Origin of the sequence: Paraglaciecola sp., from assembly GCF_039942875.1 — a bacterium.
In the GTDB taxonomy this organism is placed as follows: Bacteria; Pseudomonadota; Gammaproteobacteria; order Enterobacterales; family Alteromonadaceae; genus Paraglaciecola.
Window position 1 is genome coordinate 1 of record NZ_JBDVBQ010000053.1, and the last position, 57,671, is coordinate 57,671.

Annotated in this window: 50 protein-coding genes (1 of these 50 running past the window's edge); 23 read left to right on the plus strand and 27 right to left on the minus strand. The window is 41.0% G+C overall.

What is annotated here, in order from left to right:
• Window positions 1-116: 116 nt before the first annotated feature.
• The 15 genes from ABJE44_RS18540 to ABJE44_RS18610 all read right to left on the minus strand — a co-directional run bounded on the left by ABJE44_RS18540 (window position 117) and on the right by ABJE44_RS18610 (window position 13,924).
• Window positions 117-800: an alpha/beta hydrolase gene (locus ABJE44_RS18540; RefSeq protein ID WP_348111969.1), complete on the minus strand. Its 684-nt coding sequence runs from the start codon at window positions 798-800 to the stop codon at window positions 117-119.
• Between the two features lie 717 nt (window positions 801-1,517).
• Window positions 1,518-1,697 carry a hypothetical protein gene (locus ABJE44_RS18545; RefSeq protein ID WP_348111970.1) on the minus strand — a complete coding sequence of 60 codons (180 nt, stop codon included), beginning with the start codon at window positions 1,695-1,697 and terminating at the stop codon, window positions 1,518-1,520.
• A 91-nt stretch (window positions 1,698-1,788) separates the two neighbouring features.
• Window positions 1,789-2,406: an urease accessory protein UreG gene (ureG, locus tag ABJE44_RS18550; RefSeq protein WP_348111972.1), complete on the minus strand. Its 618-nt coding sequence runs from the start codon at window positions 2,404-2,406 to the stop codon at window positions 1,789-1,791.
• 43 nt (window positions 2,407-2,449) lie between these two features.
• Window positions 2,450-3,163: an urease accessory protein UreF gene (locus ABJE44_RS18555; RefSeq protein WP_348120873.1), complete on the minus strand. Its 714-nt coding sequence runs from the start codon at window positions 3,161-3,163 to the stop codon at window positions 2,450-2,452.
• The gene (ureE, locus tag ABJE44_RS18560) at window positions 3,156-3,671 is read right to left on the minus strand and encodes an urease accessory protein UreE (protein WP_348111974.1); all 516 of its coding nucleotides are present in this window, start codon (window positions 3,669-3,671) and stop codon (window positions 3,156-3,158) included. The genes ABJE44_RS18555 and ureE overlap by 8 nt, the downstream gene beginning before the upstream one ends.
• Before the next feature lie 186 nt (window positions 3,672-3,857).
• Window positions 3,858-5,561: an urease subunit alpha gene (gene ureC, locus ABJE44_RS18565; RefSeq protein WP_348111975.1), complete on the minus strand. Its 1,704-nt coding sequence runs from the start codon at window positions 5,559-5,561 to the stop codon at window positions 3,858-3,860.
• A 2-nt stretch (window positions 5,562-5,563) separates the two neighbouring features.
• Window positions 5,564-5,869, minus strand: coding sequence for an urease subunit beta (locus ABJE44_RS18570; RefSeq protein WP_348111976.1), 306 nt, complete (start codon window positions 5,867-5,869; stop codon window positions 5,564-5,566).
• A gap of 14 nt (window positions 5,870-5,883) precedes the next feature.
• The gene (gene ureA, locus ABJE44_RS18575; protein ID WP_348111977.1) at window positions 5,884-6,186 is read right to left on the minus strand and encodes an urease subunit gamma; all 303 of its coding nucleotides are present in this window, start codon (window positions 6,184-6,186) and stop codon (window positions 5,884-5,886) included.
• A gap of 45 nt (window positions 6,187-6,231) precedes the next feature.
• Window positions 6,232-7,119 carry an urease accessory protein UreD gene (locus ABJE44_RS18580; protein ID WP_348111978.1) on the minus strand — a complete coding sequence of 296 codons (888 nt, stop codon included), beginning with the start codon at window positions 7,117-7,119 and terminating at the stop codon, window positions 6,232-6,234.
• Between the two features lie 56 nt (window positions 7,120-7,175).
• A complete protein-coding gene (gene urtE, locus ABJE44_RS18585) occupies window positions 7,176-7,871 on the minus strand; it encodes an urea ABC transporter ATP-binding subunit UrtE (RefSeq protein WP_348111979.1) in 696 nt (231 codons plus the stop codon).
• Window positions 7,868-8,677, minus strand: coding sequence for an urea ABC transporter ATP-binding protein UrtD (gene urtD, locus ABJE44_RS18590; RefSeq protein ID WP_348111980.1), 810 nt, complete (start codon window positions 8,675-8,677; stop codon window positions 7,868-7,870). The genes urtE and urtD overlap by 4 nt, the downstream gene beginning before the upstream one ends.
• A complete protein-coding gene (gene urtC / locus ABJE44_RS18595) occupies window positions 8,674-9,819 on the minus strand; it encodes an urea ABC transporter permease subunit UrtC (RefSeq protein ID WP_348111981.1) in 1,146 nt (381 codons plus the stop codon). The genes urtD and urtC overlap by 4 nt, the downstream gene beginning before the upstream one ends.
• The gene (urtB, locus tag ABJE44_RS18600) at window positions 9,819-11,447 is read right to left on the minus strand and encodes an urea ABC transporter permease subunit UrtB (protein WP_348111982.1); all 1,629 of its coding nucleotides are present in this window, start codon (window positions 11,445-11,447) and stop codon (window positions 9,819-9,821) included. Before urtB ends, urtC begins: the two co-directional genes overlap by 1 nt.
• A gap of 208 nt (window positions 11,448-11,655) precedes the next feature.
• On the minus strand, window positions 11,656-12,939 hold the full coding sequence (urtA, locus tag ABJE44_RS18605; protein ID WP_348111983.1) for an urea ABC transporter substrate-binding protein: 1,284 nt from the start codon (window positions 12,937-12,939) through the stop codon (window positions 11,656-11,658).
• Window positions 12,940-12,985: 46 nt separating this feature from the next.
• Entirely contained in the window at window positions 12,986-13,924 is a 939-nt protein-coding gene (locus ABJE44_RS18610; RefSeq protein ID WP_348111984.1) for a porin, read from the minus strand.
• A gap of 365 nt (window positions 13,925-14,289) precedes the next feature.
• Between ABJE44_RS18610 and ABJE44_RS18615 the strand changes: the two genes are divergently transcribed.
• The 6 genes from ABJE44_RS18615 to ABJE44_RS18640 all read left to right on the plus strand — a co-directional run bounded on the left by ABJE44_RS18615 (window position 14,290) and on the right by ABJE44_RS18640 (window position 24,702).
• A complete protein-coding gene (locus tag ABJE44_RS18615; RefSeq protein WP_348111985.1) occupies window positions 14,290-17,658 on the plus strand; it encodes an ATP-binding protein in 3,369 nt (1,122 codons plus the stop codon).
• On the plus strand, window positions 17,651-18,541 hold the full coding sequence (locus tag ABJE44_RS18620) for a response regulator transcription factor (RefSeq protein WP_348111986.1): 891 nt from the start codon (window positions 17,651-17,653) through the stop codon (window positions 18,539-18,541). The genes ABJE44_RS18615 and ABJE44_RS18620 overlap by 8 nt, the downstream gene beginning before the upstream one ends.
• 63 nt (window positions 18,542-18,604) lie before the next feature.
• Complete coding sequence (can, locus tag ABJE44_RS18625; protein ID WP_348111987.1) at window positions 18,605-19,192, plus strand: carbonate dehydratase; 588 nt, start codon at window positions 18,605-18,607, stop codon at window positions 19,190-19,192.
• A 174-nt stretch (window positions 19,193-19,366) separates the two neighbouring features.
• A complete protein-coding gene (locus ABJE44_RS18630; protein ID WP_348111988.1) occupies window positions 19,367-21,283 on the plus strand; it encodes a prolyl oligopeptidase family serine peptidase in 1,917 nt (638 codons plus the stop codon).
• Window positions 21,284-21,389: 106 nt separating this feature from the next.
• Window positions 21,390-23,321, plus strand: a complete 1,932-nt coding sequence (locus tag ABJE44_RS18635; protein ID WP_348111989.1) for a S9 family peptidase — start codon at window positions 21,390-21,392, stop codon at window positions 23,319-23,321.
• Between the two features lie 166 nt (window positions 23,322-23,487).
• Window positions 23,488-24,702, plus strand: a complete 1,215-nt coding sequence (locus ABJE44_RS18640) for a multidrug effflux MFS transporter (RefSeq protein ID WP_348111990.1) — start codon at window positions 23,488-23,490, stop codon at window positions 24,700-24,702.
• Window positions 24,703-24,893: 191 nt separating this feature from the next.
• Here the strand turns inward: ABJE44_RS18640 and ABJE44_RS18645 are convergent, their stop codons facing one another.
• Complete coding sequence (locus ABJE44_RS18645; RefSeq protein WP_348111991.1) at window positions 24,894-25,220, minus strand: hypothetical protein; 327 nt, start codon at window positions 25,218-25,220, stop codon at window positions 24,894-24,896.
• A 375-nt stretch (window positions 25,221-25,595) separates the two neighbouring features.
• Window positions 25,596-27,080, minus strand: a complete 1,485-nt coding sequence (gene ilvC / locus ABJE44_RS18650) for a ketol-acid reductoisomerase (RefSeq protein ID WP_348111992.1) — start codon at window positions 27,078-27,080, stop codon at window positions 25,596-25,598.
• Between the two features lie 134 nt (window positions 27,081-27,214).
• Between ilvC and ilvY the strand changes: the two genes are divergently transcribed.
• The 3 genes from ilvY to ABJE44_RS18665 all read left to right on the plus strand — a co-directional run bounded on the left by ilvY (window position 27,215) and on the right by ABJE44_RS18665 (window position 29,457).
• Complete coding sequence (ilvY, locus tag ABJE44_RS18655; RefSeq protein ID WP_348111993.1) at window positions 27,215-28,069, plus strand: HTH-type transcriptional activator IlvY; 855 nt, start codon at window positions 27,215-27,217, stop codon at window positions 28,067-28,069.
• 435 nt (window positions 28,070-28,504) lie between these two features.
• Window positions 28,505-28,927 carry a VOC family protein gene (locus ABJE44_RS18660; RefSeq protein WP_348111994.1) on the plus strand — a complete coding sequence of 141 codons (423 nt, stop codon included), beginning with the start codon at window positions 28,505-28,507 and terminating at the stop codon, window positions 28,925-28,927.
• Window positions 28,928-29,007: 80 nt separating this feature from the next.
• On the plus strand, window positions 29,008-29,457 hold the full coding sequence (locus tag ABJE44_RS18665; protein ID WP_348111995.1) for an N-acetyltransferase: 450 nt from the start codon (window positions 29,008-29,010) through the stop codon (window positions 29,455-29,457).
• A 77-nt stretch (window positions 29,458-29,534) separates the two neighbouring features.
• On the opposite strand, the gene ABJE44_RS18670 is transcribed toward ABJE44_RS18665, so the two are convergent.
• On the minus strand, window positions 29,535-29,954 hold the full coding sequence (locus ABJE44_RS18670) for a hypothetical protein (protein ID WP_348111996.1): 420 nt from the start codon (window positions 29,952-29,954) through the stop codon (window positions 29,535-29,537).
• Window positions 29,955-30,484: 530 nt separating this feature from the next.
• Between ABJE44_RS18670 and ABJE44_RS18675 the strand changes: the two genes are divergently transcribed.
• The 3 genes from ABJE44_RS18675 to ABJE44_RS18685 all read left to right on the plus strand — a co-directional run bounded on the left by ABJE44_RS18675 (window position 30,485) and on the right by ABJE44_RS18685 (window position 32,104).
• Window positions 30,485-31,342: a hypothetical protein gene (locus tag ABJE44_RS18675; RefSeq protein WP_348111997.1), complete on the plus strand. Its 858-nt coding sequence runs from the start codon at window positions 30,485-30,487 to the stop codon at window positions 31,340-31,342.
• A gap of 256 nt (window positions 31,343-31,598) precedes the next feature.
• On the plus strand, window positions 31,599-31,853 hold the full coding sequence (locus ABJE44_RS18680) for a hypothetical protein (protein WP_348111998.1): 255 nt from the start codon (window positions 31,599-31,601) through the stop codon (window positions 31,851-31,853).
• Window positions 31,854-31,915: 62 nt separating this feature from the next.
• Window positions 31,916-32,104 (plus strand): hypothetical protein, encoded by a 189-nt coding sequence (locus ABJE44_RS18685; protein WP_348111999.1) that lies wholly within the window; start codon window positions 31,916-31,918, stop codon window positions 32,102-32,104.
• A gap of 160 nt (window positions 32,105-32,264) precedes the next feature.
• Here the strand turns inward: ABJE44_RS18685 and ABJE44_RS18690 are convergent, their stop codons facing one another.
• The gene (locus ABJE44_RS18690) at window positions 32,265-33,044 is read right to left on the minus strand and encodes a TSUP family transporter (RefSeq protein WP_348112000.1); all 780 of its coding nucleotides are present in this window, start codon (window positions 33,042-33,044) and stop codon (window positions 32,265-32,267) included.
• Between the two features lie 15 nt (window positions 33,045-33,059).
• Entirely contained in the window at window positions 33,060-33,977 is a 918-nt protein-coding gene (locus tag ABJE44_RS18695) for an NAD(P)-dependent oxidoreductase (RefSeq protein ID WP_348112001.1), read from the minus strand.
• 242 nt (window positions 33,978-34,219) lie between these two features.
• Between ABJE44_RS18695 and ABJE44_RS18700 the strand changes: the two genes are divergently transcribed.
• Window positions 34,220-35,569 (plus strand): PLP-dependent aminotransferase family protein, encoded by a 1,350-nt coding sequence (locus tag ABJE44_RS18700; protein ID WP_348112002.1) that lies wholly within the window; start codon window positions 34,220-34,222, stop codon window positions 35,567-35,569.
• A 30-nt stretch (window positions 35,570-35,599) separates the two neighbouring features.
• Here ABJE44_RS18700 and ABJE44_RS18705 read toward each other — a convergent pair whose 3' ends face one another.
• Window positions 35,600-37,114, minus strand: coding sequence for a YifB family Mg chelatase-like AAA ATPase (locus tag ABJE44_RS18705; protein WP_348112003.1), 1,515 nt, complete (start codon window positions 37,112-37,114; stop codon window positions 35,600-35,602).
• Window positions 37,115-37,553: 439 nt separating this feature from the next.
• Here ABJE44_RS18705 and ilvD point away from each other — a divergent pair, with 439 nt between their 5' ends.
• The 9 genes from ilvD to ABJE44_RS18750 all read left to right on the plus strand — a co-directional run bounded on the left by ilvD (window position 37,554) and on the right by ABJE44_RS18750 (window position 47,150).
• Complete coding sequence (gene ilvD / locus ABJE44_RS18710) at window positions 37,554-39,401, plus strand: dihydroxy-acid dehydratase (protein WP_348112004.1); 1,848 nt, start codon at window positions 37,554-37,556, stop codon at window positions 39,399-39,401.
• Window positions 39,402-40,946 (plus strand): threonine ammonia-lyase, biosynthetic, encoded by a 1,545-nt coding sequence (gene ilvA / locus ABJE44_RS18715; protein ID WP_348112005.1) that lies wholly within the window; start codon window positions 39,402-39,404, stop codon window positions 40,944-40,946.
• Between the two features lie 33 nt (window positions 40,947-40,979).
• Window positions 40,980-41,900, plus strand: coding sequence for a glutaminase (locus ABJE44_RS18720; RefSeq protein WP_348112006.1), 921 nt, complete (start codon window positions 40,980-40,982; stop codon window positions 41,898-41,900).
• Window positions 41,901-42,248: 348 nt separating this feature from the next.
• Window positions 42,249-42,872, plus strand: a complete 624-nt coding sequence (locus tag ABJE44_RS18725; RefSeq protein WP_348112007.1) for a hypothetical protein — start codon at window positions 42,249-42,251, stop codon at window positions 42,870-42,872.
• Window positions 42,873-42,979: 107 nt separating this feature from the next.
• The gene (locus ABJE44_RS18730; RefSeq protein ID WP_348112008.1) at window positions 42,980-43,654 is read left to right on the plus strand and encodes a hypothetical protein; all 675 of its coding nucleotides are present in this window, start codon (window positions 42,980-42,982) and stop codon (window positions 43,652-43,654) included.
• Between the two features lie 26 nt (window positions 43,655-43,680).
• Window positions 43,681-44,868, plus strand: coding sequence for a serine hydrolase domain-containing protein (locus tag ABJE44_RS18735; RefSeq protein WP_348112009.1), 1,188 nt, complete (start codon window positions 43,681-43,683; stop codon window positions 44,866-44,868).
• A 25-nt stretch (window positions 44,869-44,893) separates the two neighbouring features.
• Entirely contained in the window at window positions 44,894-45,445 is a 552-nt protein-coding gene (locus ABJE44_RS18740; protein ID WP_348112010.1) for a hypothetical protein, read from the plus strand.
• A 562-nt stretch (window positions 45,446-46,007) separates the two neighbouring features.
• The gene (locus tag ABJE44_RS18745; RefSeq protein ID WP_348112011.1) at window positions 46,008-46,361 is read left to right on the plus strand and encodes a hypothetical protein; all 354 of its coding nucleotides are present in this window, start codon (window positions 46,008-46,010) and stop codon (window positions 46,359-46,361) included.
• A gap of 255 nt (window positions 46,362-46,616) precedes the next feature.
• Window positions 46,617-47,150 (plus strand): DinB family protein, encoded by a 534-nt coding sequence (locus tag ABJE44_RS18750; RefSeq protein ID WP_348112012.1) that lies wholly within the window; start codon window positions 46,617-46,619, stop codon window positions 47,148-47,150.
• A gap of 49 nt (window positions 47,151-47,199) precedes the next feature.
• Here the strand turns inward: ABJE44_RS18750 and ABJE44_RS18755 are convergent, their stop codons facing one another.
• A complete protein-coding gene (locus tag ABJE44_RS18755; protein WP_348112013.1) occupies window positions 47,200-47,691 on the minus strand; it encodes a DUF2938 domain-containing protein in 492 nt (163 codons plus the stop codon).
• A gap of 289 nt (window positions 47,692-47,980) precedes the next feature.
• Here ABJE44_RS18755 and ABJE44_RS18760 point away from each other — a divergent pair, with 289 nt between their 5' ends.
• Complete coding sequence (locus tag ABJE44_RS18760; RefSeq protein ID WP_348112021.1) at window positions 47,981-49,021, plus strand: polysaccharide lyase family 7 protein; 1,041 nt, start codon at window positions 47,981-47,983, stop codon at window positions 49,019-49,021.
• Between the two features lie 141 nt (window positions 49,022-49,162).
• On the opposite strand, the gene ABJE44_RS18765 is transcribed toward ABJE44_RS18760, so the two are convergent.
• The 5 genes from ABJE44_RS18765 to dgcA all read right to left on the minus strand — a co-directional run.
• Window positions 49,163-51,502: a tetratricopeptide repeat-containing diguanylate cyclase gene (locus ABJE44_RS18765; protein WP_348112014.1), complete on the minus strand. Its 2,340-nt coding sequence runs from the start codon at window positions 51,500-51,502 to the stop codon at window positions 49,163-49,165.
• Between the two features lie 244 nt (window positions 51,503-51,746).
• Window positions 51,747-52,559 carry an electron transfer flavoprotein subunit beta gene (locus ABJE44_RS18770; protein ID WP_348112015.1) on the minus strand — a complete coding sequence of 271 codons (813 nt, stop codon included), beginning with the start codon at window positions 52,557-52,559 and terminating at the stop codon, window positions 51,747-51,749.
• Entirely contained in the window at window positions 52,552-53,793 is a 1,242-nt protein-coding gene (locus tag ABJE44_RS18775) for an electron transfer flavoprotein subunit alpha/FixB family protein (protein WP_348112016.1), read from the minus strand. Before ABJE44_RS18775 ends, ABJE44_RS18770 begins: the two co-directional genes overlap by 8 nt.
• Entirely contained in the window at window positions 53,790-55,745 is a 1,956-nt protein-coding gene (locus tag ABJE44_RS18780; protein WP_348112017.1) for a (Fe-S)-binding protein, read from the minus strand. The genes ABJE44_RS18775 and ABJE44_RS18780 overlap by 4 nt, the downstream gene beginning before the upstream one ends.
• A gap of 39 nt (window positions 55,746-55,784) precedes the next feature.
• Window positions 55,785-57,671, minus strand: the 3' portion of a protein-coding gene (dgcA, locus tag ABJE44_RS18785; RefSeq protein WP_348112018.1) for a dimethylglycine demethylation protein DgcA. The gene runs 174 nt beyond the window's last position; the window shows 1,887 of its 2,061 coding nt (coding positions 175-2,061); its start codon lies off the right edge, out of view — the gene reads right to left on this strand; it ends in the stop codon at window positions 55,785-55,787.

The window sequence follows — 57,671 nt, forward strand, 5'->3', positions numbered from 1 at the left end:
TGAATACTTAAAATCCGAAGGGCTTTATTCACTGCGTGATGGTTGGATTGCACTTCACCATCCTAAGTGAAACGCCCTGTGCGGAGCCGCATGCAGGGTGTTGTGGGGGCTGGAGGCTAGATACCTCCGGCTACCCGATTAACTGCTTTAGAGTTTATCCATTGTTTCACAGGAACGATCCATTCCACCAAAGGCTTAAAGAATGCACCATGTCCTTTACCCGTTTCTATGGCTATTTCATTAAACGAAATCAATTCACTACTTCTATCGGCAACACCTTTACAGGAAAGCGCACCGTCTGTAACCTCATAAACGGAGAGAAGGTTACCTCCAAAAGTAACTTTCGATTTACTTTGGATTGACCCAGGCCAACATGTAGCTAGAAGCACTGTATTTATATTCAATTTTTTTAACTCGTTTGAAGCGTAGGCCGTTAACTCCCCTCCCCTAGAAAAGCCAACGAGAGTAATGTTAGCGTGTGCGACTCCGTTAGATACTAACGTTTCCACCCAAGATACTAGTTTTTTCGAATACGCTGCTATTTCAGTATTTTTAGGCCTATGCTCTGCGATTAAATTAAAATCGCTATCTTCAATTAGAGCATCCTTTATTAAATCAAATTCATAAGCCCCAAATTTTGGATGTACTGGCCTACTTTTGTCCCCCTCTACGATTAAGCCATGTGAGTAAATGACGTACTTTCCATTAACTTCTATCTCTGAAGGAAAACCAGTAAAGACTTCTCCAGCAATAGAGTATTCTGTTAAAACGAACAAAAGAACAAAAAAATACTTATTCAAATGCATATTCCTATTAGTTGCTGCGGGTAGTTAACAGTATATTAGCTAGCCTCCACGTTTAAGCCATCATTGGAATAAACGGAATAATGGTTCTGGCAATTAATTTACTTCATCTTTTCATATACTTATTAGTTTTCAAAGGGGAGTTTTTATTGGCTTGCAATGTAGAAACCACGACTCTGGATAAATACACAATATTATATTTACACTCATCACTTTAACTCTATTAAAAACAATGACATAAACTAAACCATGTCTATTTTAAATAATATTTATTTCCAATTAAAAGCAGCATAATAACCACTGCTAGATATGCTTACGGGCTGAAGCCCGACCTACAAATTACCCATCAAACAGTTGGTTTGTTGCATGTTTGAGCATGAAACAAAGAGGCCGCAGTTAATCTAGCAGGTAAAGGTCACTGCTAGGCGAGCTGTTGGGCTAAAGCCCAACCTAAAAATTACTCATCAAACAGTTGGTTTGTTGCATGTTTGAGCATGAAACAAAGAGGCCGCAGTTAATCTAGCGGGTGAAGGTTACTGCTAGACAAGCTGACGGGCTAAAGCGCGACCTACAAATTCTTTATATTTGTTTTTGTGTACAAAATGCATGGACTGTGGAGAAGTGAATAAAAGTAAGCATCGCAAATGCTTTCGTCGCAATGCGATGCCTTTATCTGCAGCGGGGCTGTTTCTACAACGGCATAGCCGTTAGAAACTACTTGTTCTTAGACTGACGTTTAGCCTTAAACCACATCACACCTTTATAGACGACTAAAGCAAATAAGCTCCAAAAGACAATGTGGTAAGTAATATGAAAAGTGTCATTAAGAGCGTGATCTTCGTGGGCCATGGCACTGGTTGCAAAAAGGCATAGTAAGGTGAATAAATATTTCATGATGTGTTCCTTTAATGTGTTAATTCTGTATTTAAGTATTTTGACATAGATTAGGTAGCTGGGTGTAGCTTGTTTAAGCTTGCCTTTGGCTCTAAATCTGTAACATGCCTTCTTTTTCAATAAATTGAATAATGTCGTCTAAACCTTGCTTGGTTTTCATATTACTAAAAACAAAGGGTCTGTCGCCACGCATTTTTTTGGCGTCTCTGTCCATGACTTCTAGTGATGCGCCTACTAGTTCTGCTACGTCTATTTTATTGATTATCAGTAAGTCTGATTTAGTGATACCTGGGCCGCCTTTGCGAGGTATTTTGTCGCCTGCTGATACATCGATAACGTAAAGGGTTAAGTCAGAAAGTTCTGGGCTAAAGGTTGCGCTTAGGTTGTCGCCGCCGCTTTCTACTAGCACAAAGTCTAAGTCTGGGTGACGTTCTTGTAAGTCGTCGATAGCCGCTAGGTTCATGGATGCGTCTTCGCGAATGGCGGTGTGTGGGCAACCGCCTGTTTCTACCCCTAAAATACGGTCTGCGGCTAGAGCATCGTTGCGAGTTAAAAACTCAGCATCTTCGCGGGTATAGATGTCGTTGGTTACCACTGCCATATCGTATTTGTCGCGCAATTCAAGGCATAGCATGCGTAATAATGCCGTTTTACCTGACCCAACTGGGCCACCAACGCCTATTCGTAATACTTGTTTATTCTTTTTCATAGTTCACTTCTTTTCTATTTATCTTATTAGTCTGCTTGTTTTATTAAGAACGAAACAAACGTGTGTATTGGGTTTCGTGCCAGGCACTGGCCATGGCTAATCTAGGTAAGCTGGCACCTATATTGTCATCTTCAATTTGATTCGCTTGTTCGATGACTTGGGCGACTTGTTCGGTTAATTCAAATAATAAGTTTTGCCCTTGGGTTTGCCCTAATGGCACAAGCTTAGTTGCAGCTGCTACTTGGTTGTCTATGTAAGCCCAGCAAAAACCACTTTGGGCTGAGAGCACATCAAGGCCAAACAAATAAGCGGCTAAAGCAAAGGCACTCACAAAGCTGATTTCTTTACTGCCAATTAAGTCGGTATAAGGGGTGGTGTCGATACCTTGTAAATCTTTTAATAAGCGCATTAGGGCTTTGCCCATTGCTACATCGGCCAATAATAATTCGTTGCTCTCACGACAGGCCAGTACGTGTTGATCCCAGCGTATAAATGCGGGCAAATCATGGCTGGCTAAACTTTTAAATAGGCGGTTTAGTAAGGCTAGGTCGGTATGGGCAATAGACTGGGCTAAGTTAAAGCTTATCCAGTCTTTGGTTGACTCTGCGGTTGTCACCCAGCCCATTTCTACCGCGTATTCTAGGCCTTGCGAAAATGAAAACCCACCCACGGGTAAGTTAGCACTGCACAATTGCAACAAGCGATTTAGTTGCAATGGATTATGGTTTGTTGGCTGGGTGTTTGCGACGTTAATCATGTGAATGGGAGTGACCATCTTCATGGGAGTGGCTGTGACTCTTATCTTGCTCATGGCTGTGTGAGTGAGCATGTCCATGGGAAGTTTTACCATAAGCGCCATTTTCAGGCTCAAATATAGCAGGGGTTTTGTCTATGGTAAGACCATAATTTTCGGCGAGTTCTTCTAGCACGTAGTCGGGCTTAAAGCGCACCCACTTTTCACCAATTTGCAACGAAGTATGGCGATTACCTAGGTGGTAACATACGCGGCTAAAGCTCATCCAGTCATTCGCAATCGCGGTAGATACCTCTTCTGCTTGACCTTTTACTTCTATTAATTGGCCACATTCGGTTTTAAGCACTTCACCTATCAGTAATGGGTGGCCGCGCTCCATGAATATCCCTAAAGCTTGGCCTTTGTCTGTGGTGGTTTTAATACGCGCTTTTTTACGAGTGTCTTGGTCCAAGGTAATAGAGTCTTGAATTTCGTCATGGGTGTGCGATAAGCGTTCAAATGCTTGTAACATGTTTTAATTTTTTCCTAATTTCTCTAATCTTTGTCGGTTGCTTATCAATAAACCAGTCACACCTTATTGTGCAAAATAAAACGTTTTTAGGTAAAGCCGTTACGTTTTTTTGATGAGCTGTATATCCCTATTAAGGCTCACCAAAAAACTAAACAACACAGCTTAACTGGTTCTATAAAGCACTCCTTAGAATAATGTGTATCGCTGGGCTAACGGCAATTCAGTCGCAGGCTCACAGGTCAGTAACTCGCCATTGGCACGCACTTCATAGGTTTGAGCATCGACTTCGATTTTTGGCTGCCAGTTGTTATGGATCATGTCGTCTTTGCCCACATTACGGGTGTTTTTGCATTCTCCGACTAAGCGGGTCATACCTATTTTTTCGGGTACGCCGAGCTCGATAGATGCTTTAGACATAAACGTCATAGACGTGTTGGCAGAAGCCGAACCGTACGAGCCAAACATTGGGCGGTAATACACAGGTTGCGGTGTGGGGATAGATGCATTGGCATCACCCATAGGGGCCGCAGCAATAAACCCGCCTTTGATGATCATCGCAGGTTTAATACCAAAAAATGCGGGTTTCCATAATACTAGGTCCGCTAATTTGCCCACTTCAATCGAGCCTACTTCGTGGCTAATACCGTGACTGATAGCTGGGTTAATGGTGTATTTAGCAATGTAACGCTTAATTCTAAAGTTGTCGTTACGTTCGGTATCTGGTGCAAGTGGCCCCCGCTGTTGCTTCATTTTGTGAGCGGTCTGCCATGTACGGGTGATCATCTCGCCCACGCGGCCCATGGCTTGTGAGTCTGAGGCAATCATACTAATCGCACCTAAGTCATGCATGATGTCTTCGGCGGCAATACTTTCTTTACGAATACGGGAGTCAGCAAAGGCGATATCTTCGGGAATAGACGGGTCTAAGTGATGGCATACCATCAACATGTCTAAATGCTCATCTATGGTATTGATGGTATATGGACGTGTTGGATTAGTTGAAGATGGCAATACATTAGGCTCACCACAGGCGCGGATAATATCTGGCGAATGACCGCCCCCTGCTCCTTCGGTGTGGTATGTATGGATAGTACGGCCTTTAAAAGCTCCGATAGTATCTTCTACAAAGCCCGACTCATTTAGGGTGTCGGTATGAATCGCTATTTGTACATCGTATCGCTCGGCTACCGATAGGCAATTGTCTATGGCAGCTGGGGTGGTACCCCAGTCTTCGTGCAGTTTTAAACCACACACGCCGGCTTCAATTTGCTCTTCTAGGGCAATCGGCAAACTGGCGTTACCTTTTCCTAAAAAGCCAAAATTCATGGGGAAATCGTTAGTGGCTTGCAACATTTTGTGGATATTCCACGGCCCCGGTGTACAGGTTGTGGCATTGGTGCCAGTTGCTGGGCCTGTGCCGCCACCAATCATGGTGGTTACGCCCGACATCAGTGCTTCATCTATTTGCTGTGGGCAAATAAAGTGAATGTGTGCGTCTATGCCACCAGCGGTAATAATTTGGCCTTCGCCAGCAATAACCTCGGTACCTGGGCCGACTTCAATCTCAATACCGTCTTGAATGTCTGGGTTACCGGCTTTACCGATTTGTGCAATACGGCCGTCTTTTATGCCTATGTCAGCTTTAACTATGCCCCAATGGTCAAGAATTAAAGCATTGGTGATCACCACGTCTGGGGTGTCGTGACAAGATGCCTGACTTTGGCCCATGCCATCGCGGATTACCTTACCGCCACCAAATTTTACTTCTTCGCCATATACGGTGGCGTCTTCTTCTACTTCAAGCCATAGGTCGGTGTCTGCTAAGCGTACTCGGTCACCAACAGTAGGGCCAAACATGTGGGCATAAGCGTGTTTATCGATACTGGCCATAATTATAATTCTCCTTGAACAAGGGCTCTAAACCCATAAACTCGGCGCTTACCTGCAAAAGGTACGAGTGTTACTTCTCGCTCTTGGCCGGGTTCAAAACGCACAGCTGTGCCCGAGGTAATGTCTAGGCGATAGCCTTTGCACTTTTCGCGGTCAAAGGTAAGGGCTGCGTTGGTTTCATAAAAGTGATAGTGAGAGCCAACTTGAATAGGGCGGTCGCCAGAGTTGGCAACCGTAACGGTAAGTTGCTCACGGCCAACATTAAGTAAACGTTCGCCTGCATCGGTTTTAATTTCGCCTGGGATCATCTTAGTGGCCTCTGTTAAACAATAGGGTTATGTACTGTGACTAACTTAGTACCATCTGGAAAAGTAGCTTCAACTTGCACTTCTGCTAGCAGCTCTGGAATACCTTGCATCACTTGGTCGCGGGTTAACAAAGTGCGGCCATAGTCCATCATTTCAGCAACGGTTTTTCCGTCTCTGGCCCCTTCCATAATTTCCATAGAAATATACGCCATGGCTTCTGGATAATTGAGTTTAACCCCACGCTTTAAACGGCGTTCGGCAAGTAAAGCCGCGGTAAACAATAATAGTTTGTCTTTTTCTCTTGGTAATAAATCCATGGTGTTCTCTACAGTTATGACTTGGAGGCAGTAAAAACTTACCTTTTATGTAAACCAAATTCTAGGTTGAATAGCGTGTTTTTCGATATAAATAGGCCGTATCAGCTTCCAAAGCGCAATAAATAAATCTTTGCACTGATGCGCCTGTTGTCCCAAATAACGTATCACCAATAATTGGCGAATGTCAGTAATGCTTATAAGTGAATTAGCATTGTGCTGTTCAACCACATCTCTTAGTTGTTCAATCAACTCAGTGCGGGTTGCCTTGGATACTTGCTCATCGCTGGCATAGGCCAAAAAGGTACCAAACACCGTATTGTTAGCTAAGCCAGCATCGTGTTGCTGTATTTGGCTAGTTGGGTCTATTTGCACTCGGTCGTGGTACAGCAAAATATCATCACAATACAAGGTGTTTAACTGAGTAAAACTACCACCTGTAAAGGCTTCTGACGAGCTAGGTAAACCTAAACAGGTCATGTCCCAGCCACAGTACATGCTGTTTTTTTGCAGTCTAACTTCAACATTATTAATACCATCGGCTTGGTTGTAAACAATGGTCTCTAAGGGAAAATGCTCACATTTTGCACCGCCACCTAAAGTGATTTGGGTAACCTGAGTTTGTTTGGAATCGCCAATGGATAAATCAGTACGAGCTCTATAAAAGCGGTTAGCACCCGGAGTGGTCACTAAAGTATGGGCTTTGTCTTGAACGTCAATACCAACTGTGAGTTTATCACCAGATACTATCCCAGCTGGTGGATGTAACAAATACAGGTGAGCACAGTCTCTGCCTTCTGGATAAAAAGCTTTTTGAATGGTCAAAGGGCCAGATCGTTTGGTTCGAGTGAGCTGGGTGCCATGTTCTGAATGCCCTAACTCTAGGTCTAAGCTTGCCAACCAATGACTTTTTGTGACGTCTAACGCTACTGTCATGTTTCGCCTAAATTAAGGGAGAAGTTTTTATAAATACTAATCTTAAAGACTTTTCCTTAAACTGCCAAATATTTCCCGACCAATTGGTCAGTTAAATCTGTCATAGGTCCTGATGAAATCACTTGGCCTTTTTCCATCAATACAAATTCTTCGCCTACCGCCCGAGCAAAAGGTAATTTTTGCTCAACCAAGATAATGGTCATGCCTTGTTCTTTATTAAGTTTAAGCAATACATCACGGATTAACTGCACAATATTAGGCTGAATACCTTCGTTAGGCTCATCTAATATTAACACTTGTGGATTTAATACCAGGGCACGACCAATAGCCAATTGCTGCTGTTGTCCGCCTGATAAATCACCGCCTCGCCTATGTAGCATTTCCTTAAGTACCGGGAACAGCTCATATATATGTTCGGGTATGACCTTATTTTGTTGGCGTTTACAGTTAAGGCTAACGGTAAGGTTTTCTTCAACGGTTAGCTGCGGGAATATATGTCGCCCTTGAGGCACGTAACCTATGCCTATTTCGGGTCTGAGTTCTACTGAGCTATTACTGATATCTTTACCATCAAAGGTGAGTTTTCCTGAACTAATCGGCAATAAGCCCATAATGGTTTTAAGTAAGGTGGTTTTCCCGACTCCATTTCGGCCCATAATGCAGGTGCGCGAGCCGGGTTTGATAGCTAGGTCTAAGTCCCACAAAATTTGGGTGCCGCCATACTTTTGATTAACAGAATTTAATGTAATCATCCTTGCTCCTCCCCTAAATATACTTTAATCACTTCTGGATTAGCTTGGATCTCAGCCATGGTGCCCTCTGCTAATACCGAACCTTGATGTAATACCGATACTTGCCTCGCAATCGAGCGTACAAAGGCCATATCATGCTCAACCACTATGACCGAATGCTCACCTGCCAAAGAGGTGAGTAACTCAGCTGTGCGTTCGGTTTCTTGTCCTGTCATACCAGCAACGGGCTCGTCTACCAATAATACTCTTGGTTCTGCTGCTAATAACATGCCTATTTCTAACCACTGCTTTTGACCGTGAGACAATCTACCCGCAGGGTAATAACACTCAGCGACTAAGCCTATGGTTTGTAAAATTTCGCCGATGCGGTCTTTTTGTTCACCGCTTAGCTTATGAAATAATGCAGTCCAAATACCTTTGTCGCCTTTAAGGCTTAGCTCGATGTTTTCAAATACAGTGAGTTCTTCAAACACAGTGGGTTTTTGAAATTTTCGGCCAATGCCTGCTCTGGCAATTTCCGATTCGTTAAGTTGTAGCAAATCAATTTGTTGACCAAAGTTGACCTTGCCTGAATCGGGACGGGTTTTCCCAGTTATCACATCCATTAATGTGGTTTTACCCGCGCCGTTAGCGCCAATAAGGCAGCGTAACTCACCGTCGTTTATGTACAGATTTAAGTTATTTAAGGCTTTAAAACCGTCAAAACTTAGGTTTACATCTTCTACATATAAAATCACCCCGTGTCGCGTGTCTGGGCTGATATTTTCTGTGGCAGTTAGAGGAGAGCCTGCTTTATTTAATGTCATGAGTTGGCCTCCTTTGAGTGTTCAGGCTTAGCAAACTTTTGTTTGATGCTAGGAATTAACCCTGCAATTCCTTTTGGCAACAGCAAGGTCACTAATACAAACAAGCCTCCTAATGCGAATAGCCATGCTTCGGGCATAATGGCAGTGAATCGAGTTTTCGCATAGCTTACTAACACCGCGCCAATAATCGCCCCGTAAAGTGAATTTCGGCCCCCTACTGCCACCCAAATCACCATTTCGATAGAGTTAAGAGGTGAAAGCTCTCCTGGATTAATTATACCTACTTGGGGTACGTATAAAGCCCCAGCTAAACCTGCCAACATGGCAGAGACTACAAAAATCCACACTTTGTAGTGCTCTGGTTTGTAACCAACAAAGCGTACGCGGCTTTCGGTATCACGTATGGCGGTAACCACTCGGCCCATTTTTGAGTTAACAATAAAGTGGCAAATGGCGTAGGCGATACATAGGATTATTGCGGTGGCAATAAACAAACCTAACTTGGTACTGGGCGATTGCAATGAAAAGCCAAAAATTTCTTTAAAATCGGTTAAACCATTATTGCCACCAAAGCCCATTTCATTGCGGAAAAAAGCTAGCATTAAGGCGTAGGTCATGGCTTGGGTCATGATTGACAAATACACGCCACTGACTCGCGAGCGAAATGCCAACGTGCCAAATACAAAAGCCAATAAGCCTGGGCCTAAAAACACCATGCATACCATCCAAAGTATGCTGTCTGAGCCAGCCCAAAACCAAGGGAGTTCGGTCCAGTTCAGAAACACCATAAAATCAGGCAAGTCTGGGTTGCCATATACCCCACGGTCACCAATTTGACGCATTAAATACATGCCCATGGCATAGCCACCTAAGGTGAAAAATGCGCCGTGTCCTAAACTTAAGATGCCGCAGTAACCCCACACTAAGTCAACGGCTAAAGCCAGTAACGCATAGCACAAATACTTACCTAGCAGGCTCACGGTGTAATCGCTTACGTGTAAAGCCGATGACTCAGGAAAAATAAGATTGCCTATAGTCACTAACAAGGTGGTGATCAGTAATATGCCAATGGTTAAGTGCAGTGGGTTTTTACCTTGAAAAATAGACAACTTGTGGTTGCTTGTAGATACGTTTGCGTTCATTAGTCTGCAGACCTCCCTTTTTGTGGAAACAGCCCTTTGGGACGTTTTTGAATAAACAACACTAAACCCACTAGTACAATTATATTGGCCAACACCGAGCCAGTTACGGGCTCAAGAAATTTGTTAGTTAATCCTAATGACATGGCTGCTACTAGCGTGCCCCATAAGTTGCCTACACCGCCAAATACCACTACCAAAAACGAATCAATAATATAGGCTTGGCCTAAGTTTGGCCCTACATTGGTGAGCTGGCTTAATACTACGCCAGCAATGCCGGCAATGCCTGAGCCGAGGCCAAATGTGATGGCATCTACCCAATCACTTTTAACACTGAGTGCTCGTGCCATATCACGGTTTTGTGATACTGCTCGTACATGTAATCCTAAAGAGGTTTTTTTCAAAATAAGTAGCAAGGATACAAACACCATAATTGAAAACAATATTATGTATAAGCGGTTATAGGTGAGTGAAAATATGGGGTTGATTTGCCAGGAGCCACTCATCCATTCAGGGCTAATTACTTGGCGATTTAACGGTGAAAATACGGTGCGCACTAGTTGCTGTAGTATCAAACTAATACCAAAGGTCGCGAGCAAAGTCTCTAGTGGTCGGCCTTTCAAGAAACGTATTACGCCACGTTCAATCAATATGCCCACTAGTCCAGATACCAAAAACGCAGCAGGTATCGCAATGAGTAAGGAGTATTCAATGATTGACGGAAATGCAATTTGGATTACGTAAGTGGTGTAGGCGCCTAGCATGATCATTTCGCCATGGGCCATATTAATTACGCCCATTACCCCAAAGGTAATCGCTAAACCAATGGCGGCAAGCAGTAATACAGAGCCTAGGCTTAAGCCAAAAAAGACGTTTTCGATAAAGCCATAGAAGCTGGTTTGGCTTTCTATCCCTTCTAAGGCCTTATTGAGGGCTAGTTTTAGTGTTTGTTGTTCTGCAGTGAGTTCAGTTTCTGGCAACTTGGTTAGCAACTCAATGATTGTATTTTTGACTGTGGGCTCTAAAGAATCATCCAATTGTATTAAGGCTTCGAGTTTTTCCGAATGTACACCGTCTTGTAATTGCTGTAATGCCATAGTGACCGACATTAATTCTCGGACTTCTTCATCTTGCTCGCTATCAATTAACTCACTGATAGTGGAGGTTGACTCTTTTGTGGGCGAGTTTAATAGCTGTTGCACAGCCTGTAAGCGAATGGATTTGTCGTCATCGGTTAAGTCAATTTTAGCAATTAAACTACGTAAAGTACTGCGTAAACGGTTATTGGTCTTTACCTTAGATATTTTTGATTTTTTAACCGCTGCGAGTGTTTCATCACTCATAATTGGGGTTAATGTATAGAGTCTGTCCTGGGCTTTTTGAGCCTTTACTAACTGTTTATTTGCTTTTACGTAATACAGTTCGCCGTCTAACATTACCTGCAATATGGTGCGGGTTTTAGCATGCTTAACGTCAGCTATTTGTTTAACTAAGGGATCCATCTGACGTAATTTAGTTTTTGGCAACTGTTGTAAAAGTGGCTCAAGGGTTGTCGCCGTTGTTGATTCAGTCTGTGCATGGGAATACCCAGAAATAACTAACAGCAGCAATAATGAAAACATTCGAAGCATTGTGCATTCCTCATCCTGATTTAAAAAAAAAGTCCGGCTTTGCTAATCGAAGAAACAAAACCGAACTAACAGGGACTGATGTATTAAAACGGAAGAGTCAATTTTAATAGAAAGAGTAAAACTCAAACACTCTTAAGTAATATGAGAGTGTTTGCCTATTTAATAAGCGAGCATCAAGAGATACTTGTTAAATTATTTCTAAAGTAGTTTAGAAATTTTGACCTGAACATTTAGCGGTTTTAACATCAAAGTTTCCGCAACTAACAGGCTTAGTCCAATCTGAAATTAAGTTTTGAGAGCTAGGTAAAAAATCAGACCAAGCATCACCAATTACTGTATCTGGGGTTTCCCACACTACTTCAAATTGACCATCTTCTTGAATTTCACCAATCAATACTGGCTTAGATAAGTGATGGTTGGCATTCATGACTGCTGTACCACCAGTAAGGTTAGGTACGGCTACCCCTATTAGAGCTTCTCCAACAGCATCAACCTCAGTCGTTCCAGCTTTTTCAACGGCTTTAGCCCACATTTCAAAACCAATATAGGTGGCTTCCATTGGGTCATTAGTGACTCGGTCTTCGTCGCCAATATATTCCTGCCAAGTTTCGATGAACTCATCGTTTTCATCTGACTCTACGCTTTGGAAGTAATTCCAAGCCGCAAGGTGACCCACAAGAGGCGTGGTATCAAAACCAGATAACTCTTCTTCACCTACCGAGAATGCCACAACTGGAATATCTTCAGCTGAAATACCTTGGTTACCTAATTCTTTGTAGAAAGGAATGTTAGCGTCACCATTGATAGTAGAAACTACGGCTGTTTTCTTGCCTTGTGAACCAAACTTTTTGATGTCAGATACAATACCTTGCCAGTCAGAATGACCGAAAGGCGTATAGTTGATCATGATATCTTCGTCTTTTACACCTTTCGCTTTTAAGTAAGCTTCAAGAATTTTGTTAGTGGTACGTGGATAAACATAATCAGTACCCGCTAATACCCAGCGAGTGGCACCAATGTCATTCATTAAATAATCAACAGCAGGGATGGCTTGTTGGTTCGGAGCTGCGCCTGTGTAAAACACGTTTTTAGACGACTCTTCACCTTCGTACTGCACGGGATAAAACATTAAGCCGTTTAGTTCTTCAAGCACAGGTAATGCAGATTTACGTGATACTGAAGTCCAGCAACCAAAAATTACGTCAACTTTATCTTTGGCTAGTAACTCTCGGGTTTTTTCAGCAAATAATGGCCAGTTTGAAGCTGGGTCTACTACAACAGCTTCAAGCTTCTTACCCAGTAAGCCCCCTTTTTTGTTTTGCTCGTCAATCATCATTAATACAGTGTCTTTCAATGTAGTTTCACTGATAGCCATGGTGCCAGATAAAGAGTGCAGTACGCCTACCTTGATGGTGTCTGCTGCTAAGACTGCTTGGCTGACTAAACTGCTCGCAATGATTGAGCTGGCGACAATGAGTTTTCTAAGTTTCATTATTATTCCTCTTGATAAATTCGTTGTTAGTTTGAAATGTGTTTAATTAAAAAGTAATCAGAGCTTCGACAGCTAAGTAGTCAACATCTACGTCGTTTACTTCATCCATACGGTATTCAAATACCATTAGTAAGTTGTCGTTGACGGCGTAACTAGGAGATATGGTGATACCGCTGGCATCTTCGTAGCTAGCACCAAATTCATCTTCAACTTCGTAATCGTGATAACGAACAGTTAGGCCTAGGCCATTTTCAAATCCATAGTTAGCCATTAATAGGAAGCCATCAGCTTCACTACCAGCGAAAGCTGTGTCTTCAGAAGAGTTGTATTCAACTGCTAGGGTTAAGGCATCTGCAGAATAGGCCGCCCAAGTGTTTAACATTTTGGTATCGCCATCTACTGAGTAAAAACCTTTAACTGTGAAGTTCTCAGTTGGCATAAAAGCAACCATAGTTTCAATACCTGGATGCTCGGTATCAATTGACTGAGGACCTGCTAAATCGTTAACTATAGACACAGCAACAGCGAATTTATCTGCACTATATAAGGCCGATACCCCTTGTTGATAGTAACCATAAAAATACTGCGCATAACCTGTGCCTGAATACTGGAATAAACCTGTAGGCTCTTCTGTTTCCCAGCCTGAGTAACTTAAAAAGCGACCCGCTTTAATGCTTAAGTTGTCAGAAATAGCGTAATTAATGAAGGCTTGTTCTATATCAACACCTTCGGCACTGTTTTGATATTCAACATCAACGGTAGCTGTTAACTTGTTGCCAAAATCGTAACCAAAGTTAAGTTCTACTTGATCTACCCCTGATACGTGGAATGATTCATCATCCGTTTCACCAGACAAATAAGACATATCAATAAAACCGTTTACTGTCAGTTTGTCAGAGCTTATTTCTGCTTGTGCAGCACTGATGGTACCGATTGATAGCAACAAGCTGACGGCTATTGGAGTTAATTTAGTACGTAAGTTCATGTGTGTTTTCCATTTGTTATTAAATTAATCATGTGTAGGGGGTTATCTTTGTCCGCGATAACTCTGCAAAACAGTTTTTTACAACTGGGTTAAGTATCGCGGGTTCGTGCAAGGGTGCATATGGGGAAAAATGCGCAATGGACTACGTCAAATGACGTATAAATACTTCACCACTGCTGAAATGCAGGCATTAGCTTGGTTATTTAATGAGGGGCTGATGTATTAAAAAAACAAAAGGTTAGGCAAGAATACCTACGTTATTCGACGCATTTTTCTCTTTAGGCATTTTGTGTACACTGAGAGTACCTTTATCAGAGAGAAGCTGCTTTTCTTGCAAGTAAGCTTGAAATTAAAAGTCTTTTTTAATGCAATCTAATAAACAAATCCTGCCCACTAGACGTATTTACAATAAGCTTGTAGCCAATGAGATGATGGAGGATTTTGCTCTTCGTTTTACGGCTAAAAGAGCACGTATTTGGTCTCTTAGTCGAATTGCTAACACTGCATTAGGCATTGTTTCATTTCTTGTCTTAGAAGCTATTGGTGGGGCGATTACTCTTAACTTTGGCTTTGCTAATTCTGCATGGGCAATTCTTTCGGTTGTTTTTGTGGTGTTTTTAACTGGCCTACCTATTAGTTATTATGCTGCTAAATATGGCGTTGATATTGACTTGCTAAGCCGTGGTGCAGGTTTTGGTTATATCGGTTCAACTATCGCTTCACTAATTTACGCATCATTTACTTTTATATTTTTTGCCTTAGAAGCCGCAATTATGTCGATGGCAATACAGTTGCTATTTGGTATTCCTTTATACCTTTGCTACGTCATCAGTGCCCTAGTGGTACTGCCGTTAGTGACTCACGGTATTGCTTATATCAGCCGATTTCAGGTTTGGACACAGCCGTTTTGGATTGTGTTACAACTCATTCCCTTGTATTTCGTTTTTACTCACCCAGATAGTCACTTACAAGATTGGCTGGGATTTACTGGCGCGTCTGGGGAGCAAGGGCAAGGGTTTAATTTGTTGCTGTTTGGTGGGGCGTCTGCGGTTGTTTTGTCTTTGGTGGCTCAAATTGGTGAGCAAGTCGATTTCTTACGTTTTTTGCCTGAAAAACCAAAACAAGGGCAATGGCGTTGGTGGACGGCACTAACCTTAGCAGGTCCTGGGTGGATCTTGTTTGGGGCATTAAAGTTATTTTTAGGGTCGTTTTTAGCCTATTTTGCTTTGACGCAAGGGGTGACGATGGACTTGGCGGATGACCCTGCCCATATGTATAACCTTGCATTTAGTTTAGTGTTTGATAACACAACGTTAGCCTTGGTTTTAGCTTGTTTCTTTGTGGTGATATCTCAACTTAAAATTAATGTGGCAAACGCTTATGCTGGGTCTCTAGCATGGTCTAATTTTTTCTCTCGGGTTACTCGAAACCATCCCGGGCGCGTTGTTTGGATGGTATTCAATGTTGCCATTGCTCTGTTGCTAATGGAGTTGGGGATATATCAAACAATCGAGAAGATGTTGTCTGTCTATTCGGTAATTGTATTAGCTTGGCTGTGTACTGTGACAGCTGACTTAATTATTAATAAGCCTTTAGGTTTAAGCCCTGCTTATATTGAGTTTAAACGCTCACATCTATACGACATAAACCCTGTTGGTGTAGGGTCAATGTTTATTGCTACCTTTATGGGCTTTACGGCGCATTTTGGTTGGTATGGAGAGACAGCTAAAGCATTAGGGTCATTTATTGCCTGTGGATTACCCTTTATAACGGTTCCTATTATTGGATATATCACTAAGGGTCGATTTTATTTAGTTAACAATATACAAGTTCCTATCAATCAGAGTACCAAATGTCATATATGTGAGAATACTTTCGATCAGGAAGATATGTCTTATTGTCCTGCTTATCAAAAGCCTATCTGTTCTCTATGTTGTTCTTTAGATGTGCGTTGTGGGGATCAATGTCGCACAGAAGGAACTATATCTAGGCAATCTCTTCACTTTTTTCATCGCTTTCTTAGTACTAATTTACTCAAGAACATGACAGCCCCCATGAGCCAATTTATTGCACTGACTTCTAGTTTAAGCGTGATTGGGGCAAGCATTTTATATTTAATTTACTTACAAGTACCAGTAGATGATGTTGCTGTTAAAGAGGTCTTTGCTAGCACCTTAACTAAAATATTTTTCTTATTGTTAATCATACTAGGGGTGGTTAGTTGGTTGTTTATTTTAGCCCGAAGCGGCAATCGATCTGCTTTGAAAGAGTTACGTTCGTTGGCAACAGCCCTAGTTGAAGAAAGTAGTGCTCATGAAAAAACTTCGCTAGCACTTCGAGATGCAAAAATAGAAGCTGAAACTGCGAATGAGGCCAAAAGTAGATACTTGGCTGGTTTAAGTCATGAGCTAAGAACGCCATTGAATGTGATGCTTGGTTATGCCCAATTACTTAGTCAAGACAAAACATTTCCTGACCAACAACGTGAAACGTTGGGAATTGTTAAACGTAACGGTGAACATTTAGCAGATCTAATAGAGGGTTTATTAGAAATATCAAAAATTGAAGCTGGCAGGCTAACACTGCATCGAGATGACGTAAATTTAAAAGCGATTTTGCAGCAGTTAGTCGATATGTTTCAAATGAAAGCTGCACAAAAAAATCTCATTTTTGTGTACTTACCTTGTCCAAATTTGCCGGATTATGTCACGACCGACAAGCAACGCTTTAGGCAAATATTAATTAATCTTATTTCCAATGCTATTAAATACACCGAGCGAGGTTCTGTTACGTTAAAAATAAGTTATCGAAATCAGGTGGCAAGTTTTAGCGTAAGTGACACCGGGATTGGTATTTCAGAACATGATAGGGAGTCAATCTTTAAGCCCTTCGAGCAGGTGAGAAATGCGCATACTCAAGCGATTGGAGGTTCTGGGTTGGGCTTAACGATTTCTCGGTCGTTAACTGAGTTAATGGGAGGAGAAATCAAAGTTAACAGTACGCTAGGTCAAGGCTCTACCTTTAATTTGCGTTTGATGTTGGTGCCACTGAATAAAAATAAGAATGCGCTAGAAAATACACAGGCTCAAGCTGTGGGTTATTTAGGAGATAGGTACACTGTGCTGGTGGTAGACGATGAGCCTAGTCAACGTCAATTAATGTCTGACTTCTTGACGCCTTTGGGGTTCGAAGTGATGCTAGCTGAAAATGCAAAGCACGGGTTTGAATGCTTGGAACAACAAGCGGTTGCACTGGTAATTTTGGATGTAAGGATGCCCAGTATGGATGGTTGGCAAATGGTTAAAATGTTACGGGATAAAGGCTATAAAATGCCTGTGCTGATGGTATCAGCCAATGCTAGAGATATAGAGAGCCACAATGCAGATAAGGCCCTTCATGACGGTTATATAGCTAAGCCGGTAAATTTGAGTGCGCTTTTAGGGAAAGTGGGCGAGTTGATAGGCATACAATGGCAGTATGAAGCCTCTGACGGCCCTAAAGAAGATACATCATCCTCAATTGATAATTCAAAAATCACTGTTTCCAACGAGCAATATAAGACGTTAATCGCATTAGCAGAAATTGGCTATTTGTCTGGATTTAAAAATAAATTTAAAGAATTAAGTGAGCAGTATCAGTTCCCTGTCGAGGTCACTGCCCAAATTCAAGAGTATGTAGCTTTGTGTAATTTCCCCCAAATTATAGGTTATTTGGAAGAGTTGTGTGATGAATAACAAAATGAACCATGTGGTATTAGTGGTAGATGACTCTCCAGAGTCACTCGGTATGCTCAATGTTGCGTTGAATAATCAGGGGTTTACTGCTCTGGTAGCTCTGAATGGTTTGCAAGCCTTGTCTATTGCTGAAAAAATTCAACCAGATGTAGTTTTGCTAGACGCGGTAATGCCAGAAATGGATGGGTTTGAAACATGTCGTCGGTTAAAACAGCAGCATCCTAGTATCCCCGTTATTTTTATGACTGGTTTGTCTGATGTTGAAGATATTGTAAAAGGGTTTGAGGCTGGAGGCATTGATTATGTCACTAAACCTATCGCCCCAGATGAGGTTATCGCTAGAATTAAAACTCATATTCAAACCGCAAAATTGGCCCTGAGTGCTCAAGATGCATTAGATCATGCGGGTAGTAATCTTTTTTGTGTGAATGAGCTCGGTCGCTTATCTTGGGCTACACCTAAAGTGCATAAACTTATTGACGAGTTTGCTGGAAGTAATTTAAATCCATGGGCGAGTATAGCCGATTTGCTATCTGGCTGGTTAGCAGCAGGAGCTCAGGCACCTATTAAGGTTACATGTTTTGATACTCCTTTTGAGATCGTTTATGCACGCCAACAAGACGAAAAACATTTACTTAAAGTGACTGAGGCAAAAGTTGCCACTACTCCTTTAGATTTGCAAAAGCATTTGCCCTTAACTAAGAGGGAGTCAGAAGTTCTGTATTGGGTTTCCTATGGCAAAACGAACTGGGAAATTTCACAAATTTTGAATATGAGCCCTCGCACCGCAAATAAACATTTAGAGCAAATTTTTAAAAAGCTGGGGGTAGATAATCGAACCTCAGCTGCGGCCATCTCAATTCGTATTTTGGAGGCAAAATAATTGTAGTTTTGCTTTTAGTTTGAGCTTGTTACTTTATACTCGCCAGCAACAATGTGAGGGTTTATGAGCGAAATAAAACAACTTTTGGCCAACAATGAAAACTGGTCTGAACAAATAAAAAAAGATGACCCAGAGTTTTTTAATAAGCTAGCAAAACAACAAAGTCCTGAATACTTATGGATAGGCTGCTCTGATAGCCGTGTTCCAGCGAATCAAATTGTTGGCCTGTTACCCGGTGATATTTTTGTACACCGTAATGTGGCAAATTTAGTAGTACACACTGATTTTAATTGTTTGTCAGTATTGCAATATGCCGTTGACGTTTTAAAAGTTAAGCACGTAATTGTTTGCGGCCATTATGGTTGTGGTGGGGTTGATGCCGCTTTAGGTGACCAACAATTTGGCTTAATCGACAATTGGCTAGGGCACATAAAAGATCTCGCATACAAACATAGAGAAGAATTATCTATCTTGAATGAACATGATAAATCAGCTCGAATGTGTGAACTAAATGTAATGGAGCAGGCTGATAATGTTAGCCGTAGTAACATCATTAAAGATGCCAAAAAACGTGGACAGTCTTTAAGTATACACAGTTGGATTTACAGCCTAAGAAATGGTCGTGTAACTGTTTTGGGAGAAAAAAAGTAATCTGTTTTTACGTACCATTGGTTTGTTAAAAGTCCAACAAGCAGCAACAAATGCCAGTAACAATGAAAGGCTGGTGTACATTTGTAAACAGTAGTTATTAGCTAATGCCAAGCCAATAAGTTTTGTGTATAGTTTTGGGTTCCTTGTAGTCTTAGATGTTTGGGTTTTTTATTTATGAATGGAATCATTCGCTTGTGTTGTTCGGTAGTTGTTTTACTCGCTTCTTTGAGTAGTGTTGCAGAAGAATTACCTGTTGAAAGCTTTAGCCAGTTACCCAGCCACGTAAGACCAAACCTCTCCCCTAGCGGTAAAAAACTTGCCTATATTAGAAACTTCTTATCGCCTGAAATGGCAGTCTTAACCACTGTAGATTTAGAAAAAAACAAAACTCAGTACATAGTTAAGTCTGACAATGAAAAGGTCAAAATTAATTGGTTCACATGGGCTAATGAGAAGACTTTAATAGTGAGCCTAAGATTTGCTGGTAAAAGATATCGAACGGACACCACGGAAACCCGATTGTTAGCAATTGATGTAGATGGCGATGAAGCAGTACAAAGACAAATCGCTAAACCGAAAAGGAGCAAGCATGCGTCTCAATTTCAAGATAATGTGGTGTCGTTTTTACTAGATGATCCTGATCATATTTTAGTGGCGTTAGATGCTGAAGTTCCAAATTTACCTGACGTTTACAAGGTAAATATATACACAAAAAAGATGACTCGCATATATAGAGGAAAGCGACAAATACGTGATTGGATGGCAGATAGGCAGGGCAATATACGCTTAGGTGAATCCTTAAACTACAAGACAGGTAAAGCCTCCATACAAGTGCGAATTGGTCATGATGACACTTGGCATAAAATGTTTGAATACAATGCCTTAGAAGAATCAGGTATAACGCCACTTGGCTTTGCCAAAGACCCGAATATTCTATTTTACAACCAGTACAAAGGTGACAAAAAAGCCTTATATAAAATTGATCTTACCAGCAAAGAATCAGAGTTAGTTTTTGAAGACGAAAATTATGATGTGGATGGTTCGTTAATTTATTCTAGAAAAACCAATGATGTAATTGGGGTTTATCATGCCCACAGTGACGATGGCAGAGTGTACTGGGATGATTCGATTAGTAAATTTCAAAAGTCATTAAACAAAGCCCTATCTGATATAGATGTATATCTAGTAGATTTCAATGATGATGAAAGTATCTATTTACTTTACACCGAGAATGATTTCACTCCAGGTGTTTATTATTTTGGAGATCGTAAAGAAAAAACATTAAAACCAGTCTTTGAACAATACCCTGCATTAGTTCCAGAAGTGCTAACCGAACATAAGTTTGTCACTTATACCGCACGAGATGGCACTGAGCTAGAAGGTTATTTAACTCTACCGCTAGGTGTTGAAGGTCCTGTTGCAACTATTTTACACCCCCATGGTGGCCCAGGGGCTCGTGAATATGATGGTTTTGATTATTGGACCTCGTTTTTTGCAAACCGTGGTTATGCAGTGTTTAGACCTAACTTCAGAGGGTCAACGGGTTATGGCTATGAGTTTGCCCAAAGCCAGATGAAAGGATGGGGCTTAACCATGCAAGATGATTTAACCGACGCCGCTAATTGGCTAGTGGAGCAAAACATCGCCCTTAAGGACAAGATGTGTATCGTTGGAGCGAGCTACGGCGGTTATGCAGCCGCTATGGCTGCGGTAAAAACACCAGACTTATTTAAGTGTGCCATAAGTTTTGCCGGTGTAACCGATTTAAAAGAATTGGTATCAACCAGTCGCCGTTATTTAAATAGTAAATTTGTGAAAAAGCAGATTGGTGATGACTCTGCCGACTTAAAAGCCCGCTCACCGGCTTATCATGCCGATAAAGTTAACATTCCTATGTTGTTTATCCACGGTGAAGATGATCGAGTAGTGGATATAGTGCAAAGTGAAATTATGGTAGAAGAGCTTGAAGATTTAGACAAAGATGTAGAATTTATCGAGCTAGAAAATGGTGATCACTACTTATCTATTCAACGTAATCGCCATACTACTTTTAAAGCAATGGATGCTTTTTTGAAAAAGCATTTAAATTAGAGAAAACTTGCAGCCTTGATAAACTTGCATGATTGATTGGTGCTAAGCCAATAAGTTTTGTGTATAGTTTTGAGTTAATTTTAATCGCAAATATTTGAGACTTTTTATGAATGGAATCATTCGCTTGTGTTGTTTGATAGTTGTTTTATTCACTTCTTTAAGTAGTGTTGCAGAAGAGTTACCTGTTGAGAGCTTTAGTCAACTTCCTAGATATGAAAAACCTGCTTTATCACCAAGTGGGACAAAAATCGCCTACCTAAGAAGCTATAAATCACCAGAAGTAACAGTATTAACATCTGTAGATTTAACCACAGGTAAAAAGCTCCATATAGTGCAATCTGATAATAAAACTAACAAAACAAACTGGTTTGAATGGGCAAACGATAAAACCTTAGTGGTAAGTGTTAGGTTTGCCTCTTCGATTAATGGTGTAGATGCTATGGAAACTCGTTTACTGGCCATTGATGTTGATGGCGACCAGCCCGTACAAAGGCAGCTTAGTAAGCCGCCTTCAAACCATAAAATTGGCAATGATCATTACTCTCAATTTCAAGATGACGTAATTTCATTTTTACCTAATGACCCTGAAAATATTCTTATCGCTCTTGACTTAGATACGGTTAATTTACCGGGTGTTTATAGGTTGAATATCAACACGGGTAGAAAATCTAGAATAAGCCGAGGTAAACTAAACATTCGTGACTGGATGACTGATAGGCAAGGCACTTTACGTTTAGGTGAAGCTTTAAATTATAAAACAGGCGAAGCGTCTATCAGAGTCAGGATTGGCGATGATGACACTTGGCATAAACTGTTCGAACACAACAGCTTTGAAGAATCTGGTGTTACGCCACTAGGCTTCGCTAAAGACTCCAATATTTTGTACTACACACAATACAATGGTGATAAAAAAGCGTTGTTTAAAATTGACTTAACAACTAAAGAGTCAACGCTAGTATTTGAAGATAAAGATCACGACGTAGATGGCTCACTTATATATTCCAAAAAAAGCAATGATGTCATAGGCATTTATCACAGAAATAGCGAAGGCGGGCGCATTTATTGGGATAAATCCATGGGTAATTTCAATAAGTCTTTAATGAAAGCTTTTGCTGGTTATAGTGCGTATTTAACTGATTTTAGTGCCGATGAAAATGTTTACTTGTTATACACGGAAAATGACTATACTCCTGGCGCTTATTATTTAGGGCACCGTAAGCAAAACTCACTTAAGTTAATTTTTGAGCAATACCCAGCTCTCCCCCCTGCAGAACTAAGTGAGCATAAACTAGTATCCTACACAGCAAGAGACGGCACTAAACTAGAGGGTTATCTAACATTGCCATTGGGAACTAAAGGCCCAGTACCTACAATATTACATCCACATGGCGGCCCTCAGTCTAGAGACAGCGATGGTTTTGATTATTGGACATCATTTTTTGCAAGCCGTGGCTACGCGGTATTTAGGCCTAACTTTAGAGGGTCAACGGGTTATGGTTACGAGTTTTCTCAAAGTCAAATGCAAGGCTGGGGCTTAACCATGCAAGATGACTTAACCGACGCCGCTAATTGGCTGGTGGAGCAAAACATCGCCCTTAAAGACAAAATGTGTATCGTGGGTGCAAGCTATGGCGGCTATGCTGCTGCAATGGCGGCCGTAAAAACCCCTGATTTATTTACCTGTGCGATTAGCTTTGCTGGTGTAACTGATCTTAAAAAACGCGTGATCCGCTCTTATGACTACACAAATAGTCGGCTTGTAAAAGAGCAATTAGGTAATGACTTTGATGATTTAGAAGCTCGCTCGCCTTATTACAAAGCCAAAAATGTGAATATTCCTATGTTATTTATTCATGGTGAAGATGACAGGGTGGTAGATGTTGCTCAAAGTCGAGTGATGGTCAGTAGGCTAAAATCACTCGATAAACCAGTAGAATATATCGAGCTCGAAAACGGTGATCATTACCTATCAATCCAAAAAAACCGCCATGCTACTTTTAAGGCCATGGATGCATTTTTAAAGAAACACCTCAACTAGCTGTATTAGTCGCGCTTTTTTTCATTATCGTGAAAAGGCGCGTTTATTACCAATCTTCAGAAAGTAAGCCTGTTGGTGTAACTAACCAAGAAAATATTAATCTCCAACCTGTATGCAATGCTAGAATATATTCCGTTATTTTTTCTATATTTTACAGGTTTAAAACATGTCATCACCAGAACACATAAAACAACCACTAACTAAGCCAGAGATAGGCTTGAGTGAGTTCGTGGCGCTTATGGCGGTAATGACTTCTTTGGTTGCTTTGAGCATAGACGCCATGCTGCCGGCGTTAAGTCAAATAGGCCAAGACTTGCAGATTGAAAATGCCCAAGATACACATCTAATTGTGTCTTTGTTTTTTATTGGGATGGGGTTTGGGCAGCTTTATTACGGGCCAGTATCGGATGATAAAGGTAGGCGATATGCCATTCTTTCTGGTTTAATCATTTTCGCTATTGGTTCGGTCATTTGTATGTTGGCTGAGTCGTTAACCGTTATGTTGGTAGGCCGTGTTATTCAGGCATTTGGAGTCTCAGGCCCTAGGATCGCAGCTTTGGCGGTCATTCGCGATAAGTACGAAGGCGAAGCCATGGCGCGTGTTATGTCTTTTATCATGATGGTGTTTATTTTAGTGCCTATGGTCGCCCCAAGTTTTGGCCAAGCCGTTATGTTTTGGGCGTCGTGGCGACATATTTTTTCTTCATTTCTATTAATTGGATTACTAGTAGGCTTGTGGTTTTTTATTCGCCAGCCAGAAACCCTGCCAAAAGAAATGCGCCAACCATTTAGTTGGTCACAGCTTTGGCAGTCTAGTAAGTTTATTTTGACCCACAAATTAGTGATGTTTTATACCCTATCTATGGGGCTATCTTTTGGGGCTTTTTTGGCATATATCAGCGCCTCACAAACAATCTTTCAACATATTTATGATGCAGGTGAGTTGTTCCCTTTGTATTTTGCGTTATTGGCCTTTTCCATCGGTTTTGCATCTTTCATTAACGGCACATTAGTGATGCGTTTAGGCATGCGAACCTTATGTACTTGGGCAATGATAGGTTGGTTAATATTCTCTTCATTGCTGCTTGCTCTATGTTGGTTTTACGCCGGTATTCCACCCATGTTGATGTTTGTGTCTGTGTTGTTTTGTGCTTTTTTCTGTATAGGCATTTTGTTCGGTAATATTAACGCTATGGCCATGCAACCCTTGGGCAGCATGGCTGGGTTGGGTGCTGCTATTATTGGTTCGTTAAGTAGTTTGTTTTCGGTACCTATTGCAGTATTTATAGGGGGCTTTATTGAGCTGACAGTTACACCTATTGCGGTAGGGTTTTGTGTGTTTGGGTTGATTTCTTTTGTATTTTATTGGAAGGCGGAATAGCTCTTCATTATGTCAATAATTATTGGGGTTAATGTTAACTATTCATCTTTGGTTCAGGAATTAATTGTTAGTCTACGTTTAAGCCTTGTGGCTTCAATTTGAACCTTCATTGTTTAGTTTTAGGCGCTTCGTAACAAGTTGTTCATGTTAAGTGAGTTACTTAGCGCTTTTTTATCCTCTCAATACATTCTTTATTCTACCAATCGAAACTGTGGAGCGGTATTTTGAATTATTTCGACCTGCTTAGATGATTTAAGACCATTTTTAATGCGATCGTAGCTAATGTTTTTCATTCCCATAGACTGACAAAACTTATAGATAGTTAGAAAGTCCTCTTTAGTTAAATCTTCATCATTGATTGATAGGTGCGAGTCAATATACATTTGGTCACCATTGGCAGTAAGGTTGGCGATTGCAGAGTAAGGGTCGCCGTGATTTTTTACTTTTAAGGCCCTGACCATTTTCACTTCGAAAATCCAGTCACCTACCTGAGATAGACGTGATATTGATTGATTCATTTATTGTTCCGATTTACTAGATGAGCGCCTGAATGATTACGCATAAATTTTAATATAAAACTAAGCTAGAGCAATTGGCGCGCCAAGGTGTTAGCCCTTTAAAAACAACGAGCTAGTGTTGAGAATAACTATTTTTAGTCTGCTTCTAGTAACAAACAGTCAACACTTTAAAAATGCATGAAAATTATGGTTTGTTTTTGTACCTAATAGTGAATTGCCTCCGATTATTTACCTTTTTCGCTGTATCGGTATGAAGACGACCTTTTAATTTACCCATAAAAAAGCCCAACCATAAGGTTGGGCAACAGGGAAGTGTTAGGCCAAAGGCTTTAACACTTTTACGACAGAAATCGTCAGTGTTAAGTCAGATAAATCCTATGCTGACTCAACAATTGTTTTCATATCAGTCATGTAACCACGTAACGTTGCGCCTATTGTTTCAACGCCGCTTTCACGGATTTCTTTATTGATATCAACTAATTTTTTGTTGTCTACGCTGTTTGTTGCAGTTGTGTATGCTTTACCGATTAAATCAGTACCAATATTTGGCATGAGTTTCTCGCGTAAAATTGGCACTGCAGCGTTAGCGAATAAATAGTTACCGTATTCGGCTGTATCAGAGATAACTACATTCATTTCGTACAAACGCTTACGTGCGATTGTGTTAGAAATAAGCGGAGTTTCGTGAAGTGATTCGTAATATGCAGACTCTGGTAAAATTCCAGCTTCAACCATTACGTCAAATGCTAGTTCAACACCGGCTTTGATCATGGCGACTAAGAAAACACCGTGGTCGAAGTATTCTTGCTCGTCGATAGTGCCAGCAAACTCAGGGGCATTTTCAAAACCGGTCTCGCCAGTTTCTTCACGCCATTTAAGTAAATTAGCATCGCCGTTAGCCCAGTCTTCCATCATAGTGCGAGAAAATTCACCGCTTATAATGTCATCTTGGTGCTTACCAAATAAGTCACCTAACAATACTTTTAATTCGTCAGCTAATTCAAACGCTTTGATTTTTGAAGGGTTAGATAGACGGTCCATCATGTTCGTTACGCCACCGATTTTAAGTGCTTCGGTGATGGTTTCTAAACCGTCTTGGATAAGTTTACCTGCATAGCCAGCGTCGATACCGTCAGCAACCATTTTTTCGTAGCCTAAGATAGCTGCAACTTGTTGCATACCACATAAAATAGTTTGCTCACCCATAAGGTCAGACTTAACTTCAGCAACAAATGAAGATTCAAGAACACCAGCACGGTCACCACCAGTAGCAGAAGCTAATGCTTTAGCGATATCCCAACCTTGACCTTTAGGATCGTTTTCTGGGTGAACAGCGATGAGAGTTGGTACACCAAATCCACGCTTATATTCTTCACGTACTTCAGTACCAGGACATTTAGGTGCACACATTACAACAGTAATGTCTGAACGAATCTGTTGACCTTCTTCAACAATGTTGAAGCCGTGTGAATAACCTAATGTTGCACCTTGTTGCATTAACGGCATAACCGCTTCAACAACGCTTGAGTGTTGCTTATCTGGTGTAAGGTTATAAACGATGTCAGCTGTTGGAATAAGCTCTTGGTAAGTACCAACAGTAAAACCATTATCGCTAGCACGTTGGAATGAATCACGTTTTTCATCAATTGCAGCTTGGCGAAGTGCATAAGAGATGTTTAAACCAGAGTCACGCATGTTCAAACCTTGGTTTAAACCTTGAGCGCCACACCCTACGATGACAATTTTTTGTCCTTTTAGGAAGTCACAACCGGTAGAGAACTCTGAACGTTGCATAAAACGACAGCGACCGATTTGGTCCAATTGCTGACGTAGCGATAATGTATTGAAATAATTTGCCATTTTCTAAATCCTATTCTTTTCTTTGTAAATGAGTCTTTCATTTACGATGGCGAGATAATAGACAATGTTCTTTGTTGTTTAAAATGATATATTTGCAATATTATGTTTCATAATTAGCAACATGGTTGGTCTGTATGGATATTCGTAGCTTAGAGTTGTTTCAGCATTTAGCGAGTAGTTTACATTTTAGTAAAACTGCAGAAGCTTTATTTGTTAGTCCTTCAACCTTGAGCCGCACAATACAAAGGCTCGAAGAAGAGTGCGGTACCCCGTTGTTTGTAAGAGACAACCGTAAAGTGAAACTCACTGCCGCGGGGTCTAAGTTGTTGGGTTTTACACAACAAACCCTTACAGAATGGAAAAAAGTTAAAGGTGAATTACAACAAGATCACCAACAACTGCAAGGTGAGCTCAGTTTATTTTGTTCGGTCACTGCCAGTCAAAGCCATTTACCTAATTTGTTAGATAGTTTCAGACACAAATATCCTCAGGTCGAAATCAAGTTAAGTACAGGCGATCCAGCATGGTCGGCCAGTAAAGTGATGCAGCAAGAAGTCGATGCTTCAATCGCCATTCATACCCCTGACTTCCCCAAAGAGCTTAAGTTTTTACCTTTAGACGAAGTACCCCTGATATTGATTGCGGCGAAAGACTTACAGTTGTCTCGTCTTTATCAAGTTGATTGGCGCAAACACTCGATGATCCTCCCTGAGTCTGGCCCATCAAAACGCATAGTGCATCATTGGTTTACCGAACAAGGTATAAGGCCAAGGGTATATGCCAAAGTTGCAGGCAACGAAGCCATTGTCAGCATGGTAGCATTAGGTTGTGGGTTAGCAATTGTGCCGCAGATAGTGCTAGACCATTCGACTGTTGGACAAAGAGTGAATCGTATATTGTTAGATGATATTGAGCCTTATCAGTTGGGCTTGTGTTGTTTGCAAGCCAGAGCGAATGAGCCGGCGATTCAGGCTTTGTTTAATTGCTAAAGGCTTCGCATATTTTGGGTATAAAAAATGTTAACTCATAATTGAGAGAGTAACTTACAGTTAACCTCTCTGATTAAAGCTGATACTGATAAAATGCCAATTGCAGACATTAAAGTTTATAGTTAATCAAGGTAACTGATTCTATCGATTCGAAAGAGGTATTTCTTGTTAACGCTATTGCAATTAGCGTTCATTCCATTCTTCTCTGTCGCTGTTTTTTATGCTGCCCTGTCGGTTTGCCTCCGAAGTCAGAAAAAGACGCAATTTGCCTGTTTTCGTGAAATCTAAAAATTAACAGATATGTTGTACCCTGATGTTTGGCAGTGGCTGGCTAAATTTGGTACAAATAATGTAAAGGTAAAAAGAGGCAAGTTGCCTCATATTAAGTAGTTTTAGCGCCGAGTTACACTAGCATTTAATTCGAGGATAGATGAGTTGAAACAATCCATAGTACACATTGCTATAGTCGTTAAAGACTATGATGAGGCAATTGATTTTTATGTAAACAAACTTAAGTTTGAGCTTGTTGAAGACATTTACCAACCAGAACAAGATAAACGTTGGGTTGTAGTTTCACCTCCTGGTTCTAATGGCGTAACACTATTATTGGCTCGTGCATCTAAGCCTGAGCAAAATGACTTTGTGGGAAATCAAGCTGGCGGTCGAGTGTTCTTATTCTTAAATACTGATGATTTTTGGCGTGATTATAATCGTATGTTATCTGAAGGTATAAAGTTTATTAGAGAGCCTAAAGAGCAGGATTACGGCACTGTAGCAGTGTTTGAAGATCTTTACGGTAACTTATGGGATTTACTTCAATTAAAACGAAATCACCCGATGGCATCAAGAGTGCTATAACAAGTGCTATCACTCAGAAAAATTACTCGCTGCGCTCGCATTTTTTCGGTGGGCTAAACGTTATCCGTACGGTGTACTCAATGAACATACGCAAATATTCAAAAAGTGATTACAATCAACTCCTAGAAATTTATTCAATGTCTAAATTGGATGAGTTGAAGTATGAGAGCACCAATTTTGAGTTGTTATCTTTAGACAAAGATGAAATACGTTTAGCTCAAATTTATGAATCTGATATTTATGTATACGGTACTAAATATGCAGTTGGGTTTTGTGCGTATTCTGGCTCAGAAATACGTGCATTGTTTGTGCACCCTAATTATCGCGGAAAAGGCATTGGTGTTTCCCTTTTAGAATTTATGCTTTCTAATATAATAGGTACGGCAACACTTTATGTAGCTGCATCTAATCACCCGGCTATAAAGTTATATCAAAAATATGGTTTCAAAATCATATCTGAATTTAAAACAACGTATAATAGAAAAGCTGTTTTAGCTAACAAAATGGAACAATTACCAGTTTACGGCTAACAAAAATATCATGGTGGGAATTTTACTCATTGGTAACCGCTCTTTAATCTACATCAAAAGTTGCTTCAAGATTATTGCTATAACAGCGATGTCATCGCTTCAACATCTTGATATGTTTTAACTTTGTTATCTGGTGTACGTTTAGCTTCTTGCTCCACGGTGCGCTCGGCGGCTTCTTTTACCATTTTTTCTAATTTTTCGGTTAACATCACCAAGCGTTCTTTTTGTTCTTGAGTGGGGTTTTCTAGCTCTTCGAGTGCCGCGATTTCTTGTTTGAGTTCATCTAATTTTTCCTTATCGACACCGATTTTATTTGCGAGCAACTCTTCCATAGCATTTGATAGAAAGCTTACGGTGTCCTCGGTTGAATTAGAGCTTAAAGGGTCAGATGTTGCCGCAACTTTGACATTTTCTTGCAGGGCTTTAGCTGCCTCTACTTCTTCAGGTGTTTTTTGATGGTATAAATGATACATAGTTGAAGTACTGCTAATAAGCATTTTCAATCCTCTAAATAACGCAATTTTTAGCCACTTATTACTAAGAGGCGAATACTAATAATCACACATCACTGGTTGTAAAAGTGCATATTAAGTCCACCCTTGATATCTCGGTTAAGCAAAACCAGTACCACAAAGAAAATAGCTTAGTCTCCGTTGGAGTTTTGAAGAAGGCTAGCTAAGTTATCTGCCAATAATCGTGAAGCGATGAGATAAGTTTGTGTCACTGCATGGAGATTAATATTATTTCGACTTGGATCGAATATAAACAATCACAAAGTGGTGAGTTAGGTTAGGTCTTACCAGGTTATCCAGTAGTTTCTAACGCTAGTATTCGGGCGATGTTTTCTAGTTTTAGATTGCTTACTCCTAAAGCAATAGTTTTTATTATCTTATATATTGCGGTAGCACTCGATATTGGGGTAGATAATTGGTATTAAGACACTTAGGTCAAATCATGTAAGTGTTTAATTCTTATGGCCTAACTATTGCTCTGAGATGAAGAAATAAAACGCAAATGGAACTTCATTATGTTAGTGACCAATGTTAAATACCTATCTTTATGGAGCAACAAGGGTGTTACAGAGTCTTCGAGGCTGACTCCTTCATCAAATGAAGACGGGACTACACTGCCGCACAAAGTTGATAACACATTAAACCATCATTTTTCTCAATCTTTATTAGCGGCAAATAAAGAGTACTCCTCATCCCTGCAGACTAATGATGCAAGTTTTGCTAAAAACGAAGAGTTAAGTGAAGTTGAATCGCATAGAAAATTAGCGTCAGCCATGCCGTTTTTAATACAAGCTCTCGAAAAACTTGAAGCACAAACAACAGAGCTTGGTGATATCTACAATAAAGTAACGGTTAATGGCGGCAAGATAACAAAGTCAGATATTTTAACCATGTCCTCTTTAGAAGAGGGTATGGGTAAAACAAGGGCGGAAATCGATTTAATCATGCAGCCTTTAGATAATAATGAGCCACAGACAGAGTTATTATCGAACTTATTATTACCTGTTTTTGAAGACGTTGATGCTGAGTTAGAAACGTTAATCGAATTTAATGAGGAAGTAGAAGGTAAGTTGGCCTTACTGGAGTCAAAAAGTGGAAGCCTTGAACTCGATTTTACTTTTAAGTTAAGCCAAGAAAATTTTGATTTAATTGACCAAGACAAAAGGTTTCTCCCCTTTAGTTTTGTTGCTGATGACTTAAGAGTTATCACCCATTTTTTAAATCAAGACTTTGAGAATGATGGAACGACAGTATTTCAAACATCCATTAAAAAGACTGAAGACTTTGTTCGATCGTTTGAAAAATATCAAGAAGACAGAAAAGAAGATTATCTCGCACAAAGAAAATTAAGGAACAAAACAAGTTACAGCTAACGACTCCTGAAAGTTTGTTTTTTTTAGTTGGCTATTATCAAAAGATAAAATGTCAAATAGCAGCTTATCTAGACCCCATTTTTAATAAGTAGTAATTAACATGGATGCCTTGTTAATTGCGTTGACTGAATTAAGTTACGTAATTATTTTTAGATAACTTTCATTACATACATTGTAAGCTTTAACTCACAAATAAAATGTGAGGTATTAAGCTTATTTTATTAAATTTACTGAGATGTAAATAATAGGAGCGATTATGAAATCACTTATTTTAATTCTATTAATGACAGTCACTTTTAGTGCCTCATCAGAAGTTTCTAATTACGAATACAATTCTTTAGTGGATAAATACAATAAGCTTTATGATAAGCATAACAAACTTATAGATGACTATAATGAACTTGTTTTTGATAACATTATGGCTACTTTAACAAAGTTTCAACTAGATGGTGAAATCATTGATATTGAGAATGTCTCAGTAAAAAATGGTACGGTAATCGATGCTTATTAGGCTCTGAGGTATATGGTAATAATGGGCAGAAATATTCAATATTATTTAATTTTGAGCAAGGTATGAGCTGGTCTAAGCCATCTTTATTTCGAGATGGTGTAAAAATTGATGGAACCGCTCCTGGTGTTATGGTTATAACGCGCCCTGAGAATCAAGTGAAAGAGCTCCAAAGAATATTTATAGATAAGGATTTAAGAGAAGAGCTTGTAAAAATATTTAGAAAACTCCATAAAGAATGTTATACCAGTTAGCTTAAACAACAAATCTGAATTACTTAAGAGTATAGGAACAAGTTGCAAACTTAGATTCTAATTGGAAGGGGATATTGACAGCAACCCATAAAAAATCATTAACACACTTACTACGTTCGCTGGAGCAGTAACAAGCAGGCTCCCTTATGTTTAATAATTTCTACAAAATAAACTTATAGACTAAAGTGCCCATCAGTAAAGTCATGGAAACACTCAAGGTTGTTTTAACAACTTTAGGGCCGTGCTTGATGGCCGAGCTACTACCGATGTGGTTACCGGCGAGGTTGGCTATAATTAATGGAATTGCCAGCATGTATAGTACTTTTCCGGCTATCATAAAGGCCATTAACGCTCCCACGTTGCTAGAGAAATTTAACAGTTTAGAGTTGGCAGATGCAGTAACTAAATCAAAGCGTAAAATAAGATGCAGTGCTAGGATTAAAAAACTACCTGTGCCAGGACCAAAGAACCCATCGTAAAACCCTATAACAAAAACGATAATTGGTACTATTAGGTAAACTTGTAACTTCGTTACATTTATTAGATGTGCTGCATGATTTTTTTTAGGAAGAAGTGACAGCATGATGCCAAATGGTAATAGCCCAATGATAATTTTTGCTACGACTTCAGGTTCGAACATCAGGATCATTTCAGCCCCAAAATAAGAGCCCAGTAATCCACTAGGTATACCTGTTGCCACCACCTTCCAAATGACTTTTTTATTTTTCACAAAGTTGCGGATTGCAGCCAAGGTGCCAAAGGTACTGACTAGTTTGCCTTGACCTAAAGCGACTTGTGGCGGTAAACCAGCTAAAATAAAAGAAGGCAGCAAAATAAGCCCTCCCCCCCCTGCAACGCTATCGATAAACCCAGCAACGAAACACGCAAAAATTAGCGCTCCAAGTACCCATACAGATAGGTCTATATTTAATAATTCCATTGATGCTTATGCCTATTATTTAATTGTATTTCTGTCAGCTTGAAGTGACTTGACTAAGGCTGAAGTATCTAGTCGGCCCATTCCGTTTTGTTGTAACTTTTGGTATTGATTATCGACTTGAGTGGTAAGTGGTAGAGCTAGTTGATACTTGGCTGCTTCTTCAAGGCAAATACTTAAATCTTTGTGCATCCAATCAATAGCAAAACCGAAGTCGAACTTGTCTTCAGACATGGTTTCAAGCCTGTTTTCCATTTGCCAAGAGCCAGCCGCACCATGTTTCAAGGTATCAACAAGTTGTGGAATATCTAAGCCAACTTTTTGGGCGAGCAATAGCGCTTCGCTTAATCCAGACAGCACGCCAGCAATACATATTTGGTTAACCATCTTAGTACGTTGGCCTTGGCCTGTTTCTCCCATCAATTGCATTTGTTTGGCATAGCTTTGCATTATTGGTTTAGCAGTATCAAAGATGGCACTTTTACCTCCACACATAACAGTGAGTTGGCCGTTTTCTGCACCTGCTTGACCGCCAGAGACAGGCGCATCAATAAACTCACAGCCTACTTCTTCGCATCGAGCTTTAAGTTCTATTGCAAGTTCTGCTGATGTAGTGGTGTGGTCTACCAAAATTGCCCCTTGCTTCATACCTGCAAGTGCGCCGTTGTCGCCTAAAACCACTTCACGCACGTCTTTGTCATTTCCAACACATATAAAAACAATATCTTTATTAAAAACTGCCTTTTGCGGTGTGAGTGCATACTCACTATTATGTTCGTCTGCCCAATTTTTTGCTTTGGACTCTGAACGATTAAACACAGTAGTAGGGTAACCAGATGTCTGCAGGTGTCCTGCCATTGGGTAGCCCATTGCGCCTAGCCCGATAAAAGCTGCGGTTAGATTATTTTGCTCTGGTGAATTATCTTTATGGATCATGAATACGCCTACTTTTGGTTTTTTTACTCATTTGAAAAACAAATGAACTATGTCATTTTGATTGTGTGGAAAAACTATTTTCTAGTGATTTTATTATATTGGTGCCTAATAACACAGTATTTTACCTAACTGTGTTTAAAATAATCTCTATATTGACATATGTCAATGATGGTTTTTGTATCTTGATTGAATTTATGCTTTGGTATCGCTACCATTAACTTTTATTTGCAGCATTTGATGTCATGACGCCCCCAAAATACATAGAAATATCTAACATTATTGAGAATAGGATTGACCTAGGGCAATACGCTAAAGGGAGTAAACTACCCACTCATAGGGCGTTGGCTCAAGAGTTAGATACTACAGCGGTCACAGTCTCAAAAGCCTATCAAACCCTAGCTACAGCGGGAAAGATTGAGTCTTTTGTGGGGCGAGGCAGTTTTGTTTTTGACGACAAACCACTGTCCCAAGTTATTCGCTCTGGTGATGCTGACAACGAGTTTAACCTATCCATATTGCAGCCTTGCATGTCACACAATGTAAAAAGGCTGCACCATGAATTTCAAAACAGTTTTAATCAAGATTTTGATGCAAAACTTTACGAGTATGCGGAAGATTCTGGGCTACTAAAACATAGAGATATAGGCAGGTATTGGGCAGTAAAATATGGTTTAGATATGCCAAAAGTTGAGCAACTGCATTTAACTAATGGTGCACAGCATGGTTTATCTACACTCATTCAACTTTATACCCAAGCTGATGATCTTATAGCTGTTGAAGCACAAACCTACCCCGGCATTTTGTCTATAGCCAACTGTTTGGGGAGAAGGGTGGTAGGCATTCAAATGGACGAAAGTGGGATGTGCCCCAATGATTTAGCACGGCAATTTCAACAAGAAAAGCCCGCCCTTGTTATTGTTGTTCCGTCACATCAAAATCCCACCGCTGTAACTATGCCTACTCTTCGTCGTAAGCAAATTGCAGCGACTATTTTAAAATACAACGCATGGCTAATCGAAGATGATATTTACGGTTTTTTAAATGAAACCCCGTTACCAGCTATTAGTAATTTTGCTCCAGAGAATACATTTCATATTAGCAGCCTATCGAAGGCTGTAAGCCCGGGGATCCGCTGCGGCTTTTTGAACTCTCCTGTTTCTCAATCTAAAAAGATAGCGGCCTTTTTAAGGGCTATGGTTTGGTTACCATCACCACTTTTATTTGAAACAGCCAGCCATTTGATTGAATCAGGGACAGCATTCAAATTAGCAGACCAACAAAAAGCGATTGCGATAAAGCGACAAAAAATTGCGCAGCAAGTCCTGAGTCAGTTTGAGTTGAATGCACAAGTAACTAGCTATCACTTATGGTTGACCTTACCTGGGCAGTGGAATGCCGACAGCTTTTGTCTTGCTGCTAAAAACCAAGGGTTACTGGTGAGCAGTTCGACATATTTTTGTGCTGATGGTAAGCCTATTGATAAAGTTCGCTTGTCTGTTATGGCTATAGATTCAGAGACTAGATTTACCTTAGCACTTAAAAATTTAGCTCAACTTTTAGATACTTCACCCATGCAACATTCTCAGTTTTAAGCGTTATGCAAAATCTTAGCGAGCCAAAGCTCAATTATTAGTTAACTGCACTAACATGCGGTCAAAGGCTCGGTAGTTTAGGGCTTCTGCTAGGTGGGATTTTTCTATTTGCGAGCAGTTGGCTAGGTCAGCGATGGTACGGGCAACTTTCAATACCCTGTGGTAAGTTCGCAACGATAGTCCCAGTTTTTCTACTGCGTTATGCAAGAATGCTTGGTCTGCTTTGCTTAAGGCACAATGTTTTTCAATTTCTTTACTGCCAAGTTGTGCGTTAGATTTACCTCTTTGGTTTATCTGTAATTGGTGGGCTGTTACCACTCGATTTCGTACGGTTTGGCTATTCTCACCTCTCGATTTAACTTGTTCAGAAAAGTCGCTGTTAGGTAACTTGGGAACGTCTACTTGTAAGTCGATACGGTCTAAAAATGGCCCCGAAATACGGTTTAAATAACGTAATACTTGGTCGCTACTACTGCGACCATCTTGCAAACTTCCAGTTGGGCTGGGGTTCATGGCTGCCACCAATTGAAAACGCGCCGGAAACTGCGCCTGCCTAGCCGCCCTTGAAATGCTCACCGAGCCTGATTCTAAAGGCTCCCTTAGTACATCTAACACCTTACGGTCGAATTCAGGTAACTCATCTAAAAACAGCACACCATTGTGGGCCAGCGATATTTCACCTGGTCTGGGTACACTCCCCCCGCCCACTAAGGCAACGGCTGAACTAGTGTGGTGTGGATGGCGGTAGTTTCTTTGTTTCCAAGTGGCCGGATCTACAGGTTTTCCCACAATTGAGTGAATAGCTGCTGAAGCTAAGGCTTCTTCATCTGACATGGGCGGTAAAATGGTAACTAAACGGCTAGCTAACATGGTTTTTCCTGTGCCTGGTGGGCCTGTAAAAAGTAAATTATGCCCCCCTGCTGCGGCTATTTCTAAGGCCCGTTTACCCGCTGCTTGACCGACAACATCTTGTAAGTCGTTTTCGTATTGAGACTCTTTTTGAGTAAACTCGGGCTGATAAAAATTAAGATTTTTTTGCCCAGCTATATGATGAAATACATCCAATAATTGATTAGACGCAAAAATCTGAGCTCCTTCAATGAGTGACGCTTCTGCGGCATTTTCTGCGGGCAGTACCACGGCTCTTCCTGCTTTATGACAAGCATAAGTGAAAGGTAGCGCGCCTTTAATAGAGCGAATTTCACCTGATAATGCTAATTCACCAGCCAGCTCTATGTTTTGCAATGAGTGTTCGGGTAATTGGCTGCTTGCGGCAATAATACCAATGGCGATGGCTAAATCGAATCGGGCTCCCTCTTTAGGTAAGTCGGCGGGGGCTAAATTCACAGTTATACGTTTAGCGGGGAATTCAAAACCAGAGTTAATAAGCGCACTGCGCACTCTGTCTTTAGCTTCGCGAACCGATGCTTCTGGTAAGCCAACTAAGTTAAAGCAGGGCAGCCCATTGGCTAAATGTACCTCTACCGTAACCAGTGGCGCATCTATGCCCACAGTTGCACGAGAGTAAACAATCGCTAAAGACATAAGGCAACTCCATTTGCATATAAGGTGAACCTTAAGGCTAGCCTTTAGCTAGAATTTTGCGAGTTAATCCTATCTATACCTTCACAAGGAGTAAAAAATAACAGGGCCTAAGTTGCCTGAATTTAAAAGATAAAGCTCTACTGGTTTTATAAATGGCCTATCTTGAATATATCATCCTCTAAAATGGCATATACCAATGCTTGATCAGTTTGTAAACTTCATGATATTTCTATTGTCACTGATGATAAGCAAAAAAATATGATGCCCTATTCCCTACAACGCAATCTGGTACCAATTACGCTAGCCCTCGGGTTAGTCATTATTTTATTGCGGGGATAGTGTGGCAAGTGCCAATACTACAGCCCCTCTTCATGAGGGGTTTTTTGTTCATGCATCGGAACAATAGGTTTGTCCATACTAATTAATTAAGAGTGAAATAATGCCAAAATTACGTTCAGCCACAAGTACACAAGGTCGCAACATGGCGGGGGCCCGCGCACTGTGGCGCGCAACAGGGATGAAAGACGATGATTTTAATAAACCCATTATCGCTGTATCCAACTCATTTACTCAATTTGTACCGGGTCATGTACATTTAAAAGATATGGGGCAATTGGTTGCTCGCAGTATCGAAGCCGCAGGTGGTGTAGCAAAAGAATTTAATACCATAGCTGTGGATGACGGTATCGCTATGGGTCATAGCGGTATGCTGTACAGCTTGCCTTCACGAGAAATTATCGCCGACTCTGTTGAGTATATGGTTAATGCCCATTGCGCTGATGCCATAGTGTGTATCTCAAACTGCGACAAAATCACTCCGGGCATGTTAATGGCGTCTATGCGCTTAAACGTACCGGTTATTTTTGTATCAGGTGGTCCAATGGAAGCGGGTAAAACCAAGCTTTCTGACCAACTTATCAAACTTGATTTAGTGGATGCTATGGTAGCCGGTGTTGATGACAACGTTAGCGATGCAGACAGTGAAGAAGTAGAGCGTTCGGCTTGCCCAACATGTGGTTCATGCTCTGGTATGTTTACTGCCAACTCCATGAACTGTTTGACCGAAGCTTTAGGTTTGTCTTTACCGGGTAATGGTTCAATGCTTGCCACTCACGCTGACCGTGAAGGACTATTTAAACAAGCCGGCACACAAATAGTTGAATTGTGCCGTCGTTACTATCAAGAAGATGATGAGTCTGTATTACCGCGTAATATTGCTAATTTCCAAGCCTTTGAAAATGCCATGAGCTTAGACATCGCCATGGGCGGCTCAACGAACACTATTTTGCATTTATTAGCAGCTGCAGTTGAAGGTGAAATTCCTTTCACCCTAGACGACATCGACAGACTCTCTCGTAAGGTTCCGCACTTATGTAAAGTTGCGCCTTCTACCCCTAAATATCATATGGAAGATGTGCACCGTGCTGGTGGCGTAATTGGTATTTTGTCTGAATTAAATCGCGCAGGTTTATTACATGCCGACTCGCCTCATGTATTGGGTAAAACCATAGGTGAAGTGCTTGCTGAGTGGGATATCGCCGGTGGTCAGAACGAACATGCATTAGAATTTTATAAAGCTGGCCCTGCTGGTATTCGTACCACTAAGGCATTCAGCCAAGATTGCCGCTGGCCAACAGCGGATACCGACCGTGAAGAAGGCTGTATTCGTAGTGTTGATCATGCGTTTAGCCAAGAAGGCGGCTTAGCAGTTTTATTCGGCAACATTGCTGAAGATGGCTGTATTGTTAAAACCGCAGGGGTAGATGAGTCTATCCATAAATTTACCGGCCGCGCCCGTATTTTTGAAAGCCAAGATGAAGCGGTTGAAGCCATCTTAGGTGACAAAGTCGTCGCCGGTGACGTAGTGGTTATTCGTTACGAAGGCCCTAAAGGCGGCCCAGGTATGCAAGAAATGCTATATCCAACCACTTACTTAAAAGCAAAAGGCTTAGGTAAAGAATGTGCATTAATCACTGATGGGCGTTTTTCTGGTGGTACATCTGGACTGTCGATTGGTCACTGTGCGCCAGAAGCCGCTAGTGGTGGTGGCATAGCCTTAGTTGAAGAAGGTGATACCATCAATATCGATATTCCAAACCGTAAGATTGGTATTGATATCTCCGATGCTGACCTACAAGCTCGCCGTGAAAAAATGGATGCCAGCCCTAAAGCATGGAAACCATTAACTCGTGAACGTAAAGTGACGTTAGCGTTAAAAGCCTATGCATTATTAGCGACCAGTGCTGATAAAGGTGGCGTACGTGATGCGTCTAAATTGGAAGACTAAATGACACGTTCTGCCAATGAGTACCTGCAAAAAATTATACAAGCACAGGTGTATGATGTAGCCGTAAAGTCTGAATTACAAAAGCTAGATAAATTATCTGAAACCTTAGGTAACGATATTTGGCTGAAACGTGAAGACCAGCAACCCGTGAAGTCTTTTAAGCTTCGCGGGGCATTTAACAAGTTAAGTCAGTTAACCGATGAGCAACTTGCTAAAGGTGTGGTTGCCTCATCTGCGGGTAACCATGCTCAAGGTGTGGCTTACTCTGCCCGTAAAAAACAAATCAAAGCGACTATCGTGATGCCTGCTACCGCACCTGACATTAAGGTAGAGGCAGTACGTAACTTTGGTGGTGAATACGTTGAAATAGTACTTCATGGAAGTAGTTTTGATGAGGCAAAAGCCGAGGCCCTTCGTTTATCAGAAGAGCATGGCTACACTATGGTTGCCCCTTTTGATGATGAAGATGTCATTGTAGGGCAAGGCACTATTGCTCGTGAACTGCTAGAACAAAATCCCGACTTAGATACGCTTTTTATTGCTGTAGGAGGTGGTGGCTTAATTGCGGGTATCTCTGTATTCATTAAGCAGCTTAAGCCAGACGTTAAAATCATCGCCATTGAATCGGATGAGTCGGCTTGCTTGCAAGCGGCCATGGCTGCGGGCAAACCCGTTCCGTTAGATCACGTTGGCATCTTTGCCGATGGTGTTGCCGTTAAAATTATTGGCGAAGAGCCGTTTCGCTTATGCCAAGACTATGTAGACGAAGTCATCACAGTCAATACAGACGAGATTTGCTCAGCCATTAAAGATATTTTTGATGATACCCGAGTAATAGCAGAGCCTGCAGGGGCCCTATCCATTGCCGGAATGCAAAAATATTTAAAAGCTAATCTTCAACAAGGTAAAAAGTTTGCAGGCATTTTGTGTGGCGCTAATATCAACTTTCACACCTTGCGTTATGTGTCTGAACGTTGTGAATTAGGTGAGCAAAAAGAAGCGGTTATTGCGGTTAAAATCCCTGAAAAGACCGGTGCGTTTAGAAACTTCTGCTCCTTATTAGGTGGCCGCGCTATTACTGAGTTTAATTACCGGTATGCTACGGATAAAGAAGCCCATGTATTTGTGGGTATTCGCTTACGTGATGGTCAAACAGAGCTAAAACAATTAACCGATGCACTTACAGTTAATGGTTATCAAAGCTTTGATTTGTCAGACAATGAAATGGCAAAGTTACATGTTCGTTATATGGTAGGAGGCAGACCGCCAACAGCCATAAATGAAAAGTTATTTTCTTTTGAATTTCCAGAACACCCAGGGGCGTTGATGAAGTTTTTAGACACCCTAGGCGAACGCTGGGACATTACTTTGTTTCATTATCGCAACCACGGCGCAGCAGAAGGCTTAGTCTTAGCTGGATTTGATATTGCTGAAGTAGACAGATTGAGCTTTGACCAACACTTGGCAGAGCTGGGTTATGTTTATCAAGAGCAAACCAACAACCCTGCTTATCAGTTTTTCTTATCTGATTTAACGGGTGCTTAAACATTAGTACCTAACTAGGACAAAGGGCTGAATATGCAACAAATAATCGATGATATTGCAGCCCAAATGGCCTCTAAAACCGATAAAGGTAAAGTTGCCAGTTATATCCCGCAATTGGCTCAGGTTGCTCCTGAGCAGTTTGCTATCACAGTTGCTCTACCAGATGGGGCCATTTATAGTGCTGGGTGTGCTAAAACACTGTTTTCTATTCAAAGTATTTCTAAGGTGTTTACGTTAACACTTGCCCTTGGAAAACTAGGTGAACGACTCTGGAACAGAGTCGGGCGGGAACCCTCGGGCGACCCCTTTAACTCCATTGTGCAGTTAGAGCACGAAAATGGAAAACCTCGTAATCCTTTTATAAATGCAGGCGCTATCACAGTGGCTGACATTATTTTGCAAGGTCATCAACCTAAAGAAACCTTAGCCGAAATTTTGCAATTTATGCGCTTTGTGGCAAATGATGACACCATTAGCATAGATGAAAAAGTCGCACGTTCTGAACTAGAAACTGGCGACAGAAACGCTTCACTAGCCCACTTTATGGCATCCTTTGGGCACTTCGAAAACCCAGTCGATTCTGTGTTAGGCACATACTTTCATCATTGCTCTATTGCCATGAATACTATTCAATTAGCCACCGCGGGGCTGTTTTTAGCCAATGACGGCGTTAACCCTACTACAGGGTATCGTGTGGTATCCCCCAAACGGGCCAAACGCATCAACTCTTTAATGCTGATGTGTGGTCATTATGATGGCTCTGGTGAGTTTGCTTTCAGAGTCGGTCTACCGGGTAAAAGTGGAGTAGGTGGCGGCATTATGGCTGTGGCACCCGGCAAAGCATCTATTGCGGTATGGGCGCCTGGGTTAGATCCCATAGGTAATAGTAAACTAGGCACCCAAGCTCTAGAGTTACTCGCCAGAAAAACCGGCTGGTCGGTGTTTGGGCAGTAAGCTTGTTAGGAGCTTAGGAGCATTGGCTTTGCCGACTAAAAGATTAGGTAGTTAAACAGTTAGCTAGTATTGATGTTCACGTAAGCAATAGTACTGCTGATTTATCTAGTAGTGATTAAAATTCCGCATAACAGCAAGATCTTGGAAAAATTCCGTATTTCCCCATGTGTTCAATAAGTAAAAGGTAAGAAAGCTAACCTGTACAAAGGGTTAGGGACTGTGATAGAAATGGAGTATGTAGAAAGTCGGAAAAATTCCGTGTTTAAACACGAAATTTTTCCGGATATTAATATTGTTAAGTGCCTTTATTAGCCTGACTGGGAATGTGAGCATGGAAGGAGTTCAAAAATGAGAATCGGTCGAGTAAAAGTTGAAGACTTGTATGCCACAATTGACTGGTGCTTAAGGAAGGATTTTCCATTAGATTTTGATTCGCGATGCCTATATACCGCTTATGCAATACATTCAGTTTTAAAGAACGAAGGTATACCGTCAATTATTGTTGGTGGTGATGCACTCGCATTTACAGTATCAGTAGACGGAAGTCAGGCTTCCGTAGAAGGATTTGCTGGCGCCAAACAAGGTGAGCCAAGTCACTATTGGGTTGAGACTAGTAATTTATTGCTAGACCCAAATGTTTCTTATCTGCCAGAACGTTCCAGAATAAAGCGAGTACCAATGCCAATGGTTGCTTGGGAGCGGAAACAACCTTTATCACAAAGTCTTCAGTATCGAGAACAAATTCGTCATGACGAGAATGTCGAATTTAGGTTTACAGAAGATATAGCCGCACGTATGGACAGTTTCGTTAAAATTTGCATAAAGCGTTTTAAATCAAAAGCTGGCAAGAAAAGATTGTCTGGCTTTATAATTTCATCACCTGAAAGCATTAAACAACATGCTAGCAATGGTAATAAGTGGGCTCTCAGTGCTTTACGTTTTCAGAAAATGCAATCAGTTCCAACAATTTAATATGGTCGGGTGGATGGCACTTAACAAACCAATTATTCCGACCTCAACTCGCTGCGCTCATTTCGTCGGCATATTGGGGCGTTAGGCTTTTCTAAAGGTTCGAGTTTATGAATAGTATCCAGACTAAATTAGATCGCCCTATTATTTTTAGGACAGTAGATAAAACAGTCTACGATTCCACTTTGACAAGTGGTTCTTTATGGTTACGTTCAAGTCATTATTATCGAAATATCGAAGATCAAACAAGAGCTGATAAATCAGAGGGTATTAACGGGACACAATGTAGTTTCGCTCTACATTTTATGCCACCATCTGCTCAAGCTTTATCATTAGAAGGTAACGGAACTATTGGTACTGAAATTATTCCTCATTACATAGTCTCAATGCACGGCACGAGTATCGCTGATAAAGTCAGGCTAGAATTTGGCGGGTTTACTATGGGTGTCAGGTGTCTCGCCGACCTAAGTGCGGAAATTCTTTTTCAAGTTTCACAGCAATTACCTGTGACCTCATATAGATTCGGGCAAGTAGCTTATCAACGTACCGCGCTTTCTATGTCACATAATCTAAATAGCGCTGCACTTAAACTCGACGGTAACCCATCGATAGCAGTTAAATCGATAAATACAGATGTTCTACGTAAAGATCCAGTTGAACCATTCATACTTCAAGATGAATGGAGAATCGCTATTTTTACACAAGGTTATTTAAATAACGATGCCAATGAGCCTCTAAAAATCAACGTCGACACTAAACATTTTTACGAGTACATAAAAGCCTAACAGGGCGTTAGCTTTTAAGGAAAAATATGCTGAATTTCAATATTTGTTTTAAGTATCTAACTTTGTTTGTATTAGCTTTGTGTAGTTTTGGCTCATTAGCGCAAAAAAATCTTGAATCTGAAACTATCCAAGACATGGAGTCTCTGAGATCTCAATATCAATTACCTTCTTTCTCGGTTGCCATAGGGCAAGATAAAAATGTTGTTTTTGCAAAAGCTATCGGGTTTTCGGACTTTGGTACTAAGACAAAAGCAAATCAAAAAACTCAATATTCGGTGGGGAGTTTAGCTAAGCCTATGACAGGGATTGCTTTGGCAAAATTGGTTGATGCTGGTTCAATCGATTTAAAGTCTAATGTAAGCGAGTATGTGAATAAGCCAAATTACACAAACTCATTTACGGTTGAAGAGTTGGCCGCTCATATTTCGGGCATTCCACACGATACCCCAGAGCGCGACCTTGCTGAGTTTGTAAACGTTAAAGATCATACCACCCCATTTGACGCCTTTTATGTTTTTGATACTCATCCGTTATTGTTTAGCCCTGGGACCGAATACAAATACTCGTCAAACGGATACATTTTACTTTCAGCTGTGGTCGAAAGCGCTGCAAAAAAAAACTATGTTGATTTTCTAAAAACTTCAATATGGGAAAAACTTGGGATGGTACAAACAGAGTTGGATACTTCATTTGCTGGAGCAGAAAATGAAGCTGCATATTACGCTGATATTAAAAAGGACGAAGGTTATGTAGAATCATTGACCAAAAGAGATAGAAGCTTTTTGTTTGGTGGAGGAGGATTCATTTCAACGCCAACTGACTTAGTAAAGATGTCTCAAGCAGTTTATGATGAAAAGTATTTATCTCCATATGCAAAGCATTTGCTTTACACACCTGTAAAATTAAGAAGTGGGGAAGTTAACTCTGAAAAGTATTCACTTGGTTGGCGTGTCGGCAAGGTCAAATTATCAGATAAAGGTGAAACATGGACTGCATTACATCATGGTGGCGTTACGGACAAAGCATCTACTGCTTATTTGCTGGTAATTCCTGAATGTAAGGCATCGATAGCATTTGCAACAAACTATATCCCCGAAAAGTTTTGGCATATGCGAGGAAAAATGGCAGAAATTCTAAAAAAATATATCAATGAAAGCGAATGTACAAAAGCTAACAAACTAATTCAGCCGACCGCTAAAGCGTCGGCTGATTAGGGCGTTAGATGGCACGAAAATTTAAATGACAACTTTAATTGTTACGGATATCTTTGGTAAAACACCCGCTCTTGAAGAGTTGGCAAATATCATCTGTAAGAACCATCTCATCGTTGACCCGTATGACGGTCAAAATAAGATGTTTCATACTGAAAACGATGCATATGAGTATTTCTCCTCTAATATTGGCTTAGAAAATTACAGCAAGCATTTGATTAAGTCGTTAACCAAATTGGATTCTTCTGTAGACCTCGTAGGATTTAGTATTGGAGCTGCTGCAATTTGGAATCTCTCAGAAAGTTTCGGGCCTTCACATATAAACAAAGCCATATGCTTTTACGGGTCTCAAATAAGAAATAACCGAAAAGTTGTTCCATTATTTCCGGTTACTCTTGTTTTCCCAAAAACAGAAAAACACTTTTCGGTATCAAAATTAATCTCAGAATTGCGCACCACAGAAAGAACAAAAATTAGACAGGTGCCTTATTTTCATGGTTTTATGAATAAGTGCTCAACGAACTTCGACTTGCAAGGGTACGAAAGTGAGCTTCGAACACTTGTGGCTAGTGCCATCTAACTTACAAAGACAGCCATGATGAGTATATTTCTGTGGCGGTTGACGCCCATGAACGTTGGACAGTTCCTACTGCAACTCAAGATGAGTTTGCACCCTTTTAGCATGATAAGAGCGAGCGCCAGACAGAGTCTAAACTACGAAAAAAAGCTAGCTAAGCACGGAATGCTATCAGCTAGCTTATCTTTTACTTCTGCCAATATTCAGAGGCACGTAGCTTAACTATCTTTAAACCCCTACACAGTATTGTTGCAGTATAAAATCAGTAGTTATCTATCGTACTCTCTGGGTTTTTATCAATTAAACGGTATTAAATTACTGTTTTGGTTGGTTTGGCATTATGCCTATGCTGAGTAACGTTAGATAGCGAAGCCTCAAATACGATTTCATATATGACTTAGATACTAATAAATGAGCTTATTTGAAGTTATTGATTTATATACCTATGTTCTTAGTGAGATTAAGTGTTCTTGTTTTTCTCATAGTATTGTTAGGGTAATTATGACTGTTAACGTACAGATCACAGTAATTACTTAAAAAATCATCATAACAATGAAGAAAATAGATGAGTGAATTAGCAACAGAAAATAGCCCTACGACTAAAGGCAATGCCAAAATAGTTTATATACTTTATTTGGTAGGTTTGTTGTTTGGTATTACGGGTATAGTAGGCGTCGTCATGGCTTACATTAATAAAGATGAAGCCCCTGAGTGGTTACAAACACATTATCAATTCCAAATTAGAACGTTTTGGATTGGTGCGCTCTACATGTTTTTAGGTTCAATTTTGTCAATAATATTGATCGGCTGGTTCATAATACTATTTTGGGTTGTTTGGTTAATAATTCGCTCAGTTAAAGGCTTAAAAGCCCTTGAATTAGAAAAGGCTATTGATAACCCAACTAGTTGGTTTTTTTAGAAATCAAAATAAGGTAGGAAGAGGAATCTAACTACCTTTTAATATCCAAGTTTTTGATGACAGCAAAAGGTTACTTACTTTTTCTGTTTGTTATTTACCCACCTTAATTTCCCCTATACACAAACTTGTATAATGACTAAGGCAACTAAGTAGTCGTTGCAATCATTTATCTACCTGGCTAAATTGGTTGAGCTAAAAATACGCTAAGCGTCAATGTTTGAGTGCAATTAAAATTATTAAACTTAAAGGTCGATTATGTCACTGAAATCAAACTTTGAATTGATGGCGGATTACAATCAGTGGATGAATAAAAGTATTTATGATGCTGCGGCTAAGTTGAGTGCCGAACAGCTATCGGGCAACATAGAGTCTTTCTTCGGCTCAATTATAGGCACCTTAAACCACATTCTTGTGGGCGACATAATTTGGTTGAAACGCATTGCAGATCATCCATCTCAGTTGCAGTCTCTTAATTACGTTCGTAGCCTTGCAGCACCCCAAGCTTTGAATCAAATATTGTACACTGACCTAGATAGCCTTTTGGCCGCCCGCACAAAAATGGACGGTGCAATCTTATCTTTTACACAAGAGTTGAGTAATGAGGTACTGGCATCAACTCTGTATTACAACAGTACTAAAGGCGATCCCTATGCCAAAAATATGGGGCACATAATACAGCACTTCTTCAATCACCAAACTCACCACAGAGGTCAAGCTTCAGCTCTTTTATATCAAGCAGGTATAGATGTGGGAGTAACCGATTTACTGGCAGGCATTCCAGACGAGTAGAAGGCGTATAACTCACCACCCTCTATTTGCAACAAGTTTACTTCATTGTTTAGATTGTAAATCCAAGATTTATAGCCAAGCCTGATACATATAAACCTAAACCAAATACTCCGTGATTTATTAAACTATGAACCCTAGCTGAGTTGGGATTAGGTGTACGTGACGCTGCAATGCCAGCTCCCATGCCTGGTTGCATGATGAAAAAAGGGGCAACAACTGTGACTATACCCACTAACACCGCTTGGCCTATAGCTGGATTATTGATCCATGTTTCTCCATAAATCATGATTAACATTGCCCCATACGCTATACCAATTAAGTAGTGGGCCACCCAACCAATAAAGGCTTCTGCGCGAACAGGGGCTGAGGTAGCTATTGATTCATGGTAAAACTGGCCGTGTGACATATGAGCTATCCAGCGGCCTACTATGCTCCAATTGGTGATAGGTAGGCCAAGCAGTTGTTTCCTTAGTAACGACCATAAGTCCATCAGTGCCGTTGCTCCAATCCCTATTAAAATAGTAAAAATTACATTGTTCATATGCTTATCTGTTATAGATTCTGGTTTCAAGTTGGGAGGAGTGTACAAGTTAAAGTCAACTTGAGGTCAAGCTTGTTATTCCTAATATTTCTTTTGATTTAATGGTGATTAGAGCTAAATGGGTTTATTTGTTAACATAGTGTTTCAGGCAATAGACTGAGAAATCTATTTATCTTAAGGACAAGGTACTGATTAAATATTTAACGTTTTTATACCCTACGAATAATGAGATTTTATGAACGCTTTTTCTAAGTACTTAAATTATAAAAAAATGCTAGTAACACTAGTGATGGTTATAGGTGTGACTGAAACCGCACTTGCAGATGTGCCAGCCGATAAATTTGACTTGAGTGAGTGGAATATCACACTACCGACAGATGAAAATAATGATGGCAAGCCAGATTCTGTATCTGTTAAAAAGATCCAAGACTTTGTGCACCCAGACTTTTTCTATTTAGATGATGAAGGTGGTATGGTGTTTACTACACCAAATAAGGCTACAACTACTAAAAACACGACTAATACACGTAGTGAATTACGTCACATGTTACGTGGCAAATCTACCCGCCACAAAACTCATTCTCCTAAAAATAACTTTACGGTTGCGAGCAATCCGATAGCTAAAAAGTTTAAAAGAATTGGCGGGAAGCTAGCTGCGACTCTGAAAGTGAACCATGTTTCTGTAAGGGCAAAATACCCAGAAAAAGCTCCTGCGTTTTCGGTTGTTGTGGGTCAAATTCATGCCACTAAGTGGGACAAGCCCGTCAAAGGATTTGGCTGGGGTAATGAGCCTCTAAAAATTTATTTTAAGAAACGTCCAGGTCATGAAAAAGGTTCTGTTTTTTGGACTTATGAAAGAAACCTTCCTAAAGATGATCCTAATCGTATAGATATCGCATACCCTGTTTGGGGCAATACTTGGTTAAATTCTGACGATCCAGGTGAGCAAGGGATATCTTTAGGTGAAGAGTTTAGTTATGTGGTGAATGTTCATAAAGATATCATGTATTTAACCTTTGAAGCCGAAGGACATGACACAGTCGAATATGCCATTAACCTAGCGAATGCTGTGAACGCTTACGGTGAATTAGATAAATTAGACCACCCTTATGGATACACCTTAGATTTCAATTACTTCAAGGCTGGTGCCTATAACCAGTGTAGTGCTAAAGATGATCCTGGGTTTTGGTATCCAGCATGCCCAGGAACAGGTATCTGGGAAGAAGACAAAGCTAACGGTGACTATTCAAGTGTGACTTTTTCAAAACTGGTTGTGACTGAAAGCGAGCCACCAAGAGAAGGCCATGGGGTAACTTCAGCTTCTGAATAAATTTTCGGTTATCTATAAATAATAAAACGGGCTTTAATCGCCCGTTTTTTTGTGAAAAAAGCAAAAGTGGATTATCAGGTTTTAACTTGAATTATTAGCTTTGCTTATTCAGCTAATTTAACAATTAGCTTTAGACTATCTTTAAGCTCGATCATTTGACCATACAACAACTTTGTTTCGCCCTTTTTCTTTAGCTTTATATAGAGCTTTATCGGCTTGAGATATTAATTCGGTAGGTAAAACATGGTTATCTCCCGCTAACGCAACGCCAAAGCTGCAGGTAATGGTAAGGGGCAGACCATTGACAGGTTTAATGAACTCTGCGGCTTCTGTTTTAAAACGTATATTTTCGGCAATACGTTCAACACGGCTTTGCTCTAGATCAGTCAGTACAATGCAGAACTCTTCGCCCCCAAAGCGAGCAACAATATCATTGTCACGGACACAAGACTTAATAATGCCTACAAAAGCACGAAGTACTTCGTCACCAGCGTCGTGACCAAAAGTGTCATTAACACTCTTGAAATGGTCAATATCTGCCAAAATCACAGAATTTTTATCAGTTTTAAAGTCCTGTTCGATTATATTGAATAGTCCTCTGCGGTTTAAGCTGTCAGTTAGCGGGTCATGGGTGGCTTGATAATCTAATACTTTATTGTGTTTCCTAGATAGCCCAAGTGTTCGATAGAAATATATTGCAGCACAAACACATAAAAATAATAGTATCGCTAATAGTAAAGTTGCGTAACGATTCTTTGAAAGTTCTAACTCCGCGATCATATTTTTTTGTTGGGAAATTTTGATTTTGTTGCTGTTTTTCTCTAACGCAAGTTTGTCATAGCTAGATTGCTCTCTTAAAGAAATTAATTCAGTTTCCATTATATGGGAGTCAAGTTTAGCTTTTTCTACGACCAGTCGTCGTTGTTCTCGACTTTGATATATCTGTTCCGTTGTTGCAGTTAATTGCTTTGAATAATCCAAAGCTTTTTTATAGTTTTCAGCGTGCTGCTCAAGTTTAATCAAACCTCTATAGGCTGCAGCTTTCTCGGGTAACAGTGATGCATCTTCAGATATGCCTAGGGCTTCAAGAAAAAGTGGTTTTGCTTTCAATTCATCTGTTTCGATATATAGTTCGCCCAATTTATTTAAGGCTTTGACATGATCTACTTGGCTACTTGTTTCTGTGGCTAAAGATAGAGCTTCTTGATAAAAGGTAAGTGCTTTGGAGGGGTTTCTTTTTTGATAATAAACTTCTCCAATAATACGTGCAGTAATGCTTTGTTTACTTGGGTTATTATTCTCTTTGTAAACTTTATAGGCTTTGCTTGCCATATTTAACGCCACGTCATAGTGCTTTAACTCTAATTCAATAAAGGCGATTTCTCTGTACGAGGTGGCGAGAGTTTTTAAAGGTACTTGGTCTTGAGGTAGCGTTAACGATACTTTATAAAATTCGTAAGCTTGTTGATGCTTTTCTAATCTAGTGTACAAGAACCCAATTTGGTTAGAGTTATCCGCTACTTTTCCTAGTTTACCTAGTTTTTTGTATATTGTCTGCGCGTTAATCAGATGCTCAATGGCAGTTTCATAGCGATTGAGATTACGGTACGTCAAGCCTATAACGGTTAATAGCTCCGCATGTTCGCTAGGCTCATCAATTTCCTTATGTAAAGCAATTCCGCGCATTGCGTAATCGAGAGCTTCTAGATAATTTTGTTTCTTAAACTCAGCACTTGTCACATTTTTTAGCGCTCGCGCCACCATTTTTGTATTTCCTAGAGACTGATGTATCTCTAATGCAAGCTTGTGAAAATCCGCTGTGTTCTCATGTTTTTGAAGTCTTTTATTAACTTGCCCTAATTGATGAAATACCGCCGCTTTTAGCGTTTTGCTATCAACATCTTGGGCGTCTAAATAATCCAATGAATCTAAAAATTTATCTTCTGCTTTAAAGTAAGCTTGATTGTCATAAAATGCTTGCCCTTTTTTAAGTAACGTTTTGGCAATCAATAAATTGTTACCGTGTATCAAAGCTACTGATAGAGCTTCGTCTATGACTTTGTGCCCAGTGTTAAAGTCTTTCTCTTTAAAAAACAAATCAGCATATTCTATTAAATCTGAAATTTGATTCTTTTTTTTGTCTAATTCGTCATAGATTTTAATGGCTTGGTAAAAATGATGTTTGGCTTCTGTGGGTTCATTTAACTGCTTGCTAAACAACCTTGCTAACAATGAATGGGATTGTGCAATTATCGAGTTATTATTATTGTTTCTGGCTAGTTCAAGTGCCTCATAAGCTAACTTAAGACTTGTATTTGGGTGTGTAAAACGAAGCGCTTTAGCATCTTTTAGACGCAGTTTTTCAGAAACCTTGTCCGTCTGTAACTGGAGTGTTGTGCCACTGACTTGGGCCTGAGCATCAAATATAATTAGGCTCAGTAAAATCAATAAACTGATAACTAATAGTTGAGGCTTAGGCATGGTTACACAAAAATGCATGTATTCACGTACTTCCAAACAATTGTAAAAGGTTCAGCAGTTTAGCTTAATTATAAGCCAATAAAGGTATGAGATAGTAAATAAATGTATTAACGGTTAGTAGATGGGGGATTTTAGGCACTAGTACCTTATTATTTCTTCGTGGTAATTTAGCTTTAGATAGATGAGTATTTTGTAAATAGCTAAGATATATACTGCCTAGCTGAATTTAGGTGCCATTAATTAACTACAGGATTTTTTCATCTTTTAGTAGCTTCAAAATGGCTTCTGCTGATTCTTTATTATCGTAAATCACTTTACCCGAACCACCTTGTACCTTGGCTGTCGCAGCTTTAAAACGGTCGGCTGCGGTTTTTGCCTTTACAATTTTGAGTCTTTTAGGTCTAGCTTGGGCTGGGCTTATTTGCCACTGTTCTTGGTCAGCATCATGCATTGTCTGTGTAACTGGATCTATTTTTAAATGCCCTCGCATGGCGCTACCGTAAGCGCTCTGCCTTGGGGCTGCAGCAGCCATATCTACCGAGGCAATAAAGGGTAAGTTCACTTTTACTTTACGCCTTTGCCCTCTTGGCAGGGCTTGTAATACTTCAGCGAAACCTGCTGTTTTGTCGATGCTTAAAATATTTGAGATTGCTGGCACCATAGCCATCTTCAGCTGTTCACTTAAAAGGTAAGGTAACATGCCTGATGATTCGCCGTTTTCTGCTCGCATTCCAGTTAGCACCACATCAGGGCAATCTTGCTTTAGCTTTTCCAATAAGGGTAAGGTTACATCTGTTTTAGGCGGAACATCTAATACTTCTACTTGGTCTATTCCCATGCCCATGTATTCTTTTAAAACCGCTGTAGCTGCTGAGTCACTCGTTGTACCTGCATATACAATTTGCAGGTTTTCTGGCGCGAGCATCAGCCCCAACTCTAAGGCTCTCGCGTCTTGTTCTGCTCTACAGGGCCTTGCGGATAATGGGTGTTCACCTACAGATACAAGAACAGATATTTTTATATTCTTAGAGGCGTTTTTAGAGTTATCTTTATGCATATTTGGCCTCTGTTTTTTCTTGTTCTGTCAGACCTTTGTTATCTTGTATTAGATTGAGTAGCTCATCTAAAATTTCGCTGCTATCTCCGATGGCGCTTAGGTCTGCACGCTTCACCATGTCGCAGCTGTCATCACTATTGATTGCCACAACTTTGTCACACTGGGCAATACCTTGCATGTGTTGAATAGCGCCTGAAATACCTACAGCAATATACACTTTTGCTGTTACCCAAGTGCCCGTTGCGCCTACTTGCCTCTCTCTTGGCATAAAACCATCGTCTACTGCTACACGGCTAGCCCCTTCTGTGGCACCTAAAGCTTTGGCAGCTAAATGGAATTTAGGCCAGTCGACAATGCCATTCCCCCCAGAAAGTATAAAGCCAGCTTCGGCTAAGTTAATCTCGTTAGGGTCTACGCTGATATTCCCTAAATCTTGAATTTTAAGCTGACATTGAGCATTTATATCCACCGACAATGGCATATTCTGGTGTCGAGTATCGCTGACTGGTTCGCTGCATTCTTCCATCACTAGTAGCAATTTAGAGAGTGGGCGGGTGATGTCGGTTTTACCTGCACCGCCACGACATATTAAGTGGTCGCCTGTGACTTTCCAAACGCTACATGCGGGGCGAATATGCATTGTTGCAGCTAAACGTCTGCCTAGATCTGCTCCACCATTTATGCTGTCTGGTAATAGAATGTGTTTCGGGCGAAGTACGGTAACCAGTTCGCATAAATCAGCACAACGTTGTTCTGGGTTATAACTTTTGTAACGCTTATCATCAAAGTGGATAAGGCTATCTATACCAGCGGTTGCTAGGTTTTCTTCGGTAATATCATCAAAAAACACCGCGACTACCGCGCCTTTTTCATCGCCCTTGTTAGCTAAGGTATGAGCTAACCCTAGGGTATCTCTATCATGGCTAGATAAACGGCCTCCAACAGCATCGACTGCCACCAAAATGGTAAAGTCTGGATTATCTACTTGGTGTAAAGGTAGCTCCACCTCTACTTGTTTCGCTGCTCTGCGCCCTTGTTGATTTGCGTGGCTAGCGCCAGTACGGTCGATGCGTTTAATGCCATTAGGGCCAATAAAACCGATTTTGTGTGGGTTTTTACGTAGTAATCCAGTTGGCCCCCTTAAAATCAAAGGTTCTTGGGGTACATGTTGTGGGTGTAACCTATTACGAGCAATCCATTCTGCCCTTGGATCACGGCGAAAAATATCACTCATAGGTGTGCCTCACCTAGGCTGTTTTCCACAGGCGAATCTTGAACAGACAAGGCGTCTAGCATCAGCTCGGCAATATCTTTTACTTCTGGACGGGGTTCAACTACCCCTTCAAGCATTAGGCTGCATTGCGGACAGCCAACGGCAATGATTTCTGCGTTAGTAGATTTAGCATCGTCCATACGCATATCGGGTATACGTTGAGTACCGGGAATATCCGTAACGGGCGCGCCCCCGCCTCCGCCACAACATCTGGCTTTGGTTTTGCTGCGCTCCATTTCTTTTATTTGAATGCCCATGGCTTGCAACAGATAACGGGGGGCATCGTACTCACCGTTATAACGCCCTAAGTAACATGGATCGTGATAAGTAAGTGAGAGCTCTTTTTTATTATCTAGTTTGATTCTGTTAGTTTTAACTAAGTCCGCAAAAAAGCCAGTGTGGTGATACACGTCATATTGCCCGCCAAAGTCTTGATATTCATTTTTAAGACAATGAAAGGCATGGGGGTCAGCGGTGACTATGTGCTTAAAATCATACTGTTTCATGGTAGCAATGTTGGTTTTAGCTAACCGCTGGAAAGTCGCTTCATCGCCTAATCTACGGGCAGAATCACCACTATCGCATTCTTTGTCACCCAGCACTGCAAAGTCTACATTGGCAGCCCTTAACAAACTCACCATAGCTCGCAGCGTTCGCTGGTTGCGCATATCAAACGCCGCATCGCCAATCCAAAGCAGTACGTCAGCTTGTTGAACTTGTTCACCAAACACGGCAAGGTTTTGGTCAGCAGCCCAGTTCATTCTGCTGTCTGGCGCATAGCCATTTGGATTATCCGTAGTTTTTAGATTTTCTAAAACTTCAGCGCCTTTGCCGGGAGTTTGGCCCTTTTCTAAGGTTTCGAAGCGCCGCATATCCACTATGGCATCAACGTGCTCTATCATCATGGGACATTCTTGAACGCAGGCCCGGCAAGTGGTGCAAGACCATACAGTTTTAGCGGGTACCAGCACATCAATAATGGGAATGATTTCGCCGCCTTTGTAGGTGCTTGCTGGTTGTGTGCCCACATCAACGCCTGGGTATGGGCTACCAGCAAACTTAGCATCGCTACCGCCAGCCATGCCAACAACCATATCTTGAATTAACTTTTTAGGATTTAGAGGTTGCCCAGCAGCAAAGGCGGGACAGGCTTTTTCACAGCGCCCGCACTCTACGCAGGCGTCAAAACTAAGGAGTTGGTTCCACTTAAAATCATCGGCTTTCTCTACCCCTAATTTATCTTTTTGTAGGTTTAGGCTTATTAATCCTGTTGAACGGCCACCACCAAAACGTTCTTGGCGTCTGTGTAGTCCTAAATGCAAGGCACCAGCGAAGGCGTGTTTCATTGGACCGCCCCACGTCATGCCTAAAAACATCTCGCCGACACCCCACGCTATGCCAAGGAGTAGCATGATGGCTAACATCCAGCCGCCCGTATCTGCAGGTAGTTTACCTGTGGCAGGTAAGGTTAAAACAAAAAAGCTTGAGGAAAATATCAATAAACTAAAAGGTAAGCGAGACCAAGGGCCATGGGATAAATTAGGGGGTGGGTTGCGACGCCTAAGTAGCACAAACACCGCGCCCACAAACATTAAAGCACTCGAGGTAAGCAAGGCATAATTTAGAATGCTGCCGCTGATCCCTAACAGATAAATTAATACTACAGATATGATTGTGAGGACAAATCCGCCAGCAGTTGCCACATGGGTATTAGAGATATATTTGTCGCTAGACACCACATGATGCAAGTCAACTAAGTAGCGCCTTGGGATGGTTAACAAACCAGCCCAATGAATCGTTGATACCTGGCCTTGACGCCATAGCCTTACGCGGCGCACGGCACCGATAATAGCCAGCACCACAGACACCAAAATTAATATGGATATCAAATTTGGTAAAAAATCAGCAACCATAATGATGCCTCCTACCCCACAACATGGCGGTCATATTCGCTAAAAGTCTTTACACAAACGTAACGCATCGTAAATCGCCGCGTGGGTATTACGCTGCGCCACACAATCGCCAATTCTATATAACAAATATCCATCAGAGGGCTCATCTAACAAAGGCTGAGGCTTAGCGTCATAAAGAGTTTCAATATCTATTTGCCCTTTGTTACGAGAGTCTTGTTTTAGTTGAAAATACAAAAGCTCGTCGGGGCGCGTACCGTTTTCAACTACGATTTGATCTACCACGCGTTCTTCTTGTTGGGCGGTATATTCGTTTTCTAACACGGCGACTAGCTTGTCGTCTTCGCGGTAGACTTTTTCGAGTAACAAATCAGAAGTCATAATGACTTCACGCTCATACAAACTGCGGTAGTAAGTAGGGAAGGTTGTACCACCCACTGCAGCACCAGGCTTGATATCATCGGTAACCACTTCAACCTGTGAGCCGTTATGGGCCAAAAAGTCTGCTACCGACAAACCGCTGAATTCGCAAATAGTGTCGTATACCAGTACATTTTTACCTGGGGCCACATCACCGTTCAAAATATCCCAAGCGCTAACCACTAAACCTTCATCTGCGCCCCAATGTGGGTTTTGATCAATAAAAGGCCTAGCACCCGTAGCAAGTATGATTACGTCTGCGTTACATGCGCGAATGCTAGCTTCATCTGCGGCAGTGTTTAGTTGAATATCTACCCCTAAACGGGCTAGCTCTAAAGCAAACCACCGGGTGATACCAGCAATTTGATCTCGCTGTGGCGCTTTAGCGGCAATGGTAATTTGCCCGCCTAGTTCAGCGTTTTTTTCAATTAGGGTAACCTTGTGGCCACGCTCGGCAGAGACTCGGGCGGCTTCCATACCTGCTGGGCCACCGCCAATGATTACAACTTTGCGGATCACCCCTGTGGTTTTCTCAATAATATGCGGCATGGTTGACTCGCGAGACGTAGCTGCGTTTTGAATACATAACACATCTAAGCCTTGATACTGGCGATCTATGCAGTAGTTAGCGCCCACACACTGTTTAATCTGGTCTACTTGATTAAGCTTAATTTTTGCGATTAGGTGCGGGTCGGCAATATGGGCTCGGGTCATGCCTACAAAATCCACATAGCCAGCTTCTAATATGCGCTGAGCTTGGTTTGGATCTTTAATGTTTTGTGCATGAATAACCGGTACGTCTACTACTTCTTTTATGCCCGCTGCTAAATGCAAAAATGGCTCTGGTGGGTAGCTCATGTTAGGAATTACGTTCGCTAAAGTATTGTGAGTATCACAACCAGACCCTACTACACCAAAAAAATCTACCAGCCCAGTTTTGTTGTAATAGGCGGCGATTTCTTTCATGTCATCATGATTTAAGCCATCAGCGTGAAACTCATCACCAGTGATGCGCATGCCTACAGCAAAGTCACGGCCTACTTCAGCCCGTACTGCCTTGAGTACTTCTAAACCAAAACGCATGCGGTTTTCGAAGCTTCCACCCCATTCATCGGTACGTCTGTTAACCCTTGGGCTCCAGAATTGGTCGATTAAGTGTTGATGCACAGCCGACAGTTCGACACCGTCTAGGCCTCCGGCTTTAGCGCGACCCGCAGCTTTTGCAAAGTCAGCAATGATGCGCTGCATCTCTTCTATTTCAATGGTCTTACAGGTCGCTCTGTGAACCGGTTCACGTATACCACTTGGGCTGACTAAGGTGCTCCAGTTGCCACCATCCCAACGAGAACGACGTCCCATATGGGTAATTTGGATCATTATTTTGCCGCCATGCTTATGCACAGCGTCTGCTAAATTTTGAAAGTGAGGAATAATACGGTCTGTGGATAAGTTGACAGATTTCCACCACCCTTGAGGGCTGTCTATGGACACCACACTTGAACCACCACA

What these genes read in the sequence shown, in the direction of transcription:
- ABJE44_RS18545 (WP_348111970.1), bottom strand. Translation starts at nt 1,697, where the DNA reads ATGAAATATTTATTCACCTTACTATGCCTTTTTGCAACCAGTGCCATG.
- ureG (WP_348111972.1), bottom strand. Translation starts at nt 2,406, where the DNA reads ATGAAAAAGAATAAACAAGTATTACGAATAGGCGTTGGTGGCCCAGTT.
- ABJE44_RS18555 (WP_348120873.1), bottom strand. Translation starts at nt 3,163, where the DNA reads ATGATTAACGTCGCAAACACCCAGCCAACAAACCATAATCCATTGCAA.
- ureE (WP_348111974.1), bottom strand. Translation starts at nt 3,671, where the DNA reads ATGTTACAAGCATTTGAACGCTTATCGCACACCCATGACGAAATTCAA.
- ureC (WP_348111975.1), bottom strand. Translation starts at nt 5,561, where the DNA reads ATGGCCAGTATCGATAAACACGCTTATGCCCACATGTTTGGCCCTACT.
- ABJE44_RS18570 (WP_348111976.1), bottom strand. Translation starts at nt 5,869, where the DNA reads ATGATCCCAGGCGAAATTAAAACCGATGCAGGCGAACGTTTACTTAAT.
- ureA (WP_348111977.1), bottom strand. Translation starts at nt 6,186, where the DNA reads ATGGATTTATTACCAAGAGAAAAAGACAAACTATTATTGTTTACCGCG.
- ABJE44_RS18580 (WP_348111978.1), bottom strand. Translation starts at nt 7,119, where the DNA reads ATGACAGTAGCGTTAGACGTCACAAAAAGTCATTGGTTGGCAAGCTTA.
- urtE (WP_348111979.1), bottom strand. Translation starts at nt 7,871, where the DNA reads ATGATTACATTAAATTCTGTTAATCAAAAGTATGGCGGCACCCAAATT.
- urtD (WP_348111980.1), bottom strand. Translation starts at nt 8,677, where the DNA reads ATGACATTAAATAAAGCAGGCTCTCCTCTAACTGCCACAGAAAATATC.
- urtC (WP_348111981.1), bottom strand. Translation starts at nt 9,819, where the DNA reads ATGAACGCAAACGTATCTACAAGCAACCACAAGTTGTCTATTTTTCAA.
- urtB (WP_348111982.1), bottom strand. Translation starts at nt 11,447, where the DNA reads ATGCTTCGAATGTTTTCATTATTGCTGCTGTTAGTTATTTCTGGGTAT.
- urtA (WP_348111983.1), bottom strand. Translation starts at nt 12,939, where the DNA reads ATGAAACTTAGAAAACTCATTGTCGCCAGCTCAATCATTGCGAGCAGT.
- ABJE44_RS18610 (WP_348111984.1), bottom strand. Translation starts at nt 13,924, where the DNA reads ATGAACTTACGTACTAAATTAACTCCAATAGCCGTCAGCTTGTTGCTA.
- ABJE44_RS18615 (WP_348111985.1), top strand. Translation starts at nt 14,290, where the DNA reads ATGCAATCTAATAAACAAATCCTGCCCACTAGACGTATTTACAATAAG.
- ABJE44_RS18620 (WP_348111986.1), top strand. Translation starts at nt 17,651, where the DNA reads ATGAATAACAAAATGAACCATGTGGTATTAGTGGTAGATGACTCTCCA.
- can (WP_348111987.1), top strand. Translation starts at nt 18,605, where the DNA reads ATGAGCGAAATAAAACAACTTTTGGCCAACAATGAAAACTGGTCTGAA.
- ABJE44_RS18630 (WP_348111988.1), top strand. Translation starts at nt 19,367, where the DNA reads ATGAATGGAATCATTCGCTTGTGTTGTTCGGTAGTTGTTTTACTCGCT.
- ABJE44_RS18635 (WP_348111989.1), top strand. Translation starts at nt 21,390, where the DNA reads ATGAATGGAATCATTCGCTTGTGTTGTTTGATAGTTGTTTTATTCACT.
- ABJE44_RS18640 (WP_348111990.1), top strand. Translation starts at nt 23,488, where the DNA reads ATGTCATCACCAGAACACATAAAACAACCACTAACTAAGCCAGAGATA.
- ABJE44_RS18645 (WP_348111991.1), bottom strand. Translation starts at nt 25,220, where the DNA reads ATGAATCAATCAATATCACGTCTATCTCAGGTAGGTGACTGGATTTTC.
- ilvC (WP_348111992.1), bottom strand. Translation starts at nt 27,080, where the DNA reads ATGGCAAATTATTTCAATACATTATCGCTACGTCAGCAATTGGACCAA.
- ilvY (WP_348111993.1), top strand. Translation starts at nt 27,215, where the DNA reads ATGGATATTCGTAGCTTAGAGTTGTTTCAGCATTTAGCGAGTAGTTTA.
- ABJE44_RS18665 (WP_348111995.1), top strand. Translation starts at nt 29,008, where the DNA reads ATGAACATACGCAAATATTCAAAAAGTGATTACAATCAACTCCTAGAA.
- ABJE44_RS18670 (WP_348111996.1), bottom strand. Translation starts at nt 29,954, where the DNA reads ATGCTTATTAGCAGTACTTCAACTATGTATCATTTATACCATCAAAAA.
- ABJE44_RS18675 (WP_348111997.1), top strand. Translation starts at nt 30,485, where the DNA reads ATGTTAGTGACCAATGTTAAATACCTATCTTTATGGAGCAACAAGGGT.
- ABJE44_RS18680 (WP_348111998.1), top strand. Translation starts at nt 31,599, where the DNA reads ATGAAATCACTTATTTTAATTCTATTAATGACAGTCACTTTTAGTGCC.
- ABJE44_RS18685 (WP_348111999.1), top strand. Translation starts at nt 31,916, where the DNA reads ATGAGCTGGTCTAAGCCATCTTTATTTCGAGATGGTGTAAAAATTGAT.
- ABJE44_RS18690 (WP_348112000.1), bottom strand. Translation starts at nt 33,044, where the DNA reads ATGGAATTATTAAATATAGACCTATCTGTATGGGTACTTGGAGCGCTA.
- ABJE44_RS18695 (WP_348112001.1), bottom strand. Translation starts at nt 33,977, where the DNA reads ATGATCCATAAAGATAATTCACCAGAGCAAAATAATCTAACCGCAGCT.
- ABJE44_RS18700 (WP_348112002.1), top strand. Translation starts at nt 34,220, where the DNA reads ATGACGCCCCCAAAATACATAGAAATATCTAACATTATTGAGAATAGG.
- ABJE44_RS18705 (WP_348112003.1), bottom strand. Translation starts at nt 37,114, where the DNA reads ATGTCTTTAGCGATTGTTTACTCTCGTGCAACTGTGGGCATAGATGCG.
- ilvD (WP_348112004.1), top strand. Translation starts at nt 37,554, where the DNA reads ATGCCAAAATTACGTTCAGCCACAAGTACACAAGGTCGCAACATGGCG.
- ilvA (WP_348112005.1), top strand. Translation starts at nt 39,402, where the DNA reads ATGACACGTTCTGCCAATGAGTACCTGCAAAAAATTATACAAGCACAG.
- ABJE44_RS18720 (WP_348112006.1), top strand. Translation starts at nt 40,980, where the DNA reads ATGCAACAAATAATCGATGATATTGCAGCCCAAATGGCCTCTAAAACC.
- ABJE44_RS18725 (WP_348112007.1), top strand. Translation starts at nt 42,249, where the DNA reads ATGAGAATCGGTCGAGTAAAAGTTGAAGACTTGTATGCCACAATTGAC.
- ABJE44_RS18730 (WP_348112008.1), top strand. Translation starts at nt 42,980, where the DNA reads ATGAATAGTATCCAGACTAAATTAGATCGCCCTATTATTTTTAGGACA.
- ABJE44_RS18735 (WP_348112009.1), top strand. Translation starts at nt 43,681, where the DNA reads ATGCTGAATTTCAATATTTGTTTTAAGTATCTAACTTTGTTTGTATTA.
- ABJE44_RS18740 (WP_348112010.1), top strand. Translation starts at nt 44,894, where the DNA reads ATGACAACTTTAATTGTTACGGATATCTTTGGTAAAACACCCGCTCTT.
- ABJE44_RS18745 (WP_348112011.1), top strand. Translation starts at nt 46,008, where the DNA reads ATGAGTGAATTAGCAACAGAAAATAGCCCTACGACTAAAGGCAATGCC.
- ABJE44_RS18750 (WP_348112012.1), top strand. Translation starts at nt 46,617, where the DNA reads ATGTCACTGAAATCAAACTTTGAATTGATGGCGGATTACAATCAGTGG.
- ABJE44_RS18755 (WP_348112013.1), bottom strand. Translation starts at nt 47,691, where the DNA reads ATGAACAATGTAATTTTTACTATTTTAATAGGGATTGGAGCAACGGCA.
- ABJE44_RS18760 (WP_348112021.1), top strand. Translation starts at nt 47,981, where the DNA reads ATGGTTATAGGTGTGACTGAAACCGCACTTGCAGATGTGCCAGCCGAT.
- ABJE44_RS18765 (WP_348112014.1), bottom strand. Translation starts at nt 51,502, where the DNA reads ATGCCTAAGCCTCAACTATTAGTTATCAGTTTATTGATTTTACTGAGC.
- ABJE44_RS18770 (WP_348112015.1), bottom strand. Translation starts at nt 52,559, where the DNA reads ATGCATAAAGATAACTCTAAAAACGCCTCTAAGAATATAAAAATATCT.
- ABJE44_RS18775 (WP_348112016.1), bottom strand. Translation starts at nt 53,793, where the DNA reads ATGAGTGATATTTTTCGCCGTGATCCAAGGGCAGAATGGATTGCTCGT.
- ABJE44_RS18780 (WP_348112017.1), bottom strand. Translation starts at nt 55,745, where the DNA reads ATGGTTGCTGATTTTTTACCAAATTTGATATCCATATTAATTTTGGTG.